The sequence below is a fragment of the Planococcus maritimus genome (assembly GCF_001687625.2).
Lineage (GTDB): Bacteria > Bacillota > Bacilli > Bacillales_A > Planococcaceae > Planococcus > Planococcus maritimus.
The window spans coordinates 3,211,258-3,268,928 of sequence record NZ_CP016538.2; the positions used below are offsets into that span (position 1 = coordinate 3,211,258).

Here is a 57,671-nt window from a genome sequence, read left to right on the forward strand (position 1 = left end):
TACATCCTGCAGGAATTAGCACCTCTCATGAACATGATGGTTGCTGGACGTCATAGGGCCTGTCCCTCAGTCTCTCTGGATAAGTTATTTAATTTTTTTAACATATTAACGATAGTATTTGAGATAGCCCTTGCTGTCAAACTCTTTTTGAAAATAAATCAAAATTCCGCATAAAAATTCAGGAGGAAATTGACAAAGCCTGCCGGATTGCATACCATCGATTTAATATTCCATTGCTGCCGGGCTTCGGGGCGGCATGTATCCAATACAAGAGCGGAGTGAACACAAGATGAGCGAAGAAACTGTTTTTGATGTCGCCATTGTCGGTGCCGGCACGATGGGCATGGCCGCCGGCGCCTTTTTGGCACAGCAAGGCAAGAAGACATTGGTGATCGATGCATTCGACCCACCCCATGCGAACGGCAGCCATCACGGAGACACACGATTGATCCGCCATGCCTACGGGGAAGGCAGGCATTACGTTAGGTTAGTGTTGCGCGCGCAGCAATTATGGGAAGACTTGGAGAAGCAGACCGGCTACAAGGTGTTCGACAAGACCGGGGTCATCGGACTCGGCCCGCAAGACTCCTCTTTTCTGCTCGAAAGCATCGCAGCCGCCAATAGCTACGGCTTGCCGCTCGAAATATTGAGCAGCGGCGCCATCCAGGAAAGGTGGCCTGGCTTCACTGTGCCCGAGCATTTCATCGGCTGCTTTGAGGAACAGGCAGGCGTGTTGTACAGCGAAAATGCCATCCGTGCTTACAAAAAACTGGCGCTTGAAAACGGCGTTCACTATGTGCCGAATACACCCGTCCAGCACATCGATATACAGGAAGGGGATCACGTGAAAATTTCTACCGCGCACGGTGTTTTCTATGCTGAAAAAGTGATCGTTACAGCTGGGGCTTGGGCGAAGAAACTGTTGCCGGACCTGCAATTGCCGATCCAACCGACGCGCAAAGCGGTCGGCTGGTTTGAAGCACCGGAGATGTACGATGCCGATCAATTTCCGGGGTTTTTTGTGGAAGGTCCCGAGATGATGTTCTACGGCTTCCCGAGCATCGACGGCGCTGGCGTAAAAGTCGGACGGTCGGACGGCGGGCAGCCAATCGACCCGGACGAACAAACCCAGAACTTCGGGCAATACGAATTGGATGAAGGCGACTTAAGAAGATTCTTGGACCTGTATATGCCGGAAGCGAGCGGAGAGTTGAAACAAGGCAAAACTTGTTTATACACTGTCTCGGACGACCATAACTTCATCATCGACCGCCATCCGGACAACGAGCGCGTCATTTTCGCCTGCGGCTTTACCGGCCACGGCTTTAAATTCGGCAGCGTCATGGGCGAAGTGTTGAGCCAATTGGCCACAGACGGCCACACCGAATTCGACATCGGCCCCTTCTCACTCAACCGTTTCAAACTATGAGCTAAAAAGAGTCTCTCCTTAATGATGAAGGAGAGACCCTTTTGATTGTCGAGAAAGTTAAGAAGACGTATTTTCCGAAGCTTATCGCTCGCTTTCCGTGGGGCGGGAATCGAGCCTCCTCGTCACTGCGTTCCTGCGGGGTCTCTCAAACCCGCTAGTCCCACAGGAGTCGAGCAAACGCTTCTCCAAATACTCAACTAACACATTGATTTTTGATTGATTTTTGAATGTATAAAAGGAGAGCCTTTTTTATTTGTAGCAATTTGTAGGTTTTTTCAACACTCTAAAGAGTCTCTCCCTATTGATAAAGGAGAGACTCTTTTTCGATAGTGACCACTTGCTTGGTTTCGGCTGCTTCCATGATGCCCAAAATGACTTTCAGTGATTTCAAGGCATCTTCTCCCGTAACGATTGGCTCTTGGTCCAAGCGTATCGAATCGACGAACGCATCAATGACGCCGCTCGGAGTCTGGTTGTCATTCGTTTGGATCGCTTCCAGCTGGTAGTTCACTTTCTCGCCGGATTCCATGATGAGTTCCAGCTGATACTCGTCGTCGTGGTAGATTTTCATGATGCCTTTCTCGCAATAAACAACGGTGCTATTGTCCTCTTCCCCGTAATAGGTCCAGGAGAAGGCGGCGTTCCCGAGGCGCCCTTTTTCGGTCGCCAAGCTGCAGACAAGATTGTCGCATACTTCAATCGGCTCACCGTTTTCATCCGTTTTGTGCAAAGCTCCCTGGAAGGCGCTCACTTGAATGATTTCATCATCGAGCAAGTAATGCAGTAAATCGATTTTGTGGATGCCGAGGTCGCCGCCGACACCAAAACCTGAACGCTCTTTTTTAAAGAACCACGTCGAGTTTGTTTTATTGATGCCCCAAGATTCAGGGCCCGAATGGCCAAAAGCTGTACGGAAGGTCAAGATTTTCCCGAGCTCCCCTCCTGCCAGGATGTCCCGTGCTTTCTGGTGTGCAGGTGTGAACCGCTGATTGTGGTCGACCATCAGTTTCTTGCCGGATTTTTTCTGTGCTGCCAAAATCTCTTTGGCATGTTCGACCGTCAAGGAAATCGGTTTTTCGCACAGCACGTGCTTGCCGCTCAATAGTGCCTGCGTGGAAAATAAACGATGGTTTTCATTCGACGAACAATCGCTGATGGCGATAATATCCGGATCGTTGAATAAGTCTTCGACATTCTCGACATTCCTGCCGCCGAACAATTCCACCATCGCTTCGGAACGATGGAGGTTGCGGTCGTAAAAGACGATTTCATCCACGTATGGATTGGCTGTATATTCCGGTGCGTGGCGCATTTTCGTAATGGCCCCGCAACCGATGATGCCTACCTTGATGCCCATGCGATCCCCCCTTTTGTCTCTCATAGATTGCGATGCGCTCCCAACATACTCGAATTCGACTCAAGCACAATAGCTGCTGTTGGTAGAAAATAAAGCAAAAAAACCACGAAAGAAAATGTTCCGCAGTCTTTTTAGCTCAGTGCTTCTTTTCGTGAAGACGCCGGTGGAGCGCATGTACCTGTTCGGCAAGTTCTGGCACCGGCCCGTCTACGCGCGCCTCTACAAGTATGTCCCCGATCGATAAATTGCGCACAGGCGAAGGCGCGGCTCCAAGTTCTTTCATCCACTCGCCCAATTGCTTCGAGGAACTCGCGTAAACGATGCGGCCGAGGCCAACCCAGCCATGCGCCGCTGCGCACATAGGACAATGCTCGCCGGACGTATAGACAGTTGCATGTGTCCGTTCTTCCGGGGCTAGATGTTCAGCAGCCCAGCGCGCAATTGCGAATTCTGGATGCTGCGTATGGTCGCCTGATGCCACATGGTTATGGTCTTCAAACAGCACCTCTCCTTGTCCCGACACGAGGATGGAACCAAAGGGCTCGTCCCCTTTCTCAAACGCCTGTTCGGCAAGTTTTACACAGCGCTTTAAATGCTGTAGATCGGTCTCATTGATCACCTATACCACTCCTCCATTCTTTTCTCTATCCAATACATATAACCTGTTTCTATCATTTTCACGCTCAATTGCTGAAAACTCAATTTCCCTATCTTATCTCCCCCGTGCAAATGCAGGAATTCAGATTTTGTTTCTTGAATGGTATAAAGGCTAAAGAGGACGAATTGTTAAGTACTTCACACGAAACGGAGGGATTTATATGCAATTAGGCGCTTTTTCCATTAGCTTGAACGTCAAGGACATCCAAGCCTCAAAAGACTTTTACGAAAATATCGGCTTTACCGTTTATGGGGGCGACATCGAGCAGAACTGGCTGATTATGAAAAACGGCACCACCTCCATCGGCTTGTTTCAAGGGATGTTCGACAAAAACATCCTGACATTTAATCCAGGCTGGGATGAACAGGCACAGGAACTCGGTACATTTATCGACATTCGGGAGCTGCAACAAAACCTAAAATCCAAAGGTGTCTCGTTCATAAGCGAAGCAGATGCAACGGGTTCAGGCCCCGCGAGCTTTACGCTCGAAGACCCGGATGGCAACCCGATTTTGTTCGACCAGCACCTGTAACATAAAGAAGCGTTCACACCAGCCTACTCGTGTGAACGCTTCTTTTTATGTTTACTCCAATTACTTTATAAAGATATATTTTTTGAAGCAACAAGCTCCTTACGGCTTCTCCGTAAGGGGCTTGGAATCAGTAATTCATATCGAACCAGCCGTTGCTGATCGTTTGTTTATACCAATAATAGCTATCTTTTTTCGTTCGTTCCAATGTGTTGAAATCGACGTGGATGATGCCGAAGCGCTTGTCGTAGCCTTCTGCCCATTCGAAATTATCCATGAGCGACCATGTCAGGTAGCCTTTGATATTGACGCCGTAATCCATGCTTCTCTTCAAGGAAGTCAAATGCTGCTTCAAGTATTCGATTCTTCTTTGGTCGCGCACACGCCCGTTTTCCGGCTCGTCATTATAGCAAGCCCCATTTTCCGTTATGTAAATCGGAATGGCGCCGTATTGGTCTTTGATCTTTGCCAATACGCGGTAGAAGCCTTCAGGGAAGATAGCCCAGCCGAAATCCGTTTTCTCGAAACCGATATCCACACGCTCCAAGTCGAATAGATCCGCGTCTTTTTTATACCTTCCAACACTGCCGGTATAGTAATTGATCCCTACGAAATCGATTGGTTGATTGATGATTTCCATATCACCTTCTTCAATTTGAAGCGTGGCGCCTTTTTTCTCGAACCACTCGACCATGAAGGCCGGATAGCTTCCTTTGAAGACCGGGTCGAAAAACCATTCCATCAAGAAGCCCATGCTGCGGTTGCAAGCATCGATGTCTTCTTGCTTATTACTGAAAGGCTCGAGCCATTCGACGTTCGGTGCATAGCCAATGCCGCCTTTGATCTCCAAGTCTCTGAACCGACTCACTGCTTTCCCGTGAGCGAGTAATAGGTGATGGGAAATGTTTGTGGCCAGTTGCAGATCCTGGTTACCCGGGGCATGGATGCCGATGAAATTGGACAAGAACGATACGCACCAAGGCTCGTTAATCGTCACCCAGTTATTGATCTTGCCATCGAATTCCTTGAACATCAACTCAGCATAATCCGCAAAAGCGTCCACAGTTTTACGATTGGCCCATCCGCCTTCATCTTGCAAGGCTTGCGGCAAGTCCCAATGGTATAGCGTACACATCGGCTCAATGTTGTTCGCAAGCAAAGCGTCGACAAAGTCGTGATAGAATTTCAAACCTTTTTCATTCACTTCGCCGGTGCCTGAAGGGAAGATTCTCGGCCAAGACACCGAGAAGCGGTACGTGTCGATGCCCAGTTCCTTCATAAGCTTGATGTCTTCCTCGTAGCGATGGTAGCTGTCAGCTGCGACATCCCCATTGTCTCCGTTCAATACGTTTCCGGGTGTGTGTGAGAACGTATCCCAAATCGATAGCCCTTTCCCGTCTTCAAATGCAGCGCCTTCTATTTGATAAGCGGCCGTCGCCGCTCCCCATTTCATGTCTTTCGGAAATTCCATAATCGCCATTCCTACTACCTCCAATTGCCGCATGATGCGGCTCCACTCACTCTTCTTTCAAGTTCACGCTTTTGATTTTTGAATTGCATTACCGCAAGATTCCCGCACAATCAGTTCGGAATCGATAAACACTGGTTTCAATTTCGATTTATCGTTAATTAAATCATTAAGCATATAAGCGGCTAGTTTCCCCAACCGTTCTTTATCTTGCCGAACCGTCGACAAGAGCGGCGCACTGTATCGACAAGCATCAATATCATCACAGCCGACCAATCGGATATCACTGGGCACTTGAAGTCCTGCTTCTTTAATCGCCCTCAATGCACCGAATGCCATCAAGTCAGATGCGGCAAAAACCGCTTCTGGCCGTTCAGGAGCCGCCAGGATTTTTTTCATCGCAGCATAGCCGCTGTCTTCGTGGTAATCCCCGTATTGCATCCATTCTTCTTTTATTTCAAGACCGAATTGGTTCATCGCTTGCAGATAGCCCCGGCCTCGCAGCTTGGTGACTTCCGAATTCGGTTGGCCTCCGATAAAGCCGATTGTTCTCACCGAATTCAAGTACAGATGCTGGATGACTTTAGCCGCTAGATTAATATTATCGGTCATGACATAGCTCGAATGCGGCCCATCCAGGACTAAGTCGATGCCCATGCAAGGGATTTCGCTATTGACCAAGTCATGGATTGAATCTTCAATTTCCTCTCCCGTGATGATCAAACAACCATCCACGTGGAAATGTTTGCAGCGGGCCAAATAGCTGCCATTGTCCTGGGAGAAATTTTCGTTGGAAAACATGAGAATGTCGTAGCCCAGCAACCCTATATTCTTTTTGAACGCCGTCACGACTTCGTTGAAAAAAGGATGGGTAAATTCGACATTCACTTTTCCGGCATAGATCAAGCCAATCAAATTGGACTTTTTTGTCGCCAAGGATTTCGCTGAAAAATTCGGCTGGTAACCTGTCTCCTTGATGACGTCTAATATTTTTTTCTTCGTGCCTTCGTTAATGCCATGGTAATTATTGATCGTTTTGGACACAGTGGCCGGCGAGACACCGGCCATTTTTGCGATATCTTTTATGGTTAGGCTCATACGTACCCCTCTTTACTGTCTTTAATTTAAGGTTATTGTAACGAAGATAGTGAGCCAATGGTTACAATGAAGCGTTTATTTTACTGAACCTTCTGCAATGCTTGAGATAAACAAGCGGTTGAACAGGAGGAAAATAATGATTAATGGCATCGTCGCCCAAAAGACGCCGGATAAGATCATCCCGAAATCGACATTGACCGTGTTGCGAAGTGACGCTAACGCAACTTGGATTGTGTAGTTATCAGGGTCTCTGAGAATCGTGAACTGCCATAAAAACTCACCCCATACCGCGGTAAATACAATGATTCCAAGCGTCGCAAAGGCCGGTAAGATGATTGGCAAGACGATGCTCCGGTAGATCTTGAAGTTCGAACAGCCATCCAACTTTGCCGCTTCGATCAACTCGTCCGGTACCGAGTCCCCGATATATTGCCTCATCAGGAAAATACCTAGTGGATTCAAAAAGAACAAAATCATGACACCTGCCAAGGTATCTAACAAGCCCGCATTCGCAATCAGGAAATACTGAGGGATTAACCCAAGCTGCGGCGGGATGATCATCGTCAGCAAGATCGTGATGAACAGGACGTTTTTAGCCGGAAAGTAGAACTTGGCGAAAGCGAACCCTGCCAACGAGCTAATAAATAATACGACCAATGTGACGATGGAACACAGAACAAAAGATGTCCACAACGCACCGAAGAAATCAATTTGGTTCAATACTTTCTGGAAGTTTTCCACCAGTAGATTCCCTGGAGCGATTGTCGGGGGAATCGAGTTATACGCGGAACTGGTTTGAGTAGCCATCACGAACATCCAATAAAACGGGAACAAGGATAGCAAGGAAGCAAGGGACAAGAACATATAGACGAACAACTTATTCATGGAAAATTTTCGTTTGCTTGCAGTTTCGTTCATCCGTTCATCCCCTCCCTTTCTTTTTGCTAAGTCGCCCGGATGCTACATACGTGTTGATGGCTGCAAAAATGACGATGATAATTAATAAAATGATCGCCGTCGCAGAAGCCGTGCCAAACGACTGAAGCCTGAACGCATCTCGGTACAAATACATGACCACGGTCATCGCTTCGTCTCGTGTAAACGCCGCAGCTCCGAGGAACACCGTCGGTTCAGAAAACAGCTGCAAGGCGCCGACTGTCGAGAAGAACACCGTTAAAATAATGAACGGCTTGAGCAATGGCAATGTGATGTGGATGACCTGTTGGAATTTATTGGCGCCATCGATCGTGGCCGCCTCGTACACATCATTTGGAATGCTTTGAATTCCAGCTAGGTAGATAATCGTGTTGTATCCGACCCAGCGCCAAAATACCATGACCGAGATAGCGATTTTGGTGCCCCACTCAGATGTCGCCCAGCTAACAGGCTCCATCCCGAACAGTCCCAGCACGTAATTGGCCAATGACGATTCGTGATTGCTGAAGATGACGCTAAAAATCAATGCCACGGCTACCATCGACGTAATATATGGCATGAAAATCGTTACCCGGAAAAAACTTCTGAAGCGAAGAAAAGCCACATTCAACAAAATCGCCAGAATGATTCCGATGACGATTTGAGGGGCCGTTCCGATCAGGCCAATAATGATGGTATTGTACAAAGATTTCCAGAACAGCGGATCTTCCAAGACGATCCGAAAGTTGTTCAAACCGACAAAGCTCATATCCCCTAGGCCGTTCCAGCTCTGGAAAGCCAAGTAGAAACTAAAAAGCGCTGGATAGAGGCCAATGACCCCAAAAATAATAAAGAAAGGCGCTATGTATAAATAAGAGGAAATCATATTCTTTCGTTTTTCGGACGACTTTTTCTTCCCGCCTTTGTTTCCTTTTCGGTAAACAGAGTCCATTTCACTCACCCGCTTTAATTTAAAATAAGGGCATGGATTCTACAAAGTCACCATACCCTTTGAACTGCCAGCAATGCCTATTGTTATTGACGGTCGATCAAATCTTGTGCACGTTTGACAGCGGCATCCCATTCTTCTTCAGGGTCTGCCCCATTCTGCACATTTTTCAACGCGTTCAACACTTCATTATTTACCGGGAAATATTTTACGCCTTTGAAGACAGCTGTATCGATATCTTGTGCTGCTTCTGCGAATACAGATGATGTGACTTGGCCGCCAAAGAACTCGTCTTCGTTGCCTGTGAACTCGTCCATTTCATACACAGCAGGAGCTGAAGGGAACAAGCCTTTTTCCTGGAATGACGTCAATTGGTTGTCAGCTGACACTAACCATTCCGTAAAGTCGTAAGCTTCCTGGGCATTTTCCGTTTCGCTTGGGATAGCTAAGTACGACCCGCCCCAGTTTGCAGCAAACTCAGTCGGCAATGTGGCCACTCTCCATTTGCCAGCAGCATCCGGCGCATTTCCTTCCATCCAGCCTTTCAGCCAGCCTGCGCCCAATTCGACCGCAAACTCACCTGTGTTGACGGCGTTGGCCCATTCAGGCGTCCACATTTCAAACTTCCCTACGACACCCGCTTCGTTCAGTTCGACCGCGTAATCATAGGCTTTTTTCACATCGTTGCCTTCTTGGCCAATCAATAATTCGCCTTCGGGATTCAAGTATGTTTCTTCCGAGGCATCCAGGTAGGCTCTAAACGCCATTTCGATGCTGTCGACAAAAGGTTTCCCGGTTTCTTCCAAAACTTGCAAGCCAGCTTCTTTGAAGGCTTCAGGGGAATCGATCATCGCCGAGACTTCTGCAGGATCTGTTGGCAAGCCAGCTTCTTCAAAGACATCAGCACGGTAGTACAAAGCTTTTGGCCCGATGTCAGTCGGCAAACCGAAGAGGAAATCACCTTCTTGGTTCGCTCCGGCATTCCATTTCCAATCCAAGTATTCCGCTTGAACATCTTCTGCCCCTAGCTCATACAAGTTTTCAAAGCTTCCTTGAGCTTCTTTGAATCGATCGAACTGGTCGACTTCTAGCATCGCAATATCAGGCGCGCCGCTTCCAGCAGATAAAGAAGTAAATAGCGCATCATGGTGTTCCGCCGTTTCTGAAACTTTTACATTGATGGTGACGTTCGGGTTTTCTGCTTCATACGCTTCAGCTAGTTCTTCATAGTTCGTAGCCCCAAAAGACCAAAAATCCAGTGTCACTTCGCCATCCTCGCCAGAAGTCGACTCTTCATCACTGCATGCTGCCAGTGTTGCAGAAAGTGCCAAAGTCATTCCAAGTACAGGCCATTTTTTCATGTTCTTCATTTTATTTCCCCCTTATATGATAATCGACGTGCCTCCACTAAAATGATGATTACTGATTCGTGTTGAGCGAAAATAAAGCCTGTTCTAATTAACGAAACCGGTTTCTATAATCGCTAAAAAAAATGAATTAAACCGCTTACATTTACAATAATAACTCAATTTTTTCATTAATCAATCATTTATTTTATTAAATATGTAAACCGGTTTCGTTCATCCGGCGTGGTTACTGGTAATTATGGAATAAAAAATTTTTTACGACCCCTATATTAGCCAATAATCGAACAGCTACAAAAAAAGCGTTAGCTTTGGAAGATTCTACGTTCCCCAAATCCTAACGCTTCAACTAACCTACTCCAATTCTTCTTCCGCCAACAACTTAAATCCTTCCACGACTGTATCCTCTTCCACTTCGATCAGGATGCAGCGCCGGCCCTTGTAATTGACTTGTTTGACGTAACGTAAGTCTTCGGGGCCGATCTTAATTTCGGCGACTTTCGTGTTGATCTTAATCGATTTTGCCCCATATTTCGGCACGATGTGACTCGCTTTCATCTCGTACTTGCGGTCATCCGTCACTTGCTGGAACGCTTGCTCCACTTTCTCGGTGCTGATGTCTTTGATGCCGCTCGCTTTCAAGACGCGCTCGACTTCCTTGGAATCGAGCATTGGCGCCGGCTCGTCCTCGTCTTCTGCTTCCACTTCGAGCATGCTGTTGATCTCGTCGTAGACGCCCGCGAGCGTTCTCGAATTGACCTCATCGCCGATCACTTGCTTGACGATTTCTTCAAACACCACTTTATCATCTTCTGCGGTGGTGATTTCATCGCCATTCAGCACGTTTTCGATAAACTGGAAATCCGGCTTATTGGCTTTGGCCGCAGAATACAAGATGCGGTTGACGTCTGCCGCGTTGTTCGTGAAGCTCGGGAACAAGAAGCCGCCGACCGGCGACGACAGCTTAATGACCGGGTCCGCCATAATGTTCGACTTAAATTCCTTTTCGATAAAATCAAATACCAGCGACGATTTCGGCAGTTCGGTTTGGTTCATGCTGCTGAGGACGAACGGCGTCGTATAGACTTCGTCGCGCATGGCCGCTTCTGTCTCATCCGGCTCGCGTTTCGTCGTCTTGAAATACGTGCCGCGGATGAACGTGATGACCATGTCCTTGTCGTATGGCGTTTCTTCGACCATCTTCAAGGCGACGCGCTGCATATTGTCTTTCCAGCCTTCTGCATCGTCTGCATGAAGCCCTTCGTACAATAGCGTCTGCGTATGGTCGGCCTGCCCTTCTTCCGGGCGCTGGAACTTCACTTCAAATAGCTTGATATCGAGCTTGCCTGCGAGCACTTTCTTGAAATTGGCCAAAAACAGCTCTTGCTGCTCGCGCTCGAGCATCGCAAACGAGCGGCTCTCCTCGTGGAAGATCTCACTTGTCTCTTGCTTGATATATACATTGTAAATCTCGGCGATTTTTAGTAAATCCGTCTCCAACTTAAACTGCTTGCGGATCTCGGCAATGTCTTTTTTGTTCATCTCTATTTCCAACTCCCAGCTAATAAAATCCATGTGTTTGCAAAAAAAGAGCATCCAAGCCAAGTTGCTTTGGACACTCTTTCATTATAACAAGAATTCAGCAGGAAACCGGGATTGCCCTTGTGGATTTCCAAATCCTCGGCATTTACAAAACCAGCAGCAAGACCGGAATCGTGACGATGCTCGCCAAGGTACTGACGAACATCGCGCTCGACACCATTTCAGGATTCATATTGAACTTGATGGCAAGCAGTGTCGTTGTGACGGCCGCTGGGGTTGCCGCAGAAACCAACAACACTTTTGCTTCTAGTGAGCCCCCGGGATATAGCCAGGCCAATAGAACGAAAGCGATGGCTGGAAAAGCAACCAATTTCAGCACGGCCGCTGTCCCGATGAACTTCAATACCGTCTTGATTTGAATCGAAGCCAAGGTGATCCCGAGCAGCGTCAACAGCACTGGCACCGCCGCCTGCCCCAGTAAGCCTGTTGCATTGCCGAGCGCTTCAGGAACCGCAATGCCCGTTATTTTCAGGATCAGGCCGGTAGTGATAGCGATAAAGCCGGGCATGCGGATGATGGTAATGAAAATCGCCGTCTTGGAAACATCTGCGTGATTCGATGCGTAAAAAATGCCAGCTGAATTCATCAGCAAAGATTGCATAACCACATAAATAATCGCGATCGCCATGCCTTCATCCCCGAAGGCGAACAACACGATCGGCAAGCCATAGTTTCCCGTGTTTGGAAACGCGCTCGCGAGCATCATCGTATTGCGGTATGACAGATCCCATCCGAGTACGAAGCCTAGAAATGTGATCACCCCCGCAAACAAGACAAACAGCAAGACCGCAAACAGCACAATTCTCCCTAAATCCCCCAAATCCAATGAAGACGTCGTGACGGAATGGAAAAATAGAGCCGGGCTGAACACGTAGATGCACAAATCCGACACCGGTTTTTTGTCGACGTCCATAAATTTCCCGACAAAAAAGCCGATGCCAAGCAAGACAAAGACCGGCAAAATGACATTGATGATTTCACTGACAATCATGGCGTTCACTCTCCATCAGAAAGAGGGAAAGGATTTCCCCCCTCCCCCAAAGTCTACTTTATTAAATGAAAAACGGGATAAAGATGCTGGCCAATAACAAGATCAATGCGCCACCGAGGCGGGAAGAAATCTGCGCAAATGGCATCAATTCCATGCGTCTTGCCGCAGACAGTACCGCAACATCACCGGTTCCGCCCATATTCGCCATACATAATCCTGCCGTGATGGCTGCTTCGATTGGATAAAAGCCCATGAATTTCCCGACGACTCCTGCTCCCACAACAGCCCCGAGAACGACAGCCAAGACAATGAGCACATACTCAATGCTCAAGGCATTCAGCACGGCTTCGAGATCTGTATAGGCTACCCCAATGCCCACTAGCAAGGCATTAGTCCAGTTGCGCGCCACGAACTCATACCACTGGCTCGCGCCTTCTACGATGATTTCTGGCATGACGTTCGCAACTTTGAGAGCTGCCACTAAAATGATCATGATGGCATAAGGGTGCAATGGAATAAAATCGCCCAATAGATTGCCTAAAATATAAAACGATACAGCCGCCAAGACGCCGATGCCCATTTTCGCCAAATCGTAACTCGGCGTTTCTTTTTTCTCGTAATGGAAATTGCGTATCAATTGGCCATTACCCGTCAAGCTCGGATATTTATTGCCGATCAAGTTCAATACGCTCGCCAAGATGATGGCGAAGACATTCCCGAGCGCCAAGGCCGGAACGAGTATCGATAAATAATAGCCCGGTTCATTGCCGAGCATTTCCGAATACACTTGAGACATCGGCACAGCGCCTGCACCCATGCCGCCGCCCATGATCGGCATGGCGATGACAAGCACCGCTTCTTGAACACTAAACCCTAATACCATGCCGACTAAGGCAGCCAGACCAACCGCTCCTGCAACCGCAGCGAGTAATGGCAACGCATAGCGGACGCCTGCTTTTACCAAGATCTTCGATTCCATCCCTAAAATACTGCCTGTAATCAAAGCCGCAATATAGAAGTTGAGAAAGTCTCCGTCTTTCATGAATTCCGTAATCCCCGCCGTCGTGCTTTCGGGCATAAGACCACTATAGACCATATAAGCAGACCCGAAAATAGCGACAATCGCACCGCCTCCAAGGAACGTGCGAACGATTGGCATATGATTACCGAACCAGCCCAGTAATTCCCCGAGCACCATCGTAATGAGCAATGCGCCGATCATGCCAGCTGGCAAATTTTCAGTATACATCGCATAAAGTGCGATTGCGGCGAAAACCCCAAACCACAGAATCGGCATATTGAAAATCGTGAATTTGTCTTTCAAATTTCGAGCCGGCAGCTGCGGCGGGATCTTATTCGTTTCCTTCATTCTTGGACACCTCTTTTTTTTGAGCTTGCGCCACTTTCAGGTAAGCGCTTTCAATGTATTTCATATTTTAGACAAATTTCAGACAACTTCTAGCTTATGAAAGTATTGGTTTTATTGTAATTAAAAAAAGCAGCCGCATTGGCTGCTTTTTTAGTAGAAATCGTGCTTTCCGAAGCTTATTGCTCGCTTTCCGTGGGGCGGGAATCGAGCCTCCTCGTCACTTCGTTCCTGCGGGGTCTCTCAAACCCGCTAGTCCCACTGGAGTCGAGCAAACGCTTCTCCAAACACTCAGACATCTCACTGAACTTCTTTAATGAATTAATGTTTTCCAAAGCTCCATCCTCACTTTCAAAGATAAGGATCAAGACGATTAGCGTTTTCCGAGACTAAACGGTATTGATAGATGGGCCGGCCGACGCCGTAGGTCAAGTCTTCCTGCAAATAGCCGATGGCACTGAGGAATTTCAGGTATTTCCGTACGGAGACCCTGGAAATATGGGCTGACTGCGCCAATTCATCTGTCGAAAATACCCCACCTTCATTTGCCAAGATCACTTTTTGAATGGTTTGCAAGGTCGCTTTTGTTAGTCCTTTCGGCAACGATTGGACAGTCGTTGCCGCCGAAGCCGGTTGCTGTTTTCTGCCGAGCAGGCTGTCGATCTCCTGCTGGCTAATTTGTTTATTGTCATGCAGTTTATGGAAATTGTCTTGGTATTGCAGGAGTGCTTCCTGGAAGCGGCTGAACTCGAAGGGCTTGATTAAATAATCGGAAGCCCCGAGCCTTAAGGCGTGCTGGATTTGCCGAATTTCAGAGGCCGCCGTGATCAAGATGACGTCGAGATCCAGCTGTTGTTCGCGGAGCATTTGCAAAAATTCGATACCAGTCAGGCCGGGCATATGGATGTCGAGCAGCACCAAATCGATGTCTGATTCAGCCAGGATCGCGATGGCATGCTGGGCGTTTTCGGCAGCACCGATCACCTCGAAACCTTCCATCCGCCCGACGAATTGCTGGTTCAAGGCAGCAACCATCGGGTCATCTTCTACTATCATTACTTTAATCATCGGTTTCACCCCTTGCTTCATACGGTAACACCAACTCAAACGTCGTGCCTTCGTTTTCCTCGGAAGCCACTTCAATTGAGCCTTCGAGTTTATCTACGCTGTTTTTCACTAAATGCAACCCAAATCCGCGGTGGTAGCCCTCTTTACTAGAGACGCCCTTTTCGAACATCGTTTCCTGCAATTCTGTGTCAATGCCGGTTCCTGTATCGCTGATCGTGATCGTCAGTAATTCATCGATATAAGAAAAAGTGGCGTGCACCTGTTTATGTTCAGTCGCTTGGACATTGTCGATTGCGTTGTCGATCACATTGCCGATAATCGTAATTAGCTCGTGTGTGACCGCGGGATCGTCTGGTTTCGGGATATCGGTCTCGCAGCTGATTGAAAGATTAACTTGCGCTTCTCTCGCGAAACTGATTTTCCCGAGGATAAAGCCTGCCAACACCGGATCTTTGATGGAGCGCGTCACATTTCCGACTTCCACAGCCTGATGTTGGACCAATTTTGCGATAAATTGCGACACTTGCTCGTATTGTTCCATTTTGATCAAGCCCAGCAAGACATGCAGTTGATTCATAAATTCGTGCGATTGCGCTCGCAAAGTTTCCGCATACATCTCGACACCGGTCAGCTGTTCGGCTAGCACATCGATTTCCGTCTTGTCCCGGAATGTCACCATCGCACCGATCACTTGGCCATTCACTAGTAACGGCACTTGATTCGATAAAATCGACATTCCATTAAGCTCCTGCTCCTCATCCAAAACGGTGCGTTTTTCAACCAGCACATGGCTCGTCACAAGGCCTGGCAGAAATTCATGGATATCCTTTCCAATCGGTTCACGGCCTTTGAATCCTGCTTTTTCGAACAGCTCTCTCGCCGACCGGTTGGCAAGCATGATGCGTGCATGTTGATCGATTGCGATAACGCCTTCATAAACGGAATGAAGCATTTGGTTGCGCTCTTCGTGAATGCGCGCAATTTCTGGAGGCTCCAATCCAAATAGGCTCTTTTTAATATAACGCGCCAAAAACAAGGCGCCGAGAATCCCGAACAATAATCCGATCAATGAGCCAATCCACAAGGTTCGTTGGTTTTGCTCAATCGCTGCTTCTACTTCCTCTAAGGAAATACCGACCGCGACTGCGCCGATTTGATTATCGCTTTCATCAAAAACCGGTGTGAACGAACGGACCGATTGCCCGAGCGTCCCTTCCGCACGCGATGTATATTCTTCGCCTGCTATCACACGTTGTTCATCGCCTCCGGCAAACGCCTTGCCAACATTGTCCGGATTCGGATGCGATTTGCGGATACCGTCCATATCCATGACCACCACGAACAATACATCGGCTGCTTGTTGCACAGCCAGCGCGTAATCCTGGATATTTGCTTCCGCCGTTTCTTCCTCTAAGCCTTCTTGAATGACTTCTGACTCTGCCGCTGTCCGGGAAATGCTGATGGCTTTCCCTTCCAGTTGTCGTTCGATCCGATCGCCTGATGTATCGGCCACTAGTAGATTAGTGATTACCAGTGACATTAATACCACTAATAACACAAACAGGATAATAATCGTATTCAATTTAAATCGTGATAAAAACGCCATGTGGCACCTCATTTTTTACTGCAGAAAAGTTCGTCTAATCAGTTGTATCTACTATAAGTCATAATTTCCATAAAGAAAATCACTGGAATGAACTAAAAAAGCAGCTACAAATGTATGCAGCTGCTTGGCTTGTTAATAATTCACGTCGCAATCCCAACAGACTTCTTGTCATAAGCTGGATCTTTCAGCGCCTTCAAAATAAAATGCGCCACGTCCGCACGTGGAATGGTTCTTGATTTCCCTGGTACACCTGTTTCTGCTTCCCGGTACTTTCCGCTAAAGGAATCATTGGTCAAGCCCATCGGCCGGACGATCGTATAATTCAGCCCTGCTTCTTCAATCGCATCAACAGCGGCGCGGTGATCGATCAGCACTTGCTTTAATACGCCCATCATCACTTTCCCGCCAATGCCTGGGAGTTCATCGTTAATGCCCGCAGATGCCGTGTAGACGATGCGCTTGACGCCATGCTGTTGCATGCCGGCCACAATGTTTTTCGCCATCGTTCGCAGGTCGTCTGATTTTTTCATACCTTGATTCGAACCTAAGCAAGACACCACTGCGTCATGTCCGGCAATCGCTGCGGCGACTTGTTCCACGTGGAACGCATCTCCTTGGACCACTGTTAAGTTCTCCCCCGTCACTTTTAATTTATCAGGAGTTCTCACGAACGCTGTCACATCAAAGCCTTGCTCCATAGCTTGTTGGACGACCAAACGGCCTACACCGCCCGTTGCCCCGAATACGATGATTTTCATCAGGCTTCACCTTGCTTTCTTAGGATTTTATTCAAGTTATAACTGCTCGGAAAGAGTCAAAACGATTCGACACGGTCCGAAATCACCTGAACCGCCTCTACGAATTCCGTGACGAATGCTTCTCTGTCCACACTATGCAGCACGTGGACGTTCGGCTCTTTTCCTGTCCGATTCGTATAATCCACAACGGTCGCACCCGCTGTCACACCTTCGAGCGAAGTTTCCACAAAGCAGTCCTGTCCTTCAAACATTTCCGGTTTCAACAAACACATGACCGCACAGACATCGTGGAAATGCAGCACCTGGTCGTAATTCTCCTCATGAAAAGGCGTTCTCTTGATAACATCCAAATAATACGTGATAAGGCCATACGCCTTATCGGCAAATTCCGTGCCGATATCCAACATGCCTTGCGCTTCTTCTAAGGTTACGAATGCTTTATGGGTCACATCCAAGCCGCTCATGACGACTGGCACCCCTGAGCGAAAGACGATTTCGACCGCGTGCGGGTCGACATACGCATTAAATTCAGCGGACGGCGACATATTGCCGCCCACTGCCGCTCCGCCCATCCACGAAATGCGCTCGATTTTCGGCTTGACTTCCGGATGCGCCAAGAGCAAGGCCGCCACATTCGTCAACGGGCCGGTCGCGACAATTGTCACTTTCTCTTCACTCGAAAGTAGAGTTTCCCGCATCGCGGCAACCGCCGGACGAGCACTTACTGGCAAAGTCGGTGGCGGAAACTCGATATTTCCGAAACCACTTTCCCCGTGAATCTCTTCTGCCATCTCGAGTTCGCGGAACATCGGCTGCTCCAAACCGCGTGCCACTTCCACATCCGCCCCGATATAACTCAAGAACGTGCGTGCATTGTAATTCGTCTTGTCCTGTGAAATATTCCCCGAACACGTTGTCACTAAGCGCACATCCAATTTGTCCTCATGCGCAAACGCCAAGGTCAGCATCATCGCATCGTCAATCCCCGGGTCTGTATCGATTATGATCGGCAATCTGGCCATCCCTCAAAACCACCTTTTCTTCTCTAATAATGTTCAGTTTACGCTAGTCGGGGCGCGGAGTGAACTATTAGCCCCGGACCCCAAAAGCCACCACAGTCAGGGACGGTGATGGCTTTGCTGGTATGTATTAATAAAATTCGATGATTACTTCTTCATACGCAGGAGTTTTAAGAAGTGCAGTTAAAATCTCTTCTGTATTTTTGTCTGCTTCTTCTAAAAATCCTTGCTCGATTTTCTCTTTTTCACGTTTTTCTGATTCAGCATTTATATCTTCTACAAATTTTTGAGAAGGATAATCAGAGAATAAATCGTCTTTTACATCTCTTATTTCCATATTTTCTATATCAGCTACGTTTTCAAGGATCACTGCTTTTGGAACTCTAACTACCAATTCCTTTGTGTTCTCATTGTATGAAGTTTCAATTTCCGAGGCTTTTGATCCCGCTTTAATATACCCATCGTATTTGATTAATCTTATTGCTTCTGCAAATTTTATATCAGACATACCTGGCAAAGAAATGTTTTTATCGGTCTCGCTGATTATGACATTGCTATATTCATATTCAAGTGATGCCAATTCTGCAATCTTTACTATTTGATCTTTTACCAAGGAGGCATCGGAACTACTGTTGTTGGTAACCTTGAAGAGATCCATTTGAGCAAATGCAAATAAAGCTCCCGCTATTAAAATCAGGGCCACCAATACGCCCGCTGCAAACTTTTTCATCGTTTCATTCCCCCGTTATGTCTCTACTTAACTGCTTTCCTATTGATAGCCCGTTGCCACAACTTGCTTACACGTATTGAAAAATGAGTTCGCCTTCTTCTGTTCCCGCCGGCGCAAACGCCAATTTTTCGAGCAACTGAATGGAAGCGAGGTTTTGCGGAGAAGTTCCCGCTAAAATTTTGAGCCCCGGATACGATTGCTGGATCCACTGAATCATTGCCTGGACCGTTTCAAACGCATAGCCTCGTCGTTTAACAGCTGGATGGATGGTATAGCCAATCCAACAGGCATCCGCTTCCTTTTTAATAAACACATCCCCAAGTAAGGAGTCGTCGGCTTTATGGATAATGGCTAATTGGGCACCCTTTTCCACCGAGGGTTCTCTCACTAAAATTTCTTTATATTCTTCTCGAGTCAACCCTTTAAAATATTGAAATTCCATCCATTCGGGATTATTGCGGTATGTAATAAAAGCATCCAAATCGCTTTCAAGAAAAGGCCTGATGTAACACCTATCCGACTCAAATACAGCTTGCCTTTGATTGTCTTTCTCCATCTTTTGCGTTCCTCCTCGTGGGCTTCCACCGCTTATGAGCGCGCTTGTATCTCTTTGATGCTTTTGCCATCCAAGAATGCATGACCCGTCTGCATATTCAAGACGGTCTCGAATCCAGCGCGGGCATACACTTTTTCGACCCGTTCGTTAATGGGATGCACCCACAATTTTTCTAGCTCCATCGCTTGTGCTTCCTTTTGTATATATTCGAGCAACGCGCCGATTAACCCTTTTCCCCTGTACGCCTCAATGGTTGCGACACTTTCAACTCTCCCCTGGCTGCCGTGGACAAACAAGCAGGCAGAAGAACACGGGACGCCATCATATTTCAACACGTAATGGCGGTAGCGCGGATCATTGAATTCCGTCTCAAACGCTTTTTCGCGCACCGCTTTCCCGCCGAACTCTTCAATTTGGCATTCTACCGCCAACGCTTCTTCGTAATTGCGTTCGGTCACTCTTTCAATGGCAATGTGTTCATTGTACGGAATCGGAGTCAGTTGCTGGTTCCACAACTGAATCGGCTGTGAAAACTGTTCGATCTGAAACCCGCTTTCTTTCAATGTCCCGATAAAGGAGGTCAAAGACTCGATATTTCCCAAATAAAACCGGGGCGTGATTCCTGAGGCCCGGTAAAACGAAACGACTTCGCTAATGATTTTGTCAGGCTCATCCGGCGACCTGTTCACATAAGCGTGGTTGGCATCATAATAATCCGGCTGCTCGGGATTGCTGAACAACGCGCCCCAAGGCCGGTCGTGCTTGGTGGAGAAAGACTGCAATAACGCAAAGTCCAGCTCCTCTATCTGCTTTTCCAACTCCATGCCTTCTCCCCCTTTTTCGTTTTCATTCCCGTCTAAGTGATGGGTATCTAAATTTCCTCTAGCGAAGCGATTGCTATATACTGATTATACAGAATTTACTATGATATTTGGAGGAGATCAGATGATGTTCGAAGACAAAGTGGTCATTGTAAATGGTGGAACGGATGGAATTGGCAAGGAAGTAGTTCGGTTCTTTTGCAAAGAAGGCGCTAGCGTTCACTTTACGGGAAGAGACAGTGACAAAGGCGCACAAGTTGAGAGTGACTGCGACGGAAACGCTCACTTTCACCAAGTCGATAACAAAAATCCGGAAGAAATCGAAAACTTTTTTAACACACTTGAAACTGAAGGACAGACAATCGATATTCTCTTCAACAACGCCGGCGTTCTGTCTACCGGAATGGGACCCTTGTCTCGCGTAAAGCTAGATGACTGGAATCAGTTGATTGCCGTCAATCAAACAGCAATTTTCCTTTACATGAAATATGCGTTAGCCGTGATGGGCAAGCAAAAACATGGCGTCGTGATCAATAATGCCGCGATCCTTGGAAACGATAAAGTCAATCCGATGCTGCCAGCCTATAGCGGCACTAAAGCAGCGGTTGTTGCGATGACACAAAGCTCGGCCCTGCGATTTGCCAATCAAGGCATCCGCGTCAACTGCATCTCCCCCGGCCCAACAGAAACCGACCTGGCCATCAAAGCCTATGGCGGAAAAGAAAATTATGACAAGCAATCACAGGGTCATCCTAGAGGGAGTTACGGAAAAACGAGCGAGATCGCAGAAGTCGTGCTGTTCTTAGCCTCAGACAAGGCGTCTTATATAAACGGTGCGGAAATTGTTGTAGATGGTGGGTACTCGTTAAAATAAATAGACTTAGGAAACAAGATAAGATTAGTTTAACCATTTGATGTAGAGCTATATTTTGCTGTCGGATGAAGCAAATTTATTTTTTACAGCCTTCCACAAGTAGCGCTTGATTAATTCAACAAAGCAAAAAGGTTCATTCTTCTCATTAAAAGAAGAATGAACCTTCAAAGTGTTGAAGAACTCTGATAGACAGATATTAAATTGAAAGCTAACGATCTTTTCGACATTCAAAAATCAATGACCTATTTAAGTATTTGGAGAAGCGTTTGCTCGACTCCTGTGGGACTAGCGGGTTTGAGAGACCCCGCAGGAACGCAGTGACGAGGAGGCTCGATTCCCGCCCCACGGAAAGCGAGCAATAAGCTTCGGAAAATACAACTACTTTACTTTCTCGACAAGCTAAAGGAAAATACATCCGCCTCAGGATTCTATTATAAGAAGGAAAAGGCAGGTGTTTTCTAAAATCTAATTGTAATACAGGTTCTCAGTTGGATATACCGGATCATTGGTGATGTCGATTCCAAGCTTCTTAAAGGTCTGTTCGTTTTCTCTATTCAATATAACCGTAGAGTGAGCCTGGGTGTCTTTTAAATGTGGCAATTGCTTATAAGCCAGCTCTGAAGTAGGATTGGTGACCGCACTGATTGCCAGTGCAATGAGCACTTCATTGGCACTCAATGTCGGGACGCGGCTATTCAAATCATCAGTTTTCAACCGTTGAATCGTTTGTAAAATCACCGGCGATAACAAATCAATTTCATCGGAAATATTGGTCAATCTCTTCAACCCATTGAGAATCGCGGCTGCCGAAGCATCCATCAAAGTGGTCGTTCGACCGGTGATCATCTCGCCATTCGGCAGTTCTATCGCAATTACGGCTTGTAAATTCGTGCTATCAATTTGCGCTTGGACTTCTTTCGCATAATTACGCGCCGGCAATACAGGTGCCCGATCCTCTTTCTTCAAACCGGTCTCTTCTAGAATCACTTGCATGTGGCGTACACTGTCTTCATCGGCAAGCCCTTTTTTATAATCGTTCTCTACGACGAAACCGCGCCGAATGATTTCCTGCTTGGCAGATTCCTGGACAACCTGATCGTCAGTGATACCCGATTTCAGGCGATTAACCCCCATATCAGTCGGTGAGCTGTAAACAGACTCTTTGCCGGTAATCCTTTCAATAATCCGTTTGATGACAGGAAATGTCTCAATATCACGATTGTAATTGACCGCTACTTTCTCATACGCTTCATAATGATAATTATCAATCATATTTACGTCTTTTAAATCGACGGTAGCCGCTTCATAAGCGATGTTTACTGGGTGCTTTAACGGCAAGTTCCAAACCGGAAAAGTCTCAAACTTGGCATAGCCAACTTCATTTCCAAGTCTATTCTCGTGGTACATTTGGTTAAGGCAGGTGGCAAGCTTTCCGCTTCCTGGGCCAGGGCCCGTTACCACTACGATTGGTTTTGTCGTTTTAATATAAGGATTCGTCGCAAATCCTTCTTCCCCAAGGACTGCCTCCACGTTTGCCGGATAACCTTCGATTTCGCGGTGAATACTGACGTTAATTCCACTTCTCTCAAGCTTAGTCATAAATACTTTGACTGTTGGCTGCCCCTGGTAACGGGTGATCAAGACACTGTTAACAGAAATGCCGTATGCCCGGTATTCATCGATTAAGCGCAGGACATCTTGGTCATAAGTGATGCCGTAATCTTCCCGAACTTTGTTTCGTTCGATGTCTCCAGCATAGACACAGATAATGATTTCCGCCTTTTCTTTCAGTGTATGCAATAGTTTGATTTTGGCATCTTCATCAAATCCAGGCAACACGCGCTTGGCATGTTTGTCGCCTATCAATTTTCCGCCAAATTCCAAGTAGAGTTTATCGTACTGCTGCACCCGCTCCAGGATGTAGGCTGATTGTTCCTGTAAATATTTCTCCGAATCAAATCCAATTTTTTTCATTAAGTTCAGTCCCACCTTCTATACTTCAAGCTCTCTTAACCCGAGTGATAAAACGCCTTAAGAGATACTTCCAAATAAAAATCCATTCTTTATCATTATAAATTTTTGAAAAAAAGTAAATCGGTCTAATTGTTTCATTTACTTATGATATGGTTCTCCGCAATATAACTAAGTGCAGTATGAAAATTATTTTGAATCTCTAAATTCTATTCTTACTAAAGGTGTTTGATGTTCATATACTATTTTCCACCTATCTACTAAGCTTCTATTAAATGCTTCCGGCGTTTTACTTAGAAACAACAATTTAAAAAGTTCTGTTAAATCAAGAATATGTAATAATCCTGATTCTTCCGCTCCAAACCCTATGATATCTTGATAAAGCTTATCCCAATCTAGCTCATGACGCATTTCTGAAATCAAAACTATACAATGATTGGGTATATTATTATTTAATGTTAAATCAATTAAATCATTTTCTGAAGTATATACTTTTTGCTTTGTATTTACTGATTTTACAGCACCCCTTAATTGGTTAATTGCTTTATCTATATTCTTATGAATATTTGTTATAAGCCTTTTTGAACTTAATTCTTTTTCTCTATTCAATACCTGTGAAACTTTGGATTCGATAAAAATTAAATGACTTTCTTTAAATGCTAATATATCAGTTAATTCCCTCATTTTATCTTTTTTTATAATTTGAGGAGAATGATGACAAGTTTCATGATAATACGAATTTAACAATGAATGAATAGATAATTCTAAGCCTTGTCCTTCATCCGATTGAGACAAGATAGTTTCTCCTACATCAAGGTCAATAACTTTTGTAGGTCCGCTAGGAATAAATTTTGTTTTAACAATAATTAATTCGATAGGGAGTTTTGTATTGCCAGAAAATAATTCTTCCATATATGTAATAAATCTATTCTCAGTCTCTATTTTCTCTTTAACATTAAAGTTCGTTTCAATAGAGAATAATAATTCTTTATCTATTTCTTTATTTTTTTCTAGTAAAGTAAGTTTGCCAGATAGTACATTTCTTGTTAATTCATCAAAAAGATATAGCTTATTCTCTAATTGTTGGAATGCTTTATAAATGGCTTGAAGCTCTTCTGTATTATTAACTGTATGAAAAATCATAAATGGATGTTCTTTATCATCAGCTATTTCCATGCCAACTGTAAGCCGTTTTGAATTACTAGGCTCGATTCTCTCTAAACTCAAATATAGTTTAATATTACATCCCTCATATATTGCTTTAATTATATTTGACGGAAGTTTAGCTACAAAAGGAACTGTTTGATCAAAAATTTCTTGAAAAAAAAGACCACCACTCTCATTAATCATTTTCTCTTGCATATTAAATGAAGGTATATATATCAAAGTAATCACCCATTTAAATTATTTTTAAATCACCAAATCTCGCTTACTCATAAAGCTCTTCTCCCACTACAGTTTGAGAGTTTTAAAAAAAGATTTATGAATAAATTGCAATTGGAATTACTAATATAGCAGGACTAGATATTCTTGAATTAATATTTGGAATTTCTAATTGTTCATCTGTTCCATTATTCATAGAATCTAACATTGTATCAAGAGCTTCTTGTTGAAATAACTTAAATCCCGTATTTCTAAATAAATTAATATCATCTGCATCATCAGACACAATCTTAACTACCTTTCCAAAGACTGTGTAGTTTCCATCAATAATTTCATTTGTATTTTTGTGAATAAAATAGTTTAAATACACCGGTAGAACAGCTTTCAGGCTCTCATTCTTATTAATGGTACAGATTAAATCAAAACTATCATTTTCTGTTAAACTATTTTTCATGCTTTTTATTTGTTTCAATATTTCTTGCTCATTATTCTTTTTCCCGCTCTTCTGAGGCGACTGAAATGTCATTGCTACCACCATCATTTGCTCAAAAGATTCTAAAAGCGAAATTAAAGGATTTCTTTCTAATTTGCTTTCAAATCTAACAAAACTACCATGTGATAATTTCTCTAAATCACTTGTGTCATTAACTTCCATTATCAAATCATTTTCTTCTAGATATGAAAATAGTTTTGCAAATAAAGAAGTTGGAGTATGAACTCTTTCCTCACTAGAAGTTTTTTCTTCTGTTGTACTTTTTTCTATACCCATAGCAGCCTTTATTTTAGTTTTTATTCCATACATTCCAAAGCCTGCTTCACCATCTACATTACTATTTGTACTTTTACCTTCTGTATTGGAAATATTCAAATTGTTGACTTGAGAAAATCCGTCTTCAATTACCGCTAACAAATCGAAGACAGCGTTTTGATTTAAATAAGTCGTTAATGGAAACACACTTCTTTTAATCATTTAATCTCTCCTTATCTAAAATTTAATATGGAATTATAAACTTTATTTCCACTAATATTTAACGTACTTTCTAATTATATTATAACAAAATATGGTATTTTATAGATGAGGAGGTGACAATAAATGAGTGATTTAAAAAGACCCGGTACAGATAATCAACCACCAGGAAAATACAAAGAAGTCGGTCCAAGAGGTGGTGAAGTAGTTAAACCTCGAATAGTTAAAATTGATAAGGGCGATCGACTTCCACCAACACAAGAAAAAGGACGTAAATGGGAAAAACAATAAAAAATAATAATTAAACCACCTAAAACGCTGAAAACTAACGTTCTTGGTGGTTCTTTTTATAAACCTCATTTACTTATGATACGGTTCTCCGTACTGTATCTAAATGAGGTCTTATTCTACTTTAAGACCAAAAGAGCTTAGTCAAATGACTAAGCTCTTTTGCGAGATTGCGTTACTAAATAAGTCTACTAGCTCTTCACAGAACTAATCTGTCCTTGCTTAATTCGATTTTAAGCCGAACAAAGACACCGCAAGTTCACAATAATCATAACTTAATAATAGATAATTCGAAATTTTTTAGTTTAAACATTATTGGTAAATTGCTTCATTTCTAGTCTTCTTTAAATTCCAACCTCTTCATCAGTCAATAGATTTTCTTGCTCATTTACAATCCATTTTAAATCTGACAAATTTGCTTTTATTTTATTTAAGTCTGCTAATTTATCTATAAAAAACTGTTCTATAGCTTCAATATGATCTTTTTCGGCAAGGAACTGAATAAGTGATTTACTTGTATAAAGCAAGAACCAGTCATTTTGATCTTCTGGACGTTGGAAGATCCAACCATAATTTGTTTTTTCAAATTCTCCAAAAGCATTCATCAACTCAGCTTTATATTCACTATTTGCGTGAACTTCGATAAAAACTGCAACTTCCGGATAATCACTTTCTTCAAATGTGAAACCACAGCCGATAAATTTCCAATCACTTTGATCATTCTTAATTACATATCGATTGTTATCGCGAAGTTCAATTGCCCGGTTTCCCCAGGGTTTTGGTTTGCCGAAAAAGTTTATAAAAGCATGACTTGTTTTTCCATTCAAACATTGGTCTAACATTGATATTGTCTTTCCTAGGTTCTGAACAGAATAAACATCTTGCGGTAAAAAAGTTCTTGATTTATTCAATTCTATCTCCTCCATATACTTTAAAATTTGTTTGCAGTATAAATCAGCTTTATAGTTTTTTTGAAGCCAAGTGAATACTTGAAACCACTGCAGCTGACAGAACGGAGTAGAGGATTTTTCTATCTGCTTAGGATCGAAATATTTTGTGATATAAAAAAGGTGTGTAGAGAAGCCCGCTTTTTTGCTTTGCTGAAGGTGTTCTTGGTAACGTTGCAATTGTAAATGTCCTTCTCCACTACTAAGCTTGTTTTCAATAAAAACCAGCTTACGGATTCCACCTTGCCTAAAGGTGATAACTATATCAGGTCTGCTGTCTGTAGAATGTGTGATTAACTTCGTGTATGTTTTTTGAGTGTGTACTTTAATGTCATGGATATCAATCAGATCGATACTTGCAAATTCTTTGAAGAAACTAATCAATATATTTTTCTGCTCAAAAAGCGGTGCAATAATTTCAGTTAGATAGTCCTCATATGGATTAGCTGCTGTACTTCGCAATAAATTAGAAATTTTTGTAAATGAAGAAGACATTTTACTCCGCCGCTCTTATATATTTTTAGAACCTTAAGCATTAAACCTAAATTTATACTTTGCTTTTGCAGAATACATTATTAGATAGATGATGTATAAGAAACGCTTCTTCCCCCCTAGAAAACTAACGAGGTTTCGTATTCTTCAAGATATCTGTATATTCTTTAAATACTAATCACTGTCGTCGATCTTGCAATCTTTTCGCAATCTTTTCTTCGGAGTCATGCCATTGTGCTTCCCAGTTATAAGAATCTGCAATTTCTTTTATAACGGTACCCACATAAGGGTATTCAAAGAACAAACTTTCAGTCCATTTATTATATTTCGCTGCAAGTTTGCGCTCTCGTTCTCCCCCTTCCCCTCCCCAATAAAATCCTTGAGAATTATGAACCCCGATTAAGAACCCTCGGGCAATTTCTGTTGATGATATGTCTTCCATTACTTCACAAACTTCTGGACAAGGCCATATGCCATTCACACCTACTGGTGCCTTAGCTAAAAGTTTCCCTATGCACCGATCCCCAGCTTCTAAACGACCATATTTTCCGCACAATCTCCTGACTTCTGAGAGCCAGTTGGAAAGGATGGCTACATCAACCATTCCTTTAGTATCTGTACCGGGAATTTTCGAAATACTTTCTAGTAAAAGGTTGGCTGCATATGCTACTGCTGAATGCTTCTCGGGGTTTTCGACCTTCCACTCTAATAAGTCCTCTCTCTTATCCTGTCTGTTGTAAACAAGAGTAACCGCTTGAACAAATAAAAGTGGAGATTCAATAACTTGAGCTTCAAGATTAGGTATTCCATGCTTACTTTTATACAATATCTCTATAAATAGAAACTCAAGTTTCGCTATTTCATTCTGAGTAATTTCCACGCTTTTACTAAGTACTTCAAATGCTTTTGAAATTTGGTGTTTTTCAAGTTTGAAATCATTTAACGGTTCGGCATCAACTGTGGCAACATCGTGTAGTAGCAACTTCAGTCGAGATGTCTCCAGACTGTCAAGGTACCTTTGTGCAGCATGAAACGCAGCCCGAGGGCGCTGAGCCTCTAACAAACAATCAACTAATTTAATGAGCTCAGCTGAAGTATAAGAACCTCCGAATGGAAGTACCGTTTGCCAATAAAATCTATAAATTTCTTTGTTATCGTCTTCAATAAGTCTCCAAGTAGATTCGTTAAATGGTGCACATATAAATAATTTTTTTCGCGCTTCATCAGTCAAATCCTTAGCTGTTGCTTTTAAGATTTCTATACGTAAATCTTCCTCAATAGAATAAATAAATCCTTTTAAACACTGTTCTGTCTTGCTTTTAAGCTCGTCATTAATTGATAGACATTGTTCAATAAAATCTACTCTTTGCTTAAATTCAGGAATACATAACGTTATATAACGACCAATTACTTCAGGAGCATTACTACCATCCATTAATTCTTTAATTCCCTCAAAACTAAAATCATTCCATATTTCGATTACCGCTTTCATCCGTAGACTATCGATTCTCGCCTCATATTGTTGAAAATCAAAATGATTATCTTCTATTTCCTCAGGTGACTCATTTACCCATTGTTCAGTGAACAGCCAACTATAATTGACTATTGGATTTTGAATTCGGAGGTTATCATAAGCTATACGAGCACGATTATGAGTTACCTCCTTAAGCTCTTGATGATTGCTTTCTCGAATAAAAGCAAATTGCCGAATACGCTCGCGTAACAATGCTTTAGAGACTTCAGTAGCATCCTTAGACCATTGATCGATTAAATCCCAAATTCTGTTTTGATCTTCCTCGAGCATGCTTTGCAAATATTTAACTAAGTCGCTCAGTGTTTCTTCATCATGAGCTGGCCAATTAATTAGTAAATCTAGTGCATACCGTTTGAATTCGAAATACTCTCTATATGTTACAACCTGTCCAGCTCCTGATGCTTCGTTACGCCAATGAGGTCTGTGACTATAATGTCCAATTTCAGAACCAGGTTTAATCTGATCGATGGCAATATCCCAACTGATATCTGGATAGCGCTCAGTTAGTTTCTCCAACACCTTACATCGCTGTTCTAGGGTGGCTCCTGTTTGTGGCATCCAGGATCTGAAAATAGCTTTAAGACTTGTCTCGGGTGTATTAACCCAATTGTCGTCGATTTTCGATTGAGATAGGCGTGCCAGAATTAATGATACTTGCAACAGGTTTTGAGGCTTCCAAGCTAGATATTCCAGTCCCCAAAGAAGTCCAGTGCGGGACGGTGTTCTTCCAAACAAACTATTGTCTACTGGTTTAAGGAGATTCAACACAATAGGATTTTCGTAACGCAAGTCATTTCTAATAATCTTTAAAAATTCACTTGGAGCAGCTTCAGCGAATAGAGGAAGATCTCGTTCGTGAGAAATCAATTTCTCAAGTGTTAATGGTGTTAAAAGTTTCCTTACTAGTATTGCAACTCGACTTTCAACTTCAACACCTAGACGGCTATAAAACAAATCACTTCCATAAACCGCCAAAATAACTAGGGTCTCGCAAATACCTTTGCGTAAAGCATCAGAGTGATTACGTGTCTTGTCATAAAGAGCAGCAGCCCATCTATCTTTTTCTGGTAATTCAAGTGCCGGATCAGATTCTGAGAGTACATATTCTGCTGCTGAAAAAAATTGTTCTAAGTCCTTTGCCGTTACCAATCTCTCAACCGCAAAAAGTACATCTATTTTTGAAACTACACCTCTAAAGCGACCGACAGACCATACTGGACTGTCATCAAATCTAAGAAAACGAGCTAATTCGATTTCGATTTCCTCATAATTGCAATTTGCTACTTTAGAAATAACCTCACGATCTGCTTCTTTCTCCGATTGCCACGCACCGATTAACGCCATCGGTATTAAATTTTTTGCTGCTTTATCCTCTCCAGCCCATATCGGTTTTCTAATCGCCGCATTTTTAGAGAGACGCCGACGAAGAATTGTAGGTGATTGTCCTGACTCTCTTGCAAGTCTAGGCACTTCTTCTTCTTCGACTCCCATGGAAATGAGTGCATTCTTAAAAGAGGGATAGTTGAGGATATCAAGCCTAACATCAGCTTCCACATCAACTGCATTACGTGGTCGAATAATAATACAATGAAGTCGAAGATGGGCATTTAAAATCTCGCGCTCAGTATCCTCAGAATGAATAATTGGGATAAAAGGTACCGTGGATTTAACAAGAGTACGGAGCGCTTCAGGAGATCTAAAAATTGTTGCCACATCTTTTAGATGTTGAAATTCTTCCTCTTCAAACAAACAAGAAAGAAAAGCAAGTGCTTCCCCCTTTGAGTCAGCGGCCACAACAAAAGGTCTACTAGGAGAATTGTTAATCCATTCTTTAAATAAATCTCTACTGGCAACAATTGAAGAAGTAAAAATAGCAGTCGTTAAAGGAGGATCGCTAGCATTTGACCACCGATCCCATACCATTTCTAGTGTTTCATAGCCGCTTATGGGTAAGTCCAGCTGTTCTGCGAACCATACTTGTGCTGGTATCGATTGCTCCAACCACTGTTCGAGATCACTTGCATCAAAAACTCTAACTGCTTTCCAGTCACTTTCCTCATTTTTTTGAGTCTCCCAAGTCTTGTTACCAGGCCAATTGCGAGGGGTAACAAATACGAAAGTGCTATTGGCCCTTACAGTAGGATCGACAGTAGTTAATCGTGCATTGTAATCCGCTTCAGCCTTACTATTTATCTTTTGATCAGTTCCGAATTCCCAATAAGACTCACCTTCAGGAATCCATGGGGTAGCGACTCCAGCTTTTACAAAACCATCGGAACCCTTCCTCTGCCCGTTATCATAACCCGGAAAATTGACGTGGGAGAGATTCCCGCCGGTTGAATGTACCAATTTCCGTAGTAATACTGGCAGAAGACTACGAGACTCAATTTGACTATTAGCCCATTGCTCAATTTGTCTGGCTTTAATAGTAAGGAAATGGGGGGAATGGGCATATTGCTGAGCTAAAGCTTCTTCATTTATTTGCGATGAAATGTTATTTTGAAGAGCACCGTCTCCAAGTTGAGTTGTTTTTTTAATTGACTTCAAAGTATTAACACCTCTTCATTGTTAGTATCGTCTAAAATATTTTTCGTTTTTTTAAAAGAACTATTTAGGGAAAAGGTGTGAAATGAAAGAGAGAACTCTTTACTTCAAGATTTTTTATGATCTGAATTTAAGTTTTGAAAGCCCATGGCACCTGCTGTGTCTGCCATTCTTTTTGATCAGAATGGTGCAAGTAATTTCCTTTGTAACCTATAATGTATAAAAGACCGAGCTCTAGATACAAAATTCCCGTTCGTCCTATGTTATATGAATCCATTACATTCATTTTTTCAAACACGGCATTTGGCGTTGGGTGTGTAAGGTGATTGCGGTATTGAGTAAAGAGAGTTGGGAAATCCCTTATATTTGTTTCTTGTAAACGAAGCGACGGTAGATTAGGTATATCTGTATTTAGCTGAATTACTTCGGCCATTTTTTTCATTCGCATATATGCTTTTGTTTTCTTTTTTTTGAATTCCTCTTCAGTCATCGGACTTTTAGGAAGCTGTGTAAGAATAAGCCACCAAACAGTTTCTAGTCCAACTTGTGCTGGAATTGCGGGCTGACCTACAAATGAAGTTTGGTTAGCTTCGCAAAGCCAGTGAATACTTCTCGCCAACGCAGTGTGAATGTATTGGTCCTTTATAGTCTTGTGTAGCTTTGGAAGAAGTTCATACAGTAAACCATGTTGGTCTCTTACCCAATTTGGTTTCTTCTCGTATCTGTCCATAAAAATCCGCTTATATTCCTCTGCTACCTTCTCACCCTCTTTATAACCAATAAGGATTGGAAAGCCGACCCTCCTCCCTGCACATAAACTAAATCCTAATCGAAGGGTTTCAATAATGGACTCTGCGTCTTCCTTCAAAAAGAGTATATTATTGGATTTTCTAATTTCAATAATATGCGTTAAGGCATAATCCCATTCATCTTCTGAATTTTTCACTATTTTCTTTGATTCTATGTCATATCCTCGTTGGATAGTTAACTCCCACTCTTCAATTGTTATGGTCATATGTGCGAAAGTTCTTAGGCTCCCATAATCTACTACAGATCCTCCACGCAGTTCAATGAAGTTAGAGACATGTAATTGCAAACAATCTATCATGAGCGGTTCTGAAAATGATGATATAAAGTTTGGAGTTGCACTAATGGTGGAATGTTGTTCCCAAAGGTTAAATACTCCACCTACATGTCCTGTCTGCGCGGTTAAGTTAGTCTCAGTTCTTAAAGTGGTTCCCTTATTCTTATTATTGATAAAATCAACTAATTCTGTCTGTTGACTTGCTATGGACCCTTCCAACTGAATGAAATTAGTGTGCCCGAATAACATGCGTATTTCTCCATCCGCCGAGATCGTTGACCCTTCCACCTCTAGAATGAACGGTCCTTTATAAATCGGTACCTCTCTCTTCCCAAAAAACGAACTAAATATTGGCTGCTTTCTTGTCATCTGCTTCTCTCCCTTCTTCAGATACAGATATAAACATTTTCACAAGAAATTATAAATGTGATATTAAAGAATAATTTAGTAGATTTAAAAAGCACGTCCTAACTCTATCTCCAGTATAATACTGATACATTTGTAGTTCTTCTTATTTTTCAGAACTTAATTTTTTCCTGTATTTTTAAATTTCTTTCAGTGATATAATATGTATTTTAAATATGATTACATCCATTTTATGGATGTAACAAAATATTGATAAAGCGTAACTCATTTGTTACACATTTTCAAAATAATGTGTTACACTTTCCTTAGGGAATTTTGCTCCATGAATTTAGCAACCAAATTTCCAATCAATAGGGGGCATTTAAAATGATTACCAATGAATTAATTGGTCATAATTTAAAACGTAAACGTGAAGCAATGAATTTGACGCAACAACAGGTCGCAACTTTACTAGGCCTAAAACGAGAACAAGTTTCCTTTTATGAAAACGGTCATAGAACAGTTAGCACTTCATTATTGCAAAAATTCGCAGGAATTTATGACTGTAAAATCACAGATTTATTAAATGAAAGTGAATACAATAAAATTAATCCCGTGTCTTTAGCATTTCGAGCGAATGAGGAAATCAATGATTTTGATCTAGAAGTAATTATGAATGCCAAAAAGTTGCTTGTAACATTTAATAAGTTAAAAACTCTTTAAAGGTAGGTGCTCAAGACTCATTATGGATTTAAATGATAAAATCGAAAATTTAGCTGATTTTGAACGTACAGCAAATCATTTCAGCGAATTACAATCAATTGATTTAAATGCTTTGTATGACAGAAATAATATTCATTTGCTTGAAAAGCCGTTAAGTGACGACATTTCAGGCATTTTTATGAAATACGAAGATGAGTATATGATTATCATTAACACGAATAAAACCAAGGGCCACCAAAATTTCACTAAAGCTCATGAATTTTATCATTTTAAATATGACAAAGACTTAACAACTCAAATTTGTAATGCTGCAAAATTTGATCCCACTAATGAGTCCGAGTTAAGTGCGGACTTATTTGCAACGTATTTTTTAATGCCTGAAAATGGAATAAAAACGATTTTATCAGAGGTACTAAAAGATACTAATGGACAAATAGACATTAGTGTATTACTTCATCTTGGAAATATTTTCAAAGTAAGCCATGCGGCATTGGTTCGTAGATTAAGAGATTTAAACTTAATTTCTCCTGAATTAGCACAACATTTTTATTCAATAAAAATTCGAGCTACTGCAAATCGTTATGGCTATCAACCTGATCTTTATAAATCAAGTCAAGAAACTCGTTTATTTTCAGATTATAAAGTTTTAGTTGAAAAACTATACAATGAAGAAAAAATAACAGAAAAAAAATATAACGAACTTTTAGAAAATGTTAACTCTCTAGGAATAATTAATACTCCCTATGAATTAGAGGAGGAAAATTCCGATGAGTAGTATTATTTGGGATACAGATGCATTAAGTGCCTTTTTATGGATTAATAAGCTTGAGATTTTAGTGAATAAATATTCAGCTTTTGAAAATATTGTATTAGAAGCTGTCCTTGATGAATTAAAAAATCCCAAAGTTCCACATCTTTATAAACGTTTTTTAGTTTATGAAGAGAATTTTATTCTTACAGATTTAGATATTACTAACCTTGAACAAATTACTTATTTTGAAAATTTAAGCGAAGTAATGGGTTCAGGCGAAGCTGCTTGTATTGCTTACGCAAAATTTTACTCAGGACAATATATTGGAAGTAATAACCTATCAGATATATCCAAAGTATGCGAAAAAGAAAATATTATTATAAAAACTACTGGTATAATTTTATGTGAATTAGTAGAGGATTCCGAATTGTCATTAGCCGATGCTGAACAAATTTGGGCAAATATGAAACTTAAAGGTAGAAAACTACCTGATTGTTCTTTTAATGATTACTATATTCAATACCAAAAAGAGCACCAATCTATTTAATTTAGATTGGTGCTCTTTTACCTCACTTACTTATGGTAAGGCTCCCCCTTCATAATCCGAAAACCACGATACACCTGCTCCAGCAAGATCAACTTCATCAATTGATGCGGAAACGTCATTTTCGAGAACGACAATTTCTCATCCGCACGCTTCAAGACTTCATCGTGCAGACCAAGAGAGCCCCCGATGACGAAGACGACTTTGCTGCGGCCATAGGTCATGAGCGATTCCATGTCTTTGGCGAGCTGCTCGGAAGTCTTCATTTTGCCGTCAATCGCGAGGGCGATGACGTAGGCGTCTTGTGGGATTTTGGCGAGTATGCGCTCGCCTTCTTTCTTTTTGACGATTTCCATATCCGCTTCGCTCAATTGCTCCGGCGCTTTTTCGTCCGCGACTTCTACCTCCGTGATTTTTGCATAAGCCCCTAAGCGTTTTGCATATTCTGCAATGCCCGCTTTCAAGTATTTCTCTTTCAGTTTTCCGACGGTCACAATGGAAATGTTCACAACTTATCCCCCTTTACATGAAATTTACAAACAAGTTGCCCACAGACTTTATGCACATATCCACAGGCAATTCTACATCTTGTAGAATTTTATTTACTCGCCACAAGATACAATGCCTGCTCTTCGCAGTAATTGCACTTTGTGGATAACTTTTCGCTATCTGATAATTCAGTCAGTATAGGATAGCTTTCTGTTTTGGCGACAAATTCGTCTAGCCCTTGTCCCACATGCGTTTGGCAGCAAAATAGCTCCATTTTTACGCCTCCTTTCGATTTCCGAATATTCAACACAGTTATGCACATTTCGTTCCCTTTTATCCACAATCCATTTTAACAGATATAAAACACTACGGATAGCGAAGCTTTTGTTGCCTGTGGATTGTTAATAATCGAAATTTAACAAAAAAGTTATCCACATGGTCTTTTTCCGAACAATTAGGCTTTGCCAGCCCAAAATCTGAGCTGCAAAGTGCATAATATTCAGCTCGTTTTTGCTTCTTCCTCTCAATTTCAATCACGTAAAAAAGCAGTTCCAGTCGGTGCATAAAACACCTTCTGGAACTGCTGGATCTTATAAGGTGGAATTGTCGGTTAGTTCAAGCTCAAATTCGAGCAATTCACCGTTTCGATATGCCTTTACTTGTAGGATATCCCCAATTTGCTTTTCGTTGTATAGATGCTTGCGCAATTCGATGATATCGCCAATTTCTTCTCCATCCATCTCAACGATGACGTCGTATTGGCGCATGCCTGCTTGATCCGCTGCCGAAGACGATACGACCGAACTGACGACGACACCAGATGTGATATCTTCCGGTAAATTCAATGTATCTGCTCGGTAGGCGCTTGGTACTTGCGCCAAATCGATTAAGGTAATGCCCATCGCCGGTCGCACCATTTCACCCGTTGCTTCGAGCTGATTGATGACTGGCAATGCCGAGTTGATCGGAATCGAGAAACCGATGCCTTCGACTTGTGAAGTGGCGATTTTCATGGAATTGATGCCAATCAATTGCCCTGCTAAATTGACGAGCGCGCCGCCACTGTTGCCGGGGTTGATCGCCGCATCTGTCTGCAAAACTTCTGCCTGCCAGTCTTGTGTTCCGTCACCATCCAAATCGACCGGAACTGCCCGGTCGGTTCCTGATACGACACCACTCGTCACAGAACCGGAAAACTCAAGTCCGAGCGGGTTGCCGATCGCGATCACCGCTTCGCCACGCTTTAACGCATCCGAATCGCCCAGTTCCACGACGTCCTGCACTTTATCATTGCTCATTTCAAGAACCGCGAGATCAGTCCAAATATCACTGCCGACTACTTGTGCCTCGACTTTCGCACCATCGGCCAAAGTCACTTCGATACTGTTAGCACCTTCGACCACGTGATAATTAGTCACGACATAAGCCGTATCGCCTTCACTTTTATAAATGACGCCAGAACCCGTGCCCACTGCCTGCTCCTGGCTTTGCGAGAAGAAATCCCCGCCCGTCTGGAGATTTGACACGCCAACGACCGCATCTGACGCTTCGTCGACTGCTTTCGTCACATCGGTCGTAATATCAAGCGACGCGCCTTGCTGTTCACGGCTTTGCTGCTGGATCTGGGTGCCGGAATCCGCTGAATCCGTCCCCGGCAATAAACCCGGTGCTTGTGAAAACAATCCCCACATCAACAGCGCCCCGACCATCACGCCGAACACCCCTGCAAAAAAACTACCCGCACGGCTCGGCTTCGGCTGCCGGCCATTCGGCGTTTGATTGTAATAACCCATAGCCTCCATCCTCTCTTATGCTTCTCTTTTTATCATAAGATGTACCCGTCAAAATGCAAGCAATCCTCCCCGCCTAAGCCCATCAGGAAGCTTCTATCCAACTTACTTTGTACACTTTTTAGTTGGATGATTGGGAAGCATCGCAACGTCAGCAACAATAACCTGACCGCTTTCTTTATATTCATTTCACCCTAGCTGATGGGAATGTAAGCGGCAAATAAATGGGCGAAGTCACACTAAGCCCATTTATTTGCGACGCATCTGCATCGCAGATGTGGGAGCAAATTTTTTCTGCCATACTTGAGTATCCCGAAAGTTGATCAATGCAGTTACCCGATTCGCTCCGGTAACTTTTACCCCAATCACTGTGCTTTTTCGGCATAGAGATCTTTTGACCAAGCTTATAGAACCAATCTATAGTATTGCATCCTCACTCTAGCTGATGGGAATGGAGGCGGCGAATAAATGGGCGAAGTCACGCTAAGCCCATTTATTTGCGACGCATCTGCATCGCAGATGTGGGAGCAACATAGTTACCCGATGCCCCAGGCAGCTGGCACCACAATTGCTATGCTTTTTCAAAATGGATTCCGACTTTGAGTAAGTTTTATAAAAACAAATATCTTTTATTTTCCCTCACTCTAGCTGATGGGAATGGAGGCGGCGACTCCTGCGGGAACAGCGCGAGCTGAAGACCCTGGACTGAGCACAGCGAGGGAAGCGGCTGAAGCCGTGCCCGCGGAAAGCGTCCGCCGCAATGAGCATCAGCGGCTAAATACGAGACTGCGGTAGCTGCATGACCCACATCCTGTGGGCCCGAAAACGTCCACTTTCACGGACATCAGCGGCTCTAAAAACCAAAAAAACTGCCCTACAAGCCATTTCTCAGGCTTCTAGAACAGTCTCTCCTCTTACCTCTATTCACACCACAACTAAAGGCGTCGCCTCAGTCGGAGACGTATCAAACAAATCGACATAATCGCCGACGAAGATGCCTTTCGTCTGCAAGGTCTGCTCGACGCTCATGCGCGCAAGGTCTTTCATGTTGTTATCTTTACTTAAATGTGACAAATAAATACGCGTCGGCTTTTCTGCCAGTACTTCTGACATCGCCACTGCCGCATCTTCATTCGACACGTGCCCTACATCGCTCAAGATGCGTCGTTTGACCGACCACGGGTAACGCCCCATCTGCAACATGCCGATGTCGTGGTTGCTCTCAAACACATACGCATCGGATGCGCCGATGATGCCCTTCATACGGTCACTGACATAGCCCGTATCGGTAATCAGTGCGAGCTTGCGGCCGTTCTCGTGAAACACGTAGAACATCGGGTCCGCCGCATCATGCGACACGCCAAACGATTCGATGTCGAGGCCGCCGAATGATTTCGTCGTCTCCATATCAAAATGGAAACGCTGCTCGATGGGAATCGCGCCGACGAGCCCGTCCATCGCCGTCCACGTTTTGGCATTGGCGTAAATGGGCACTTTATGCCGGCGGGCGGCGATGCCAAGCCCTTTAATATGATCGCTATGCTCATGGGTGACCAGAATGCCGTCGAGCTTGCCCATATCGCGGCCGATAGAGGCGAACAGCAACTCCAATTTCTTGCCGCTGAGCCCTGCGTCCACTAAAAATGCATGCTCGTCGTTTTCTATATAGATGGCATTGCCAGTCGAACCGCTGGCCAATACACTAAAGCGCATAGTTAAAATCTCCTTACTCTGCTGTTTCCTCGTTCTGTTTGTTCAATTCAATAACCCCATCCTTGATGGCATTAACGTAAAGATCTGTTTCCACGCCTTCGGAATCTTTGACCCGGATGCGCCAGGTTGGAACGAACATTTGCCGGTTCTCGGATACTTGTACATGAGTTGAATAGCCTAGTTCAGCTTCCGTAATGCGGCTGTTCGTTTTCAACAGACTCTTTTGGTAAAGCGTATGAATCGATTCCAATGGCGAAATCAATTTCTTCTGTTCTTCATTTTCGATGATGTTGTCGAATAGAGTTTGCTCAAAGCCGATCACTTCATCGTCTTCGTTCCAAAAGACGGTCAATTGGCCGCCTTTGCTGTGGAACAGTGGAACGCCTGAAATCTTCTGGAAAAACACCGCATGGTTTTGATCTTCATCAATTTGCCATAGCGAGTATTCTGAGCTTTCCGGTACTTCCTCTTCGATGAATGCCACAAGCGCATCTTCTTTGTCGCCATCGAGCTCAATCGGCTCATCGTAAGTGATTTGCAGCATTCGGCCATCGAGCACATTGACGACACCGTCGATATCCACTGCTGTTTCGGTAAACGCCTTCGATTCTCCGCGCACGTAAGGCTTGTCCTCAGATGACTCTGGCAAGGCCGAATACGTGATATTGTCGCCTCTCAATTTTTCATCGATGGTCGATTCGGGAAGCGGCTGAATCTGTTCTGCTTCCGTATAGCGATCGATATAAAGTGAGTACAAAAAGACATTGAGAATAGAAAAGACAATAATGAAAATTGTTTTTGTTTTACTCCAATCCAAGCCTCACGCCTCCTACTGATTCGTCAGATAGCCGTGTCCATTTGCCATTTGCTTTATAATACCAAGCCGGTTGGAACGTGATCAATTCAATCAATTGCTCGTCTTCGCTGCGTGTCAGCTCGTAGCCGATCATCACGGCCTCAACCGTCTCAAGGTCTATATCGAGGCGCGACACAGCCTCCAGAACCGCTTCGCCAGACGCCATTTCGATGGTGCGGGTTTCTACGACCGAATCGAGCAAATAGGTCGGGCGGCTATAGCGGAATGCCTGCTCGATGCCATCATCAATGCCCCATTCTACATCAAGGCTGACAGCCGTCGTATTGCTAAAGACCGGTGCGCCCTCGAAGAACAATTGATAACTGATTTGTTGATTGACCGATTTCATGCCGAAATACACATATTGGTCGGTCCATCCACCATGTTCATTCACAAAGTTAATCGAATTATACACGAGGTCGGATGGAATGGCGGGATCAGACGTTTCGGCTTTTGGCTGTACGTAATTGATGCTTTTTTGGCCATTCAACTCACGCATAATGGCCCCCGAATCATCCGTAAATTCTTCGCTCTGCAAATCTCCCGCAAACTCCGCCGTCGGGTTGTCCATAATGGCATCGGCGAATGTAGCAGGTGATGTCTCGTCCAGCAAATAATCAAAGCTGGTCTTCTCTAACGGATTTTCTGGCACATACACCGGCAGTCGGCCAATTCGTGAATCCGTTACGTAACGGGCATATTCTTTTGACTGTTGCACATAATCCCCGCGGAACTCAATCAACTCAGCATCCGATACTTGTGCTTCATAAATCCGGCCGGAACCGGTATTGATAAAGTACATCGTGGACTCAGGATTTTCCTCGGTGCCCCATTCCACAACAACGCGGTTGAATGTCGATTCCGGCAAATTATTATCGGTAATGTCCATAATGACATCGAATACAGGAAACGGCACAGCACCCGGATAATACAGCACGGTGCGCCCAGGTTCTTGCAAATACTGCTTAAGGGCATCCGTTCCTGCTTCTTCTTCAAACAATTGGACATCGGAAATCTCCCATCGCTGGATGGTTTCCAGCATCGCTTCAATGTCGGCCTGGGAGGATGTACCGGTTACTTCTTCTTCGTGGTGATACAACACTTTCACAGGGCGCACCACTTCATCGGCCGTTCGATTGTCGCCAATGGCTACATCCACTTGTGTCGGCGTTTCAATCTCCTGAAGCGATGGGGTGAAGGTCCAAATGGTGAATGTCAGTGCGAGGCTGAGCATAATCAGGACGAATAAGGCAACAGATTTTACATGCTCCAAATACTTCAATCCCATTCACCTCCATCATCAATTTCATATGGCAAGGTGAAATAAATCGAAGTTCCTTTGCCGTAACGGCTTTCCGCCCAGATTTTCCCACCGTGTGCATTGATCATTTCTTTTGAAATCGCCAGGCCAAGGCCTGTCCCGCCCATTGCACGCGAACGCGCACGGTCCACGCGGTAGAAGCGGTCGAAAATACGCTCGACGTTTTCTTTCGGAATGCCCATTCCTTCATCGCTGATCGACACGAGCAATTCCCCTTCTTTCTCGCGGACTGAAAAGCGGACTTTGCCGCCTTCCGGAGAATATTTCAAGGCATTGGAAATAATATTATCGATGACTTGCGTCAATTTATCGGTATCGATTTCCACAAAATACTGTGATTTCGGCACTTTTCGTTCAAACGATACATTTTGTGATTTCGACATCTCAAAACGGTCGATGATGCGGTTGAAAAATACACCGAATTCGACCATTTCGCGGCTCAAGTCCGCTTCGCTCGAATCCATCTTCGACAGTTTCAGCAAATCGTTGACGAGACGAATCATTCGCTCGGTTTCGGTTTGCGTGACGTTGAGGAAATTCGGTGCGAGATCCGGATCTTGCCAAGCGCCGTCAGCGAGCGCCTCCAAATAACTGCGCATTGTTGTAAGCGGTGTCCGCAATTCATGCGAGACGTTCGCCACGAACTCGCGGCGCTCGATGTCGATTTTCTCTTGTTCTGTATTATCGTGCAACACAGCGATCAAACCGTTAACAAAACCGGTCTCTTTTTGAATGACCGAGAACGTCGTGCGCAAAAGCGTCGCCTGATCATGCGAGCTGATATCGAGCGTGATCGCATCGCGCATATCGATCAAATCTTCGAACGTATACGCTTCATCCAAACCAAGCACTGTCGTCACCGGCCGGTTAATGACCGTTTCACGTGAAACATTCAATAACTGCAAGGCGGGCTCATTGATCAGGATAATGCGCCCTCTGCGATCGGTCGACAGAACGCCATCTGTCATATTGGCAAGCACCGATGCGAGTTTGCGCCGTTCGCTTTCTGTCGACTGCTGTGATTCCTGCAGCCGGTTCGTCAAATGATTGAACGCCCGGGCCAACTGGCCAATTTCATCTTCACTGTAAACACGTACTTTGCGCGAAAAATTACCTTTCGCCATCGCTTGTGCTTGCCTGCGCATATCGGCAATTGGCCGTGAAATCGTCTGTGCAACCAATATGCCGAGCACCGCCGTAATAACAAGTGCAATGGCAGTACCGCCAGCCAAAATCGAGTTGATGGTGTCCATTTGGTCATAGACATTCTCAACTTCCGCTTTGACGTACAGCGTACCGAGCATTTCACCACCGACCGCTGTAATTGGCAAGGTTCTCACCCATACCCGCTCTTCAAGGCTGCCATCTACATAGGTTTGCTCTAGCAGGGTCTCTCCGATAATGGACCGGCGAATCTGGTCGTCTGTCGAACGTTGGCCGACGAGCGATTGGTTCTCGCCCAGAGACGTGCCCAAAATCCGGTAGCGGTTATCAACCACGCGGATTTCATTGATGTCGCCCGAATCGAAATTCGTCAATACCGAACGGAGGCTCTGCTCAATGGTCAGGTCCTCCTCCGTCCGGTTGCGAATCATCTCTTCGCGTACGCTAAACTCGATGATTTCCATCCGGTCTCTAACGGAATCATTGAAATTATTGCGCAGTGTTTCTTCGAGCTGCTCGGAAAAATAAAGGCCGATGATCTGCATCGCTAATAGGATCAGCAAAATATAGATCAAGACAAATTTCACATGAATCGACTTAAAAAAACTGGTTTTCAGCATTCAGCCTACTCCTGTTCAGGGTTCCGCAGGTAGTAGCCGACGCCGCGACGCGTCACGATCCACGCTGGGTGACTCGGATTGTCTTCAATTTTTTCACGCAAGCGGCGAATGGTGACATCCACTGTCCGCACGTCACCGAAATAATCATAGCCCCACACCGTCTGCAGCAAATGCTCGCGCGTCATTACTTGGCCAATATGCTTCGCCAAATAATGCAACAGCTCGAACTCCCGGTGCGTCAATTCGATTGTCTCTTCACGCTTCAACACCAAATAGGCATCCGGTTGAATCGTCAGCGACCCGACTTGAATATCGTTTGAGCCAATGCCTTCCTCTTCTGCCGGCACAACGTTCTGGCGGCGCAAATTCGCTTTGACCCGCGCAATCAATTCACGCGTTGAGAAAGGCTTCGTGACGTAATCATCCGCTCCGAGCTCCAGTCCGAGTACTTTGTCGATCTCTGAGTCTTTCGCCGTCAGCATGATGATCGGAAAATCGAACTTCTTCCGCACTTCGCGGCATACTTCCATGCCGTCGCGGTTTGGCAGCATGATATCAAGCAGCATCAAGTCCGGCTGAATTTCTTCTGCCACTTTGATGGCCTCATCGCCGTCGTAAGCCACTACCACATTAAAGCCTTCTTTTTTCAAATTAAATTGCAAAATATCCGCAATTGGCTTCTCATCATCCACAACTAATATTGTTTTGTTCATCTATCTTCTCCCCCTCTGCATCCCAATTATTTCACATGTACCTAGCCGTTTTGACATTCTTTGCTACCCTTTACTTTATCATTATTTCAAGCATTTCGCACCTTTGGGTGGTCACAGCGGGGCTCAGCGATGTGCGGGTTCTAGAGGCGTAAATGCCTGGTAAGGGTTTGCTTGTGGAAACTATTTTTGCATTCTATTGGTACTTCAGCTTAGTAGTCGCCGCCTTGCTTTGGGTTGGCCTCTTGCCGTAAGCCAGGAAGAGCACCTGTCTTACGGCATCGGCTCACCCTTTTACGCTGGGCGGCTTGAAGATTTCATTGATTGAGGTGTGTTCAAGCAGATTTGCTTCTTTACCTAGTTGCCGGCTAGTTGGGGAATCGCTTCCCGGGATAAGTATAGAAAAAGATAGCAAGAAGTTTCTTGTCTACTTGTTCCGATCTTCTATTTAAGCTTCTTCTCAATAGTCGCCGCCTTGCTTTGGGTTGGCCTCTCGCCGTAAGCCAGGAAGAGCACCTGTCTTACGGCGTCGGCTCACCCTTTTACGCTTGGCGGCTTAAAGATTTCATTGATTGAGGTGTGTTCAAGTAGATTTGCTTCTTTACCTAGTTGCCGGCTAGTTGGGGAATCGCTTCCTGAGATGTGACATCTGACAAATAGCTGTTTGAACTGAAAATCACACTCTCTTTGATCCAAACGATATGAGCTACCAGACATGGAGCATCTCCTCATTTTTTGTCGAGTGGACAGAAGAAGTTGTCTTCCCCTCTAAAACTAGAGACGGAGTGGAAGGGGGCTGACGCCTGTGGGACCGCGCGGGCTGGCGAGACAAACGTGCCGCGCATTTTGCGGCACGTTGGCTCAACACCCGCCCCACGGCAAGCAGCCCCCTGCAACGAAGTCTGATAGCGCAAGCTATTTTACTCACTTGATCGAATGTTTTACAACACTAGAAGCATTATCTGTAAGCTATCTATATATTAAAATACAAAACAAGCTCCCAGCACGCTGGCAGCTTGTTGATCGTTTATTTTTTCACATAATCCAAAGGGTCACGGTCCTGGCCTTCGTAGGATAACTCGAAATGCAGGTGGATGCCTGTAGAGCGTCCTGTCGTCCCCATATCGCCGAGTTTCGTATGCGGGGATACTTTGTCGCCCACTTGGACGTCAATCGACGAGAGATGCGCATAGATCGTCTCATAGCCGTTCTTATGGTCAACGACGACGCGGTTGCCGAATGTGCCGGCTGCCCCTGCTTTGGTGACCGTGCCGTGGTCAGCGGAGACGATATCGAATGTATCGGGCTGTGCGATGTCGATGCCTTTATGGGCACGGCCCCAGCGCTGCCCTTTTTTGCTCGACACGTAGCCGCCGTCTGCCGGCCAGGTGAATTCGCCTGTGCCGACGCCCGGCAGTTCCTTCTCGCCTTCTAGGATGATTTTGTCGGCTGGCTCTTCCAGGATTTTCTCGCGTGTCTCGGAGCGGCCGACGCGCTCACCGTTGACTTCGCGTACGGCGTAACTGACCGCTTTTTCGCCGCGCTTGCCTTTTTGGCTGACTTCCATTTCGCCGATATAGATATCCTTGCTGTCTTTTTTGACCGTTTCGTAAGGCATGTTCTTCAATGCTTTTTCGGCTTTACTGACGAGCACATCCACCCCGAGCTCATCGGTTACGTGCTCTGCGGCTTGTTTGGGCGCCATCACTTGTTTGGGCGCCATCACTTGTTTCGGATCGATTTGTTTGGACAAGCCATTGACCGGCTGCGAAAAGGAAATGTCCGTGATGCGCGATTCGCCTGCTTTGAGCTCAGGCAAATCCGTTTCGTTTTGCTGCTGCTCGAATTGCTCGAGCTCCTTTTCGGTTACAGCTGTTTCTTTAATGAGCTGAATGGTTTCTTCGTAGGCTTCACGATCTTTTACATAGACTTCTGATTCATTGTCGACTCGCAAGGCGAAGGCCTCTGCCTGGATGGCCAATTGCTCGTCTAGCTGGCTGATGATCGTTTCGTCGTCTGCCGGATTCGAGGCTACGGCTTGTTCAGTGCGAACGGTTAGGTCCTCACTCGGTGCGAGACGCAAATCATCGTAATCGCTTGCGGTCGTCTTCAGTTTTTCATCAATTAAGTCATCGATCGGCGCATCGTCTGAGACGGCTCCGAGATAGCTAGCGTTGTGATAGATATGATAAACGGGCTCCAGGTTTTGCGACTCATTCGGTTCGGCAAAAATCGTGTTGGCGCCGAATGCACTGGCTGCAAGCACAAGGACTGTTCCGATTTTCCATTTGCGCAGGTTCAATTTGTCTTTGTTTGAGTGTTTCGCGTTCATGTTGCGGGTCGGGCTCCTTTCATCTTTCCGTGAGGAGGTTTTTTAACTTCCCCACTCTATCACATCTGTTTTCAATAGCTCACCTGATAAACTCATTGTTACCAATATGTTATGTACCATACAGTATTATCCATTTAATGTCATGATTTTCTTTAATTCTTCAAATAGAGGCAAAAAAATTATGATTTCTGTCCTTGTTTTCCATTTCATGGCTGTTCCTTGTGATTTTGTTGTCACAAACTTCATATATGGACTTTGGACGGTTGTTTCATTTATGGCGAAATTGTAGCCAAATAAAAAAGCCACTGCGCTTAAAGGCAGTGGCTTGTAGGTATTCGATTAACGCCAAACGCTTTTGACGATGTTTGTCTGGTTGCGGTCTGGCCCGACAGAGAAAATCGAGATCTGGACGCCAGTCAATTGCGAGATGCGCTCCAAATAATGGCGCGCGTTGTCCGGCAATTCATCCAATGATTTGCACGATGTAACGTCTTCAGACCAGCCTGGCATTTCTTCATAGACCGGTTCGCAGTCTGCGAGCATGCGCAAGTTCGCTGGGTATTCTGTGATCAGCTCGCCTTGATAGCGGTAAGCCGTACAGATTTTCACCGTATCGAGGCCTGTCAAGACATCGATCGAGTTGACGGTCAAATCCGTCAATCCGCTGACACGACGTGCATGGCGAACGACGACGCTGTCGAACCAGCCGATGCGGCGCGGACGGCCTGTTGTTGTACCGAATTCTTTACCGACTGTGCGAATCTTGTCGCCGATGTCGTCGAATAGTTCAGTTGGGAATGGTCCGTCACCAACACGGGATGTGTATGCTTTGCAGACGCCGATGACGTGTGAAATATTCGTCGGGCCTACGCCAGCACCAATCGTAACGCCGCCCGCTACTGGGTTGGACGATGTGACAAATGGGTAAGTACCTTGGTCGATATCGAGCATGACGCCTTGTGCGCCTTCGAATAGCACGCGGCGGCCGGCATCGAATGCATCGTTTAGCACTTTCGAAGTATCGGTCACGTATTGGGCAATTTCCTGCCCGTATTGATAATACTCTTCCATGATTTCCTCGACCGTAAAGCCTTCTGTTTCATAGAATTTCTCGAACATGCGGTTTTTCTCTTTCAAGTTCATGCGCAGTTTTTCTTCGAATACGACATGGTCCAGCAAATCTGCAATACGGATCCCGACGCGTGCCGCTTTGTCCATATATGCAGGCCCGATGCCTTTTCCAGTCGTGCCGATTTTGTTGGCGCCACGGCGCGCTTCTTCCACTTCGTCTTGCTTGATGTGGTAAGGCAAAATGACGTGCGCACGGTTTGAAATGCGCAAATTCTCTGTCGTCACTCCGCGATCGTGAAGGCCTTTCAGCTCTTGCACTAGCGCTTTCGGGTCGACGACCATGCCGTTGCCGATTACCGATGTTTTTTCTTTATAAAAAATCCCCGATGGAATCAAGTGCAATTTATACGTTTCGCCGCCAAAAATGATGGTGTGCCCAGCATTATTTCCGCCTTGATAACGTGCGATTACTTCTGCATGCTCTGATAGAAAATCCGTGATTTTCCCTTTTCCTTCGTCTCCCCATTGCGTTCCTACTACTACGACTGATGTCATCGTCCGCACCTCCGTTAGGCTTGTCGCCCTGTTTCAAACAGTCTTTATTGTACCAATAGAGTGCCTTGGCGTCAATATGAAACATAAGAAAACACGAACATAAAAATGCATGTCCGCATTTAATGTTCGTGTTTAATAGGTGTTTTAGAAATCGCCGCCGCCTTCATGGTCAGCCCAATCGATGGTGACGAACTTGTTGTATTCCTTCACAAACGCCAGTTTGACGGTGCCGGTCGGGCCGTTCCGCTGCTTGGCGATGATGATTTCGATCATGTTCTGATCTTCGGTTTCTTTGTCGTAATAATCTTCACGGTATAAAAACGACACAATATCGGCATCTTGCTCGATCGATCCGGATTCTCGCAAATCGGACATCATCGGCCGTTTGTCTTGCCGCTGCTCAACACCACGGGACAGCTGAGACAAGGCGATGACAGGGACTTCAAGTTCACGTGCCAGTCCTTTTAAGGAACGGGAAATATCGGATACTTCCTGCTGACGGTTCTCGCCGGCTTTGCCGGGCCCTTGGATCAGCTGCAAATAATCGATCATGATCATGCCAAGGCCGTATTCTTGTTTCAAGCGGCGGCATTTCGCGCGGATATCGTTAACGCGAATTCCTGGCGTGTCGTCGATAAAGATGCCGGCATTTGATAAACTGCCCATTGCCATCGTCAATTTGCGCCAGTCTTCATTTTGAAGCGCACCGGTCCGCATGACTTGGGCGTCGATATTGCCTTCAGCGCAGAGCATCCGCATAACGAGCTGCTCTGCCCCCATCTCCAAACTGAAGATGGCGACGTTCTCTTCGGTCTTGGTCGCGACGTTTTGCGCAACGTTAAGCGCAAAAGCTGTCTTACCAACGGACGGACGAGCGGCGACAATGATCAAATCATTGCGCTGAAAGCCTGCCGTCACTTTATCCAAGTCGCGGAATCCGGTCGGAATCCCCGTGACATCGCCTTTACGCGTATGCAATAGCTCAATATTATCGTAAGTTTTCACCAAGACATCTTTAATATGGATAAAGTCGCCCGCATTTTTGCGGCTCGACACTTCCATCATTTTTTTCTCGGCTTCTGCAAGCAATGCTTCTACTTCGTCTTCGCGCGTAAAGCCGTCTTCGACGATCGTGGTGGCCACACGGATGAGTCGGCGAAGCAAGGCTTTCTCTTCCACGATGTGGGCATAATGCCCAACGTTTGCGGCTGTTGGCACCGCATTAGCAATCTCTGTCAGGTACGATAAGCCGCCGACATCTTCGAGCTCTTTTTTGACCGATAGCTCTTCTGTCACGGTGACCAAATCCACCGCTTTGCCGCGGTCCGTCAAATCGATCATCGTCTGGAAAATCCTCTGATGGGCGACGCGGTAAAAATCTTCCGGCATGACGATTTCCGCTACGGAAACCAGTGCCTGTGGCTCCAGGAAAATGGCCCCGATAACGGATTGCTCGGCTTCCTGGTTATGCGGTGGGACGCGGTCGATCGATTCGTTCATATCTATTCCCCTTACGCTTCTTCAGTAACGTGTACGCGCAATGTCGCGGTTACATCGTGATGCAACTTCACTGGCACATTCGTGTAGCCAAGCGCGCGGATTGCGTCATCGAGTTCCATTTTACGCTTGTCGATTTTATGGCCATGGGTCTTTTCAAGTTCTTTCGCTATTTGCTTGGTCGTGATCGAGCCGAACAAGCGCCCGTCATCACCGGATTTCGCTGTCAGTTCAATCGTTAAAGCTTCAAGTTTTTCTTTCAGCTCTTTCGCTTCATTCAATTCCTGCTCGACTTCCTTTTCCTGCTTCTTCTGTTGGCCAGCCAGTTTGCTCATGGCTGCTTGATCAGCTTCCACTGCCAAATTGTTCTTCAACAAGAAGTTATTCGCGTAGCCGTCCGCCACATTTTTGATATCGCCTTTTTTGCCTACATTTTTTACGTCTTTCAAGAAAATTACTTTCATTCTTCAGATCCTCCTCTATCATTTTCGGTTAATACGGTCTTTAGTTGCCCGACCGCTTCTTCAATACTTGCGTCCGGCATTTGTGTGGCTGCATTGGTTAAATGGCCACCGCCGCCGAGATTTTCCATCACGATTTGGACATTGACTTCACCAAGCGAACGGGCACTGATGCCAACGCCGCCTTCTGTCCGTTCTGCGATAACAAACGACGCGTTAACGTCTTTCATCGTCAGCAGAATGTCCGCCGTTTGTGCGATCAGCACGGGGCTGTAAATACGCCCTCGCTCGCCTTTAGCGATGGCAATGCCGTCGCCGACAAATTCCACGCTCTGGACGATTTTCGCCCGTTCAATATACGTATTGAGGTCTTCTTTCAACAAGCGCTGCACGAGCACTGTATCAGCACCGTTCGAGCGCAAATAGGAAGCCGCTTCAAAGGTCCTGGCGCCCGTGCGCAGCGTAAAGCTTTTCGTGTCGACGATAATGCCGGCAAGCATCGCGGTCGCTTCGAGCATCGTCAGTTTTTCGTGTTTCGGCTGGTATTCGATCAACTCGGTGACCAGCTCCGCCGTAGACGATGCGTACGGCTCCATATAGACGAGCATCGTATTGGTAATGAATTCCTCGCCTCTTCGATGATGGTCGATCAACACGACGCGATCCATACGTTGAAGCAGCCGTTCATCAATAACCATCGACGGTTTATGCGTATCGACTACGACCAGCAAAGAATGCTCAGTCATTTCCGATAGCGCTTCTTCTGGGGTGATGAAACGTTCAAACAAATGAGGATCGCTTTCGATTTCTTCCATCAACCGCATAACGCTGCGATCGTATTCATCAAAATCGATGACGATGCGGCCTTTGACACGGTTCATTTCTGCCATTTTGGCTACACCCACCGCCGCGCCAATCGAATCCATATCGGGCATTTTATGGCCCATGACAAACACTTGGTCACTTTCCTGGATCAAATCACGCAGCGCATGCGAAATGACGCGTGCACGGACCCTCGTCCGCTTCTCGACCGGATTGGTTTTGCCCCCATAGAACTTAACCTTGCCGCTCGGATGCTTGATTGCCACTTGGTCACCGCCGCGCCCAAGCACCAAATCGAGCCCGGACTGCGCCATGGCGCCAAGTTCGATCAGTGAAGCGGAACCCGCTCCGACGCCGATGCTCAGTGTCAGCGCCATATTATCTTTCGCTGTCACTTCACGAATATCATCGAGTACCGTGAACTTGGTTTCCTCCAGTTTTTGAAGAATCGATTCATTGAACACCGCCAAAAAGCGGTCCGAGGAAATCCGTTTGACGAAAATGCCATTGTCCGTTCCCCACCGATTGATCAAGGACGTCACCAGGCTATTTAAATTACTGCGCACTTGGTCGTCCATCCCTTGCGACAATTCGTCGTAATTATCGATGAACAAAATGCCGAGGACGGTCCGGTCCGCATGATACAAAGTTTCGATCTCTACTTGTTCAGTAATATCGAATAAGTAGAACAGCCGGTCATCCTCACGGTAATAAACGCGGTATTTGCGGCCGCCAAGCGAGATGACCATTTCATTCGATTCGGTCGATTTGACCAATTGGTTGAATTCTTCCGTCAAACTGTAAATCGATTCACCAATCAACGTCTCATAATCAAGCGCTGAAGTGATATAGGGATTGGCCCATTCAATCTGTTGGTTTTCATTGACCAGCAAAATCCCGATTGGCATTTCGAGCAGCGCTTCCTCGCCGACTTTCTTCATTCGGTAGGATAGCGTTTCGATATGCTTTTCAGTCTCTTCATAGTTGCGTTTCTCCAGTACCCACGCCGAGGCGATGGCCGCCCCGTAAAGGATAGCGAAAATGCCTGCGCCCCATTCCGACCATAGCGAAATAAGAATCACAGCGGCCATTCCAAGAGCCAGCAATGCCAGCAATGGGTATCTTAGATTACGTTTCCTGAAAAAAGCCGACATTTCTCTTCAGCTCCTTACTTTCCTTTAGAGTCATGCGCCCGCTTGATCCAGCCCCGGATATCGAAGCCGAGATCCAAAATCCCGATGATGCTCGTAAACGACTGCAACGGGACTGCCAAAATCGTCACGATCACCGTTACCCAGCGGGGCCAGCCCTCTTGGTGGATATAGAAATGATAGAACGATACCCCTTGCAAAAACAGCAGGAACTGCAACAGCATCGAGGCATTTGCGAAAATGAAATACGCCATGGTCCCTTGCTCGAAATCGGACAGCAAGGACACTAAAATGACGATCAAGTAATACCATAATACACTTTTCGGCAAGCGCATCTCGCGGAATGGCGGGAATTTCGGCACTTCAATCCCAAGCCGTTTCAAAATCGGCAGTAAGATTAGCAACAATACCCACACCGTCGTGAACGTCGTCAAAATTAATAAGGTCGGAAGCAAGGTCTCAAAAGTCAGCATGATCTGCGCGACGAGCTCCTCGTATTCCTCCATCGATTCTGAACCGAGCCGTTCGAGCCATGTTCCCGCCTGCTCGTACGAACTACGCATCGTCTCAGTAAATTCTTCCAGGAAATTAATTCCTAAAAAGGCGATCGCTGCTACATATTGCAACATCAATGATAGCAGCAACACAATGCTCGAGCCCATGAACATGAACAATTTGCTTTTTTTATAGTGGATCGACAGCCCAATCATGAGCCCCAGCGGAATGTGAATCAACGCCAGTGGCAATGATAGCAATCCGCCGATCAGGAAGCTTAACACGACCCCGACCACTGCGACCAGCGCCGACGCCTTTGCCGGATACTTGGCGCTATACCAAGCGATCGGCAATGCCAAAAACAAGGTACTGACTAAACTCAGCACCGGTACATATACAGAAATAGCCAACAAGACGGCAAACAGTGCCGTCATCATGGCTCCGTTCGTTAACTGACGTGTCTTTTGGTTAGGCATATCTGCTTTTTTCATCTTCTTTCGGGTTTATTTCATCCGTATAATTGTACCATGATTCAAGCCCCCGAACAAAAAAGGTAGGTTGTCCCACTGTACACCTAGCTCTCCGTTTTGAGAAGAAAAAATGTCTGTCTTTCAAGAGCAGCTTGTAGAAAAGGATTATCGCTGATTTGGCGGTAGATGGGAATAATCGTTGGAAATTAAAGTGTGGGAATCGCTTCCTGGCAAAATATATAAGAAGATAGTGAGAGTTTAGGTGTTGAAGGGTTTTCGCATTCTATTTGTGCTTCTGCTTATTCTTCGCCGCCGTGCTTTGGGTTGGCCTCTTGCCATAAGCCAGGAAGAACGCCTGTCTTACAGCATTGGCTCGCCCCTTTACGCCAGGCGGCTAGGAGATTTCATTGATTGAGGTGTGTTCAATCTGATCTACTTCTTTAGGTAGTTGCCGGCTAGTGGGGAAATCGCTTCCTAGAAAAATAGATAAGAAGATAGCAAGGGTTTTCGTGTCGAACAGTTTCAGCATTCTATTTGTGCTTCTGCTTATTCTTCGCCGCCGTGCTTTGGGTTGGCCTCTTGCCATAAGCCAGGAAGAACGCCTGTCTTACGGCATCGGCTCACCCCTTTACGCCAGGCGGCTAGGAGATTTCATTGATTGAGGTGTGTTCAATCTGATCTACTTCTTTAGGTAGTTGCCGGCTAGTGGGGAAATCGCTTCCTAGAAAAATAGATAAGAAGATAGCAAGGGTTTTCGTGTCGAACAGTTTCAGCATTCTATTTGTGCTTCTGCTTATTCTTCGCCGCCGTGCTTTGGGTTGGCCTCTTGCCATAAGCCAGGAAGAATGCCTGACTTATGGCATCGGCTCACCCCTTTACGCCGGGCGGCTTGGTGATTTCATTGATTGGGATCTGTTTAAGCAGATCTGCTTCTGGAATCAGTTGCCGGCTAGTGGGGGAATCGCTTCTTGGTATGCAGCATCTGAGAAATAAGTGTTTGAACTGAAAGTGACGCACTCTTTAATTTAAACGATATGAGCTGCAAAACATGATGTATTTCTACACTTCACTTTTAGTGAACTGAAGAAAAGATTCCACACTCTAAAATTAGAGACGGAGTGGAAGGGGGCTGACGCCTGTGGGACCGCGCGGGCTGGCGAGACAAACGTGGCGCGCTCTTCGCGGCACGTTGGCTCAACACCCGCCCCATCCCCGGGCAGCTGAAAACGCGACGTCCTGTCGCATCAGCTGCATGACTCGCATCCTGCGAGCCCCAAGCAGCCCCCTGCAACGCAGTCGAAAAGCGGAAGCTTTTCCACTCACTTCTTTCTTCATTCCCCCTCACTCCAGTTGCAACCTTTACGGTATAATCTTAACTTTTTCTATCTAGCCAACTTCCCAAAACATATAAAAAAGAGGCCGGTTTCCCGGCCTCTTTGAACAATCTTATTTTTCTTCCGCTACGAACGGTAGAAGTGCCATGATACGAGCGCGTTTAACTGCAATTGTCAAACGACGTTGCCATTTAGCGCTTGTGCCCGTAACACGACGTGGCAAAATTTTGCCTCGCTCAGAAATGAATTTCTTAAGCAAATCAGTGTCTTTGTAGTCGATGCGTGTAATGTTGTTTGAAGTGAAATAACAAACCTTTTTACGCTTCTTGCCTCCGCGACGTGGTGCCATATCGAATTACCTCCCTCATCTTCAGATTTCTATTCGCTGATGGGCGCCTGGTTTAGAACGGCAGATCGTCGTCTGAAACTTCGATCTTCCCGCTTCCGCTTGAAAACGGATCGTCATCTACACGAGTATTGTTTTGCTGACTTGGACTAGACGGTTGGTTCTGTTGATAAGACGGCTGCTGTCCATACGAGCGATCGTTTGAACGATCCCCAGATCCGGAGTTGGCGCTTTTTGGTTCAAGGAATTGAACGCTGTCAGCCACCACTTCCGTCGTATAAACGCGCTTGCCATCTTGACCTTCGTAGCTGCCAGTCTGAATGCGGCCTTCGACACCGGCGAGACTTCCTTTTTTGAGGAAATTCGCTGTGTTTTCAGCCTGCTTGCGCCAAACGGTACAATTGATAAAATCCGCTTCGCGTTCACCTTGCGCATTGGAGAATGTCCGGTTTACAGCAAGTGTAAAACGAGCCACCGCCGCGCCGCTTGGTGTGTAACGAAGATCGGGATCTTTTGTCAGTCTTCCGACCAATACAACCCGGTTGATCATCAGAATTCAACCTCCTTCTTCAAGTCGTGTATTATCTGTATTCCGCTTGTTGCTTATACGTCTAGGCGTACAGCCATGTGGCGGATAATGTCTTCATTGAAGTTCGCAAGACGTGTAAACTCGTTGATAGCTTCTGTCTCAGCATTAGCTTTAACGATCTGGTAGAAACCTTCTTTGAAATCATTGATTTCATAAGCCAGACGGCGTTTACCCCATTCTTTCGACTCGATGATTTCCGCACCGTTAGAAGTTAGGATTTCGCTGAAACGCTCAACTAGAGCTTTCTTAGCGTCCTCTTCAATGTTCGGGCGTACAATGTACATTACTTCATATTCTCTCATCGTATTGTCACCTCCTTATGGACTTGGGCCCTGCTGATTCCAGCGGGCAAGGAGCAAGCAATCATAAATATTACTCACATCAATATATTGTAGCATACGCATAGGCTTCCGGCAAGTTGTAATTTAGGCTATACTGAAAGCATTAAAATTCGGGATGTGTTGCAATGGAACCGCATAAAATTATCGATTTGAACATAGAAGAAATCGCGCCAAAAGCGCTGTGGTTCAATATTGGGCTGGTCGCCGTTTTCGCGCTCGCCTATCAGTTGTTTCGAGAACCCTTGTCTTTCGGCTTTTCGCTGTTCGGCATCCTTTATTTTTTGGGCGGCTACGTCTTATTAATTGTGCTGCATGAAGTGTTTCATTTGATCGGCTTTGTCGCCTTCGGCAAAGTGCCGCTGTCGTCGCTTCAATACGGACTCAATTTAAAATTGGGCATTGCTTATGCGACGAGCGACCGGCCCGTGAAAAATCGGGCGATGCGGGCGGTTCTGCTACTGCCATTTTGGATGACGGCGGTTTTGCCGAGCATCATCGGCTTTTGGGCGGGCGACCAAGTGCTCGTCTTGCTCGGCGCCATGCTGACAGCCGGCGCATTCGGCGACTTCCTCATGTACAAGGAATTGCGCAAAGAGCCGAACGATGCGTGGATATTGGACGACCAAGATCTCCCCCGCCTCCACGTTTATTCCAGCTACCCGTCGCTAGATGAATGAATGGCAGGTTCCCACAAATAAAAAAAGGCGCAGCAGTGTTAAAGAAGTGTATTAATTTAGTTATGAATCAAAATGACTGCATCTTTTCGACACTCAAAAATCAATGACCTATCTAAGTATTTGGAGAAGAGTTCGCTCGACTCCTGCGGGAAAAGCGGGTTTGAGAGACCCCGCAGGCCGCGATAGCGGCTGAGGAGGCTCGATTCCCGCCCGCGGAAAGCGAGCGATAAGCTTCGGAAAATACCACTTCTTAACTTTTTCGAAAAACCAAAAGAAGGCACAGCAGATTTCCTGCTATGCCTTCTTTTTAATTCTTATCTCGCAAACGACCGTTCCACATCCCATACACCTTCTGAAATATATTCCTTCAGCAAGCGCTCTGCTTTTGCCGTATAGACAATCGCTTGTTTCGTGCCGCGCTTGGTCTCGACATCGATCGTCAGACGGTCGTACATGTCCGTTTTTGCGTTCCCCGTGTAATCCTCCAGGTCATTGATCGCCGGCCATAGGACATCCGGAATGTCGTATAGCTCGCCTTGAATGACATCGTCGCCGGCCAATTCAAGTGCCGGATAACCAAGCCCTGTATCATACAAGCTTCCCGAAATCGTCACATGCTCTTCCACCAATTCCGCTTCTTCCAAATAAAAATGGTATTTGCCGCCTCTTTTCAAGGTTCCATATGCGAATAAATACATTCGTTTCCCTCCTCATAAAAAACCGGATGCTCAAAAAGCACCCGGTTCGGTATTTTTTCCAGCCGCCACTTCGTTGTTAACTTGTTTCCATGGCACTGACTGACAATAAACTATTCGGCACAAGCCTTATACGTTGAATCTAAACAGCATAACATCGCCGTCTTTAACGAGGTACTCTTTGCCTTCTTGACGTACTTTTCCGGCTTCTTTTGCCGTAGCCATTGAACCGGCTTCCACCAATTCCTCGTAAGCAACGGTTTCAGCGCGGATAAAGCCGCGTTCGAAGTCGGAGTGGATGATGCCCGCACATTGTGGGGCTTTCATGCCTTTTTTGAACGTCCATGCACGCACTTCCTGCACACCGGCAGTGAAGTATGTCGCAAGTCCGAGCAAGTTATAAGCAGCTTTGACCAATTGATCAAGCCCTGATTCTTCGATGCCAAGCTCTTCGAGGAACATTTCTTTTTCTTCATCATCAAGCTCTGCCATTTCTTCTTCGATCTTCGCACAAACGACGATGACGTCAGAATCGTGGCCAGCTGCATAATCGCGAACTTGCTGGACGTATTCGTTGCTCGCCGCATCAGCAATTTCATCTTCTGATACGTTCGCTACGTACAACATCGGTTTGAGCGTCAACAAATTCAAGCCTTTGGCGATTTTCAGCTCATCTTCTGTGAAGTCGATCGAACGGGCCAATTCGCCGTTCTCGAAAGCTTCGCGAAGTTTCACCAATACCGGCTCTTCTGCAACAGCGTCTTTGTCTTTTTGCTTCAACAGCTTGGCGTTGCGGCTAATGCGTTTTTCGATGCTTTCCATATCTGCAAGTACCAACTCCAGGTTGATGACTTCGATATCGGAAACCGGATCAACTCCACCCGATACGTGCGTGATGTTGTCATCAGCAAAGCAGCGAACCACTTGCGTGATGGCATCGACTTCGCGGATGTGGGCGAGGAATTTGTTTCCAAGCCCTTCCCCTTTGCTGGCCCCTTTGACGATGCCGGCAATGTCCGTAAACTCGAACGCCGTCGGGATGGTTTTTTTCGGCTCGACCAATTCTGTCAGTTTGTCGAGGCGCTCATCTGGCACTTCGACGATGCCGACGTTTGGATCTATCGTACAGAACGGGTAGTTCGCCGCTTCGGCGCCCGCTTTTGTAATAGCGTTGAATAATGTGGATTTTCCTACGTTTGGTAATCCTACAATCCCTGCAGTTAATGCCAAAGGATTCACGACCTTTCTTTTTCGCTCACAAATTTTGCAACCATTCCATTATAGAAAGAGGAGGCGGAAATGTCCATTCCTCATTCCGCCTCAGCCTTCACCAATACTTTTTTCATTTTTTTATTGAACTCCGCGCGAGACAGCATAACGCTGTGCTGACAGCCTTCGCATTTAATGCGGATGTCTGCACCCATGCGGATAATTTTCCAGG

Annotated in this window: 51 protein-coding genes and 1 riboswitch (2 of these 52 only partly in view); of the genes, 8 read left to right on the forward strand and 43 right to left on the reverse strand. The window is 45.2% G+C overall.

Going from position 1 to position 57,671, the window contains the following annotated elements:
- Positions 1-86, reverse strand: a riboswitch (SAM riboswitch) (it extends 20 nt beyond the left edge of the window).
- Positions 87-289: 203 nt separating this feature from the next.
- Positions 290-1,429 (forward strand): N-methyl-L-tryptophan oxidase, encoded by a 1,140-nt coding sequence (gene solA, locus BBI11_RS15885; RefSeq protein WP_068459381.1) that lies wholly within the window; start codon positions 290-292, stop codon positions 1,427-1,429.
- A gap of 298 nt (positions 1,430-1,727) precedes the next feature.
- On the opposite strand, the gene BBI11_RS15890 is transcribed toward solA, so the two are convergent.
- Positions 1,728-2,786 (reverse strand): Gfo/Idh/MocA family protein, encoded by a 1,059-nt coding sequence (locus BBI11_RS15890; protein WP_068459383.1) that lies wholly within the window; start codon positions 2,784-2,786, stop codon positions 1,728-1,730.
- A 136-nt stretch (positions 2,787-2,922) separates the two neighbouring features.
- A complete protein-coding gene (locus tag BBI11_RS15895; RefSeq protein ID WP_068459385.1) occupies positions 2,923-3,405 on the reverse strand; it encodes a nucleoside deaminase in 483 nt (160 codons plus the stop codon).
- Between the two features lie 199 nt (positions 3,406-3,604).
- On the opposite strand from BBI11_RS15895, the gene BBI11_RS15900 reads away from it, so the two are divergent.
- On the forward strand, positions 3,605-3,976 hold the full coding sequence (locus tag BBI11_RS15900) for a VOC family protein (RefSeq protein WP_068459387.1): 372 nt from the start codon (positions 3,605-3,607) through the stop codon (positions 3,974-3,976).
- A gap of 127 nt (positions 3,977-4,103) precedes the next feature.
- Here BBI11_RS15900 and BBI11_RS15905 read toward each other — a convergent pair whose 3' ends face one another.
- The 15 genes from BBI11_RS15905 to BBI11_RS15975 all read right to left on the reverse strand — a co-directional run bounded on the left by BBI11_RS15905 (position 4,104) and on the right by BBI11_RS15975 (position 20,287).
- Positions 4,104-5,453 (reverse strand): GH1 family beta-glucosidase, encoded by a 1,350-nt coding sequence (locus tag BBI11_RS15905; protein WP_068459389.1) that lies wholly within the window; start codon positions 5,451-5,453, stop codon positions 4,104-4,106.
- A 54-nt stretch (positions 5,454-5,507) separates the two neighbouring features.
- Positions 5,508-6,539, reverse strand: coding sequence for a LacI family DNA-binding transcriptional regulator (locus BBI11_RS15910; RefSeq protein WP_068459390.1), 1,032 nt, complete (start codon positions 6,537-6,539; stop codon positions 5,508-5,510).
- Between the two features lie 75 nt (positions 6,540-6,614).
- Entirely contained in the window at positions 6,615-7,457 is an 843-nt protein-coding gene (locus BBI11_RS15915; RefSeq protein WP_068459393.1) for a carbohydrate ABC transporter permease, read from the reverse strand.
- A 4-nt stretch (positions 7,458-7,461) separates the two neighbouring features.
- Positions 7,462-8,406: a carbohydrate ABC transporter permease gene (locus BBI11_RS15920; RefSeq protein WP_068459395.1), complete on the reverse strand. Its 945-nt coding sequence runs from the start codon at positions 8,404-8,406 to the stop codon at positions 7,462-7,464.
- An 83-nt stretch (positions 8,407-8,489) separates the two neighbouring features.
- Entirely contained in the window at positions 8,490-9,773 is a 1,284-nt protein-coding gene (locus BBI11_RS15925) for an ABC transporter substrate-binding protein (protein WP_068459397.1), read from the reverse strand.
- 348 nt (positions 9,774-10,121) lie between these two features.
- Positions 10,122-11,309 (reverse strand): DUF4317 domain-containing protein, encoded by a 1,188-nt coding sequence (locus BBI11_RS15930; RefSeq protein WP_068459399.1) that lies wholly within the window; start codon positions 11,307-11,309, stop codon positions 10,122-10,124.
- A gap of 145 nt (positions 11,310-11,454) precedes the next feature.
- Positions 11,455-12,360, reverse strand: a complete 906-nt coding sequence (locus BBI11_RS15935) for an AEC family transporter (RefSeq protein WP_068459401.1) — start codon at positions 12,358-12,360, stop codon at positions 11,455-11,457.
- Between the two features lie 61 nt (positions 12,361-12,421).
- Entirely contained in the window at positions 12,422-13,729 is a 1,308-nt protein-coding gene (locus BBI11_RS15940) for a 2-hydroxycarboxylate transporter family protein (protein ID WP_068459402.1), read from the reverse strand.
- Positions 13,730-14,077: 348 nt separating this feature from the next.
- A complete protein-coding gene (locus BBI11_RS15945; protein ID WP_068459405.1) occupies positions 14,078-14,794 on the reverse strand; it encodes a response regulator in 717 nt (238 codons plus the stop codon).
- Entirely contained in the window at positions 14,787-16,400 is a 1,614-nt protein-coding gene (dcuS, locus tag BBI11_RS15950; protein ID WP_068459406.1) for a DcuS/MalK family sensor histidine kinase, read from the reverse strand. Before dcuS ends, BBI11_RS15945 begins: the two co-directional genes overlap by 8 nt.
- A gap of 140 nt (positions 16,401-16,540) precedes the next feature.
- The gene (locus BBI11_RS15955) at positions 16,541-17,158 is read right to left on the reverse strand and encodes an NAD(P)-dependent oxidoreductase (protein WP_068459408.1); all 618 of its coding nucleotides are present in this window, start codon (positions 17,156-17,158) and stop codon (positions 16,541-16,543) included.
- A gap of 56 nt (positions 17,159-17,214) precedes the next feature.
- Complete coding sequence (locus BBI11_RS15960; protein WP_068459410.1) at positions 17,215-18,180, reverse strand: nucleoside hydrolase; 966 nt, start codon at positions 18,178-18,180, stop codon at positions 17,215-17,217.
- Between the two features lie 127 nt (positions 18,181-18,307).
- On the reverse strand, positions 18,308-18,907 hold the full coding sequence (locus tag BBI11_RS15965) for a DUF4230 domain-containing protein (RefSeq protein WP_068459412.1): 600 nt from the start codon (positions 18,905-18,907) through the stop codon (positions 18,308-18,310).
- A gap of 67 nt (positions 18,908-18,974) precedes the next feature.
- Positions 18,975-19,463: a GNAT family N-acetyltransferase gene (locus tag BBI11_RS15970; protein WP_068459415.1), complete on the reverse strand. Its 489-nt coding sequence runs from the start codon at positions 19,461-19,463 to the stop codon at positions 18,975-18,977.
- Positions 19,464-19,495: 32 nt separating this feature from the next.
- Complete coding sequence (locus tag BBI11_RS15975) at positions 19,496-20,287, reverse strand: GNAT family N-acetyltransferase (protein WP_068459417.1); 792 nt, start codon at positions 20,285-20,287, stop codon at positions 19,496-19,498.
- Positions 20,288-20,408: 121 nt separating this feature from the next.
- Between BBI11_RS15975 and BBI11_RS15980 the strand changes: the two genes are divergently transcribed.
- A complete protein-coding gene (locus tag BBI11_RS15980) occupies positions 20,409-21,158 on the forward strand; it encodes an SDR family NAD(P)-dependent oxidoreductase (RefSeq protein WP_068459419.1) in 750 nt (249 codons plus the stop codon).
- A gap of 465 nt (positions 21,159-21,623) precedes the next feature.
- Here BBI11_RS15980 and BBI11_RS15985 read toward each other — a convergent pair whose 3' ends face one another.
- The 3 genes from BBI11_RS15985 to BBI11_RS15995 form a co-directional block, all read right to left on the reverse strand.
- Entirely contained in the window at positions 21,624-23,132 is a 1,509-nt protein-coding gene (locus BBI11_RS15985) for a DUF1846 domain-containing protein (protein ID WP_068459421.1), read from the reverse strand.
- A 186-nt stretch (positions 23,133-23,318) separates the two neighbouring features.
- Complete coding sequence (locus BBI11_RS15990) at positions 23,319-24,479, reverse strand: hypothetical protein (RefSeq protein WP_071348629.1); 1,161 nt, start codon at positions 24,477-24,479, stop codon at positions 23,319-23,321.
- Positions 24,480-24,609: 130 nt separating this feature from the next.
- Positions 24,610-25,482: a DUF6414 family protein gene (locus BBI11_RS15995; protein WP_068459426.1), complete on the reverse strand. Its 873-nt coding sequence runs from the start codon at positions 25,480-25,482 to the stop codon at positions 24,610-24,612.
- A 123-nt stretch (positions 25,483-25,605) separates the two neighbouring features.
- On the opposite strand from BBI11_RS15995, the gene BBI11_RS16000 reads away from it, so the two are divergent.
- Entirely contained in the window at positions 25,606-25,770 is a 165-nt protein-coding gene (locus BBI11_RS16000; protein WP_068459428.1) for a YjzC family protein, read from the forward strand.
- 341 nt (positions 25,771-26,111) lie between these two features.
- Here BBI11_RS16000 and BBI11_RS16005 read toward each other — a convergent pair whose 3' ends face one another.
- The 3 genes from BBI11_RS16005 to BBI11_RS16015 all read right to left on the reverse strand — a co-directional run bounded on the left by BBI11_RS16005 (position 26,112) and on the right by BBI11_RS16015 (position 32,737).
- Complete coding sequence (locus BBI11_RS16005) at positions 26,112-27,209, reverse strand: PD-(D/E)XK nuclease family protein (protein WP_068459430.1); 1,098 nt, start codon at positions 27,207-27,209, stop codon at positions 26,112-26,114.
- A gap of 175 nt (positions 27,210-27,384) precedes the next feature.
- The gene (locus BBI11_RS16010) at positions 27,385-31,287 is read right to left on the reverse strand and encodes a hypothetical protein (RefSeq protein WP_068459432.1); all 3,903 of its coding nucleotides are present in this window, start codon (positions 31,285-31,287) and stop codon (positions 27,385-27,387) included.
- A 127-nt stretch (positions 31,288-31,414) separates the two neighbouring features.
- The gene (locus BBI11_RS16015; protein ID WP_068459434.1) at positions 31,415-32,737 is read right to left on the reverse strand and encodes a YopA family protein; all 1,323 of its coding nucleotides are present in this window, start codon (positions 32,735-32,737) and stop codon (positions 31,415-31,417) included.
- Positions 32,738-33,100: 363 nt separating this feature from the next.
- Here BBI11_RS16015 and BBI11_RS16020 point away from each other — a divergent pair, with 363 nt between their 5' ends.
- The 3 genes from BBI11_RS16020 to BBI11_RS16030 are packed head-to-tail and all read left to right on the forward strand — an operon-like array spanning position 33,101 to position 34,734.
- Positions 33,101-33,436, forward strand: coding sequence for a helix-turn-helix domain-containing protein (locus BBI11_RS16020; protein ID WP_068459436.1), 336 nt, complete (start codon positions 33,101-33,103; stop codon positions 33,434-33,436).
- 22 nt (positions 33,437-33,458) lie between these two features.
- Positions 33,459-34,211: an ImmA/IrrE family metallo-endopeptidase gene (locus BBI11_RS16025; protein ID WP_068459438.1), complete on the forward strand. Its 753-nt coding sequence runs from the start codon at positions 33,459-33,461 to the stop codon at positions 34,209-34,211.
- Complete coding sequence (locus BBI11_RS16030) at positions 34,204-34,734, forward strand: PIN domain-containing protein (RefSeq protein ID WP_068459439.1); 531 nt, start codon at positions 34,204-34,206, stop codon at positions 34,732-34,734. The genes BBI11_RS16025 and BBI11_RS16030 overlap by 8 nt, the downstream gene beginning before the upstream one ends.
- 26 nt (positions 34,735-34,760) lie before the next feature.
- Here BBI11_RS16030 and rlmH read toward each other — a convergent pair whose 3' ends face one another.
- From rlmH to rpsF, 17 genes are all read right to left on the reverse strand, one after another.
- A complete protein-coding gene (gene rlmH / locus BBI11_RS16035; protein ID WP_068459441.1) occupies positions 34,761-35,240 on the reverse strand; it encodes a 23S rRNA (pseudouridine(1915)-N(3))-methyltransferase RlmH in 480 nt (159 codons plus the stop codon).
- A gap of 89 nt (positions 35,241-35,329) precedes the next feature.
- Positions 35,330-35,494, reverse strand: a complete 165-nt coding sequence (locus BBI11_RS16040) for a CxxH/CxxC protein (protein WP_068459443.1) — start codon at positions 35,492-35,494, stop codon at positions 35,330-35,332.
- Positions 35,495-35,810: 316 nt separating this feature from the next.
- Positions 35,811-37,013, reverse strand: a complete 1,203-nt coding sequence (locus BBI11_RS16050; protein WP_068459447.1) for a S1C family serine protease — start codon at positions 37,011-37,013, stop codon at positions 35,811-35,813.
- Between the two features lie 921 nt (positions 37,014-37,934).
- Positions 37,935-38,723, reverse strand: coding sequence for an MBL fold metallo-hydrolase (locus BBI11_RS16055; protein WP_068459449.1), 789 nt, complete (start codon positions 38,721-38,723; stop codon positions 37,935-37,937).
- A 13-nt stretch (positions 38,724-38,736) separates the two neighbouring features.
- Positions 38,737-39,540 (reverse strand): two-component system regulatory protein YycI, encoded by an 804-nt coding sequence (locus BBI11_RS16060; RefSeq protein ID WP_068459451.1) that lies wholly within the window; start codon positions 39,538-39,540, stop codon positions 38,737-38,739.
- Positions 39,527-40,867 carry a YycH family regulatory protein gene (locus BBI11_RS16065; protein WP_083389135.1) on the reverse strand — a complete coding sequence of 447 codons (1,341 nt, stop codon included), beginning with the start codon at positions 40,865-40,867 and terminating at the stop codon, positions 39,527-39,529. The genes BBI11_RS16060 and BBI11_RS16065 overlap by 14 nt, the downstream gene beginning before the upstream one ends.
- Entirely contained in the window at positions 40,858-42,684 is a 1,827-nt protein-coding gene (gene walK / locus BBI11_RS16070) for a cell wall metabolism sensor histidine kinase WalK (RefSeq protein ID WP_068459452.1), read from the reverse strand. The genes BBI11_RS16065 and walK overlap by 10 nt, the downstream gene beginning before the upstream one ends.
- Positions 42,685-42,689: 5 nt before the next feature.
- Entirely contained in the window at positions 42,690-43,397 is a 708-nt protein-coding gene (yycF, locus tag BBI11_RS16075) for a response regulator YycF (RefSeq protein WP_068459454.1), read from the reverse strand.
- Positions 43,398-44,421: 1,024 nt separating this feature from the next.
- Positions 44,422-45,726 (reverse strand): M23 family metallopeptidase, encoded by a 1,305-nt coding sequence (locus tag BBI11_RS16080; RefSeq protein ID WP_068459456.1) that lies wholly within the window; start codon positions 45,724-45,726, stop codon positions 44,422-44,424.
- 339 nt (positions 45,727-46,065) lie between these two features.
- Positions 46,066-47,352: an adenylosuccinate synthase gene (locus BBI11_RS16085; protein WP_068459457.1), complete on the reverse strand. Its 1,287-nt coding sequence runs from the start codon at positions 47,350-47,352 to the stop codon at positions 46,066-46,068.
- A gap of 144 nt (positions 47,353-47,496) precedes the next feature.
- Entirely contained in the window at positions 47,497-48,852 is a 1,356-nt protein-coding gene (gene dnaB, locus BBI11_RS16090) for a replicative DNA helicase (RefSeq protein WP_068459459.1), read from the reverse strand.
- An 11-nt stretch (positions 48,853-48,863) separates the two neighbouring features.
- Positions 48,864-49,313 carry a 50S ribosomal protein L9 gene (gene rplI, locus BBI11_RS16095; protein WP_068459461.1) on the reverse strand — a complete coding sequence of 150 codons (450 nt, stop codon included), beginning with the start codon at positions 49,311-49,313 and terminating at the stop codon, positions 48,864-48,866.
- Complete coding sequence (locus BBI11_RS16100; protein WP_068459463.1) at positions 49,310-51,286, reverse strand: DHH family phosphoesterase; 1,977 nt, start codon at positions 51,284-51,286, stop codon at positions 49,310-49,312. Before BBI11_RS16100 ends, rplI begins: the two co-directional genes overlap by 4 nt.
- 14 nt (positions 51,287-51,300) lie before the next feature.
- A complete protein-coding gene (locus tag BBI11_RS16105) occupies positions 51,301-52,269 on the reverse strand; it encodes a YybS family protein (RefSeq protein WP_237150297.1) in 969 nt (322 codons plus the stop codon).
- Between the two features lie 1,425 nt (positions 52,270-53,694).
- Positions 53,695-53,931, reverse strand: a complete 237-nt coding sequence (gene rpsR / locus BBI11_RS16115) for a 30S ribosomal protein S18 (protein WP_058382282.1) — start codon at positions 53,929-53,931, stop codon at positions 53,695-53,697.
- 52 nt (positions 53,932-53,983) lie between these two features.
- The gene (gene ssb / locus BBI11_RS16120; RefSeq protein ID WP_058382281.1) at positions 53,984-54,478 is read right to left on the reverse strand and encodes a single-stranded DNA-binding protein; all 495 of its coding nucleotides are present in this window, start codon (positions 54,476-54,478) and stop codon (positions 53,984-53,986) included.
- Positions 54,479-54,531: 53 nt separating this feature from the next.
- A complete protein-coding gene (rpsF, locus tag BBI11_RS16125; RefSeq protein ID WP_068459466.1) occupies positions 54,532-54,819 on the reverse strand; it encodes a 30S ribosomal protein S6 in 288 nt (95 codons plus the stop codon).
- A 164-nt stretch (positions 54,820-54,983) separates the two neighbouring features.
- On the opposite strand from rpsF, the gene BBI11_RS16130 reads away from it, so the two are divergent.
- A complete protein-coding gene (locus BBI11_RS16130; protein WP_068459468.1) occupies positions 54,984-55,535 on the forward strand; it encodes a DUF3267 domain-containing protein in 552 nt (183 codons plus the stop codon).
- 314 nt (positions 55,536-55,849) lie between these two features.
- Here the strand turns inward: BBI11_RS16130 and BBI11_RS16135 are convergent, their stop codons facing one another.
- The 3 genes from BBI11_RS16135 to BBI11_RS16145 form a co-directional block, all read right to left on the reverse strand.
- Entirely contained in the window at positions 55,850-56,233 is a 384-nt protein-coding gene (locus tag BBI11_RS16135; protein ID WP_068459471.1) for a gamma-glutamylcyclotransferase family protein, read from the reverse strand.
- A gap of 126 nt (positions 56,234-56,359) precedes the next feature.
- A complete protein-coding gene (ychF, locus tag BBI11_RS16140; RefSeq protein WP_068465491.1) occupies positions 56,360-57,460 on the reverse strand; it encodes a redox-regulated ATPase YchF in 1,101 nt (366 codons plus the stop codon).
- An 80-nt stretch (positions 57,461-57,540) separates the two neighbouring features.
- Positions 57,541-57,671 carry the 3' portion of a DUF951 domain-containing protein gene (locus BBI11_RS16145; protein WP_068459473.1) on the reverse strand. The gene runs 70 nt beyond the window's last position, so 131 of the gene's 201 nt are visible here — the last part of the coding sequence; its start codon lies beyond the right edge, outside the window; the stop codon is at positions 57,541-57,543.

Bases quoted from the DNA above. Each gene is read 5' to 3' on its own strand.
- BBI11_RS15945 (WP_068459405.1), bottom strand. From the start codon at position 14,794: ATGATTAAAGTAATGATAGTAGAAGATGACCCGATGGTTGCTGCCTTG.
- BBI11_RS16130 (WP_068459468.1), top strand. From the start codon at position 54,984: ATGGAACCGCATAAAATTATCGATTTGAACATAGAAGAAATCGCGCCA.
- ssb (WP_058382281.1), bottom strand. From the start codon at position 54,478: ATGATCAACCGGGTTGTATTGGTCGGAAGACTGACAAAAGATCCCGAT.
- BBI11_RS16050 (WP_068459447.1), bottom strand. From the start codon at position 37,013: ATGGGTTATTACAATCAAACGCCGAATGGCCGGCAGCCGAAGCCGAGC.
- dnaB (WP_068459459.1), bottom strand. From the start codon at position 48,852: ATGAACGAATCGATCGACCGCGTCCCACCGCATAACCAGGAAGCCGAG.
- yycF (WP_068459454.1), bottom strand. From the start codon at position 43,397: ATGAACAAAACAATATTAGTTGTGGATGATGAGAAGCCAATTGCGGAT.
- BBI11_RS15975 (WP_068459417.1), bottom strand. From the start codon at position 20,287: ATGGAGTTGGAAAAGCAGATAGAGGAGCTGGACTTTGCGTTATTGCAG.
- rplI (WP_068459461.1), bottom strand. From the start codon at position 49,313: ATGAAAGTAATTTTCTTGAAAGACGTAAAAAATGTAGGCAAAAAAGGC.
- BBI11_RS15900 (WP_068459387.1), top strand. From the start codon at position 3,605: ATGCAATTAGGCGCTTTTTCCATTAGCTTGAACGTCAAGGACATCCAA.
- BBI11_RS16100 (WP_068459463.1), bottom strand. From the start codon at position 51,286: ATGTCGGCTTTTTTCAGGAAACGTAATCTAAGATACCCATTGCTGGCA.
- BBI11_RS16085 (WP_068459457.1), bottom strand. From the start codon at position 47,352: ATGACATCAGTCGTAGTAGTAGGAACGCAATGGGGAGACGAAGGAAAA.
- rpsR (WP_058382282.1), bottom strand. From the start codon at position 53,931: ATGGCACCACGTCGCGGAGGCAAGAAGCGTAAAAAGGTTTGTTATTTC.
- BBI11_RS15930 (WP_068459399.1), bottom strand. From the start codon at position 11,309: ATGAACAAAAAAGACATTGCCGAGATCCGCAAGCAGTTTAAGTTGGAG.
- BBI11_RS16105 (WP_237150297.1), bottom strand. From the start codon at position 52,269: ATGAAAAAAGCAGATATGCCTAACCAAAAGACACGTCAGTTAACGAAC.
- BBI11_RS16020 (WP_068459436.1), top strand. From the start codon at position 33,101: ATGATTACCAATGAATTAATTGGTCATAATTTAAAACGTAAACGTGAA.
- dcuS (WP_068459406.1), bottom strand. From the start codon at position 16,400: ATGGCGTTTTTATCACGATTTAAATTGAATACGATTATTATCCTGTTT.
- BBI11_RS15920 (WP_068459395.1), bottom strand. From the start codon at position 8,406: ATGGACTCTGTTTACCGAAAAGGAAACAAAGGCGGGAAGAAAAAGTCG.
- BBI11_RS15890 (WP_068459383.1), bottom strand. From the start codon at position 2,786: ATGGGCATCAAGGTAGGCATCATCGGTTGCGGGGCCATTACGAAAATG.
- BBI11_RS15955 (WP_068459408.1), bottom strand. From the start codon at position 17,158: ATGAAAATCATCGTATTCGGGGCAACGGGCGGTGTAGGCCGTTTGGTC.
- BBI11_RS15995 (WP_068459426.1), bottom strand. From the start codon at position 25,482: ATGATTAAAAGAAGTGTGTTTCCATTAACGACTTATTTAAATCAAAAC.
- walK (WP_068459452.1), bottom strand. From the start codon at position 42,684: ATGCTGAAAACCAGTTTTTTTAAGTCGATTCATGTGAAATTTGTCTTG.
- BBI11_RS16065 (WP_083389135.1), bottom strand. From the start codon at position 40,867: ATGGGATTGAAGTATTTGGAGCATGTAAAATCTGTTGCCTTATTCGTC.
- BBI11_RS16135 (WP_068459471.1), bottom strand. From the start codon at position 56,233: ATGTATTTATTCGCATATGGAACCTTGAAAAGAGGCGGCAAATACCAT.
- BBI11_RS15910 (WP_068459390.1), bottom strand. From the start codon at position 6,539: ATGAGCCTAACCATAAAAGATATCGCAAAAATGGCCGGTGTCTCGCCG.
- BBI11_RS16080 (WP_068459456.1), bottom strand. From the start codon at position 45,726: ATGAACGCGAAACACTCAAACAAAGACAAATTGAACCTGCGCAAATGG.
- BBI11_RS16055 (WP_068459449.1), bottom strand. From the start codon at position 38,723: ATGCGCTTTAGTGTATTGGCCAGCGGTTCGACTGGCAATGCCATCTAT.
- BBI11_RS16030 (WP_068459439.1), top strand. From the start codon at position 34,204: ATGAGTAGTATTATTTGGGATACAGATGCATTAAGTGCCTTTTTATGG.
- BBI11_RS16015 (WP_068459434.1), bottom strand. From the start codon at position 32,737: ATGACAAGAAAGCAGCCAATATTTAGTTCGTTTTTTGGGAAGAGAGAG.
- rpsF (WP_068459466.1), bottom strand. From the start codon at position 54,819: ATGAGAGAATATGAAGTAATGTACATTGTACGCCCGAACATTGAAGAG.
- solA (WP_068459381.1), top strand. From the start codon at position 290: ATGAGCGAAGAAACTGTTTTTGATGTCGCCATTGTCGGTGCCGGCACG.
- BBI11_RS15990 (WP_071348629.1), bottom strand. From the start codon at position 24,479: ATGATTAATGAGAGTGGTGGTCTTTTTTTTCAAGAAATTTTTGATCAA.
- BBI11_RS15935 (WP_068459401.1), bottom strand. From the start codon at position 12,360: ATGATTGTCAGTGAAATCATCAATGTCATTTTGCCGGTCTTTGTCTTG.
- BBI11_RS15985 (WP_068459421.1), bottom strand. From the start codon at position 23,132: ATGAAAAAAATTGGATTTGATTCGGAGAAATATTTACAGGAACAATCA.
- BBI11_RS15940 (WP_068459402.1), bottom strand. From the start codon at position 13,729: ATGAAGGAAACGAATAAGATCCCGCCGCAGCTGCCGGCTCGAAATTTG.
- BBI11_RS16005 (WP_068459430.1), bottom strand. From the start codon at position 27,209: ATGTCTTCTTCATTTACAAAAATTTCTAATTTATTGCGAAGTACAGCA.
- BBI11_RS15970 (WP_068459415.1), bottom strand. From the start codon at position 19,463: ATGGAGAAAGACAATCAAAGGCAAGCTGTATTTGAGTCGGATAGGTGT.
- BBI11_RS16000 (WP_068459428.1), top strand. From the start codon at position 25,606: ATGAGTGATTTAAAAAGACCCGGTACAGATAATCAACCACCAGGAAAA.
- BBI11_RS15925 (WP_068459397.1), bottom strand. From the start codon at position 9,773: ATGAAGAACATGAAAAAATGGCCTGTACTTGGAATGACTTTGGCACTT.
- BBI11_RS15905 (WP_068459389.1), bottom strand. From the start codon at position 5,453: ATGGCGATTATGGAATTTCCGAAAGACATGAAATGGGGAGCGGCGACG.
- BBI11_RS15980 (WP_068459419.1), top strand. From the start codon at position 20,409: ATGATGTTCGAAGACAAAGTGGTCATTGTAAATGGTGGAACGGATGGA.
- BBI11_RS16025 (WP_068459438.1), top strand. From the start codon at position 33,459: ATGGATTTAAATGATAAAATCGAAAATTTAGCTGATTTTGAACGTACA.
- BBI11_RS15965 (WP_068459412.1), bottom strand. From the start codon at position 18,907: ATGAAAAAGTTTGCAGCGGGCGTATTGGTGGCCCTGATTTTAATAGCG.
- BBI11_RS16040 (WP_068459443.1), bottom strand. From the start codon at position 35,494: ATGGAGCTATTTTGCTGCCAAACGCATGTGGGACAAGGGCTAGACGAA.
- BBI11_RS15960 (WP_068459410.1), bottom strand. From the start codon at position 18,180: ATGGCCAGATTGCCGATCATAATCGATACAGACCCGGGGATTGACGAT.
- BBI11_RS15915 (WP_068459393.1), bottom strand. From the start codon at position 7,457: ATGAACGAAACTGCAAGCAAACGAAAATTTTCCATGAATAAGTTGTTC.